Annotated in this window: 53 protein-coding genes, 1 pseudogene and 1 other annotated feature (2 of these 55 running past the window's edge); of the genes and pseudogenes, 28 read left to right on the forward strand and 26 right to left on the reverse strand. The window is 51.9% G+C overall.

Features of this window, described 5'->3' with window-relative positions:
* On the forward strand, positions 1-679 hold the 3' portion of the coding sequence (fabI, locus tag ACXIZX_RS09645; protein ID WP_007892455.1) for an enoyl-ACP reductase FabI. The gene continues 110 nt to the left of window position 1, outside the view; only the last 679 of its 789 coding nucleotides appear in the window; its start codon lies beyond the left edge, outside the window; its stop codon occupies positions 677-679.
* Between the two features lie 198 nt (positions 680-877).
* Positions 878-1,999, forward strand: a complete 1,122-nt coding sequence (locus ACXIZX_RS09650) for a CMD domain-containing protein (RefSeq protein WP_479404060.1) — start codon at positions 878-880, stop codon at positions 1,997-1,999.
* On the opposite strand, the gene ACXIZX_RS09655 is transcribed toward ACXIZX_RS09650, so the two are convergent.
* A complete protein-coding gene (locus ACXIZX_RS09655) occupies positions 1,996-2,892 on the reverse strand; it encodes a LysR family transcriptional regulator (protein ID WP_479404061.1) in 897 nt (298 codons plus the stop codon). The genes ACXIZX_RS09650 and ACXIZX_RS09655 overlap by 4 nt on opposite strands.
* 80 nt (positions 2,893-2,972) lie before the next feature.
* Entirely contained in the window at positions 2,973-4,562 is a 1,590-nt protein-coding gene (locus ACXIZX_RS09660) for a PTS transporter subunit EIIC (protein WP_061718793.1), read from the reverse strand.
* Between the two features lie 243 nt (positions 4,563-4,805).
* On the opposite strand from ACXIZX_RS09660, the gene ACXIZX_RS09665 reads away from it, so the two are divergent.
* The 5 genes from ACXIZX_RS09665 (at position 4,806) to pdeR (ending at position 13,853) form a co-directional block, all read left to right on the forward strand.
* Positions 4,806-7,112, forward strand: a complete 2,307-nt coding sequence (locus ACXIZX_RS09665) for an FdhF/YdeP family oxidoreductase (RefSeq protein ID WP_179450711.1) — start codon at positions 4,806-4,808, stop codon at positions 7,110-7,112.
* Positions 7,113-7,236: 124 nt separating this feature from the next.
* On the forward strand, positions 7,237-9,171 hold the full coding sequence (locus ACXIZX_RS09670) for an exoribonuclease II (protein ID WP_479404062.1): 1,935 nt from the start codon (positions 7,237-7,239) through the stop codon (positions 9,169-9,171).
* 184 nt (positions 9,172-9,355) lie between these two features.
* Positions 9,356-11,422, forward strand: a complete 2,067-nt coding sequence (locus ACXIZX_RS09675) for a carbon starvation CstA family protein (protein ID WP_154156292.1) — start codon at positions 9,356-9,358, stop codon at positions 11,420-11,422.
* Entirely contained in the window at positions 11,415-11,711 is a 297-nt protein-coding gene (locus ACXIZX_RS09680; RefSeq protein WP_154156294.1) for a YbdD/YjiX family protein, read from the forward strand. Before ACXIZX_RS09675 ends, ACXIZX_RS09680 begins: the two co-directional genes overlap by 8 nt.
* Positions 11,712-11,867: 156 nt before the next feature.
* Positions 11,868-13,853, forward strand: a complete 1,986-nt coding sequence (gene pdeR, locus ACXIZX_RS09685) for a cyclic di-GMP phosphodiesterase (protein ID WP_008106502.1) — start codon at positions 11,868-11,870, stop codon at positions 13,851-13,853.
* Positions 13,854-13,868: 15 nt separating this feature from the next.
* On the opposite strand, the gene ACXIZX_RS09690 is transcribed toward pdeR, so the two are convergent.
* The 3 genes from ACXIZX_RS09690 to araD all read right to left on the reverse strand — a co-directional run bounded on the left by ACXIZX_RS09690 (position 13,869) and on the right by araD (position 16,794).
* Positions 13,869-14,735, reverse strand: coding sequence for a crotonase/enoyl-CoA hydratase family protein (locus tag ACXIZX_RS09690; protein WP_007892438.1), 867 nt, complete (start codon positions 14,733-14,735; stop codon positions 13,869-13,871).
* A 145-nt stretch (positions 14,736-14,880) separates the two neighbouring features.
* Positions 14,881-15,864, reverse strand: a complete 984-nt coding sequence (gene kdgT, locus ACXIZX_RS09695; RefSeq protein ID WP_007892437.1) for a 2-keto-3-deoxygluconate transporter — start codon at positions 15,862-15,864, stop codon at positions 14,881-14,883.
* A gap of 231 nt (positions 15,865-16,095) precedes the next feature.
* Entirely contained in the window at positions 16,096-16,794 is a 699-nt protein-coding gene (araD, locus tag ACXIZX_RS09700) for an L-ribulose-5-phosphate 4-epimerase (RefSeq protein ID WP_061718788.1), read from the reverse strand.
* 246 nt (positions 16,795-17,040) lie between these two features.
* Between araD and osmB the strand changes: the two genes are divergently transcribed.
* Complete coding sequence (osmB, locus tag ACXIZX_RS09705) at positions 17,041-17,259, forward strand: osmotically-inducible lipoprotein OsmB (RefSeq protein WP_008106509.1); 219 nt, start codon at positions 17,041-17,043, stop codon at positions 17,257-17,259.
* Positions 17,260-17,328: 69 nt separating this feature from the next.
* Here the strand turns inward: osmB and yciH are convergent, their stop codons facing one another.
* The 5 genes from yciH to pgpB all read right to left on the reverse strand — a co-directional run bounded on the left by yciH (position 17,329) and on the right by pgpB (position 20,937).
* Complete coding sequence (yciH, locus tag ACXIZX_RS09710; RefSeq protein ID WP_179450708.1) at positions 17,329-17,652, reverse strand: stress response translation initiation inhibitor YciH; 324 nt, start codon at positions 17,650-17,652, stop codon at positions 17,329-17,331.
* Complete coding sequence (gene pyrF, locus ACXIZX_RS09715) at positions 17,652-18,359, reverse strand: orotidine-5'-phosphate decarboxylase (protein WP_179450707.1); 708 nt, start codon at positions 18,357-18,359, stop codon at positions 17,652-17,654. The genes yciH and pyrF overlap by 1 nt, the downstream gene beginning before the upstream one ends.
* Before the next feature lie 203 nt (positions 18,360-18,562).
* On the reverse strand, positions 18,563-19,732 hold the full coding sequence (gene lapB / locus ACXIZX_RS09720) for a lipopolysaccharide assembly protein LapB (protein WP_008106516.1): 1,170 nt from the start codon (positions 19,730-19,732) through the stop codon (positions 18,563-18,565).
* Positions 19,733-19,738: 6 nt separating this feature from the next.
* On the reverse strand, positions 19,739-20,044 hold the full coding sequence (locus ACXIZX_RS09725) for a LapA family protein (RefSeq protein ID WP_008106517.1): 306 nt from the start codon (positions 20,042-20,044) through the stop codon (positions 19,739-19,741).
* Positions 20,045-20,172: 128 nt separating this feature from the next.
* Positions 20,173-20,937 (reverse strand): phosphatidylglycerophosphatase B, encoded by a 765-nt coding sequence (gene pgpB / locus ACXIZX_RS09730; RefSeq protein ID WP_179450705.1) that lies wholly within the window; start codon positions 20,935-20,937, stop codon positions 20,173-20,175.
* 228 nt (positions 20,938-21,165) lie between these two features.
* Here pgpB and ribA point away from each other — a divergent pair, with 228 nt between their 5' ends.
* The gene (gene ribA / locus ACXIZX_RS09735) at positions 21,166-21,759 is read left to right on the forward strand and encodes a GTP cyclohydrolase II (RefSeq protein WP_008106521.1); all 594 of its coding nucleotides are present in this window, start codon (positions 21,166-21,168) and stop codon (positions 21,757-21,759) included.
* 49 nt (positions 21,760-21,808) lie between these two features.
* On the opposite strand, the gene acnA is transcribed toward ribA, so the two are convergent.
* The 5 genes from acnA to topA all read right to left on the reverse strand — a co-directional run bounded on the left by acnA (position 21,809) and on the right by topA (position 29,535).
* Entirely contained in the window at positions 21,809-24,490 is a 2,682-nt protein-coding gene (gene acnA / locus ACXIZX_RS09740; protein ID WP_479404063.1) for an aconitate hydratase AcnA, read from the reverse strand.
* A 444-nt stretch (positions 24,491-24,934) separates the two neighbouring features.
* A complete protein-coding gene (locus ACXIZX_RS09745) occupies positions 24,935-25,114 on the reverse strand; it encodes a hypothetical protein (protein ID WP_036648922.1) in 180 nt (59 codons plus the stop codon).
* Positions 25,115-25,117: 3 nt separating this feature from the next.
* On the reverse strand, positions 25,118-25,276 hold the full coding sequence (locus tag ACXIZX_RS09750; RefSeq protein ID WP_071531660.1) for a YmiA family putative membrane protein: 159 nt from the start codon (positions 25,274-25,276) through the stop codon (positions 25,118-25,120).
* A gap of 493 nt (positions 25,277-25,769) precedes the next feature.
* Entirely contained in the window at positions 25,770-26,744 is a 975-nt protein-coding gene (cysB, locus tag ACXIZX_RS09755) for an HTH-type transcriptional regulator CysB (protein WP_007892425.1), read from the reverse strand.
* Positions 26,745-26,937: 193 nt separating this feature from the next.
* On the reverse strand, positions 26,938-29,535 hold the full coding sequence (topA, locus tag ACXIZX_RS09760) for a type I DNA topoisomerase (protein ID WP_008106525.1): 2,598 nt from the start codon (positions 29,533-29,535) through the stop codon (positions 26,938-26,940).
* Positions 29,536-29,905: 370 nt separating this feature from the next.
* Between topA and ACXIZX_RS09765 the strand changes: the two genes are divergently transcribed.
* The gene (locus ACXIZX_RS09765; RefSeq protein ID WP_061718783.1) at positions 29,906-30,154 is read left to right on the forward strand and encodes a DUF2498 family protein; all 249 of its coding nucleotides are present in this window, start codon (positions 29,906-29,908) and stop codon (positions 30,152-30,154) included.
* A gap of 27 nt (positions 30,155-30,181) precedes the next feature.
* Here the strand turns inward: ACXIZX_RS09765 and sohB are convergent, their stop codons facing one another.
* A complete protein-coding gene (gene sohB / locus ACXIZX_RS09770; protein ID WP_479404064.1) occupies positions 30,182-31,228 on the reverse strand; it encodes a protease SohB in 1,047 nt (348 codons plus the stop codon).
* A gap of 173 nt (positions 31,229-31,401) precedes the next feature.
* Here sohB and ACXIZX_RS09775 point away from each other — a divergent pair, with 173 nt between their 5' ends.
* Both ACXIZX_RS09775 and cobO read left to right on the forward strand, forming a co-directional pair.
* The gene (locus ACXIZX_RS09775) at positions 31,402-32,166 is read left to right on the forward strand and encodes a YciK family oxidoreductase (RefSeq protein WP_061718782.1); all 765 of its coding nucleotides are present in this window, start codon (positions 31,402-31,404) and stop codon (positions 32,164-32,166) included.
* A complete protein-coding gene (gene cobO, locus ACXIZX_RS09780) occupies positions 32,163-32,750 on the forward strand; it encodes a cob(I)yrinic acid a,c-diamide adenosyltransferase (RefSeq protein ID WP_479404065.1) in 588 nt (195 codons plus the stop codon). Before ACXIZX_RS09775 ends, cobO begins: the two co-directional genes overlap by 4 nt.
* A 37-nt stretch (positions 32,751-32,787) precedes the next feature.
* Here the strand turns inward: cobO and rluB are convergent, their stop codons facing one another.
* The 3 genes from rluB to ACXIZX_RS09795 all read right to left on the reverse strand — a co-directional run bounded on the left by rluB (position 32,788) and on the right by ACXIZX_RS09795 (position 35,624).
* Positions 32,788-33,663: a 23S rRNA pseudouridine(2605) synthase RluB gene (gene rluB, locus ACXIZX_RS09785; RefSeq protein WP_008106535.1), complete on the reverse strand. Its 876-nt coding sequence runs from the start codon at positions 33,661-33,663 to the stop codon at positions 32,788-32,790.
* Positions 33,664-33,861: 198 nt separating this feature from the next.
* Complete coding sequence (locus tag ACXIZX_RS09790; RefSeq protein WP_479404066.1) at positions 33,862-34,038, reverse strand: DUF3606 domain-containing protein; 177 nt, start codon at positions 34,036-34,038, stop codon at positions 33,862-33,864.
* Between the two features lie 917 nt (positions 34,039-34,955).
* Positions 34,956-35,624, reverse strand: coding sequence for a DNA N-6-adenine-methyltransferase (locus tag ACXIZX_RS09795; protein ID WP_479404867.1), 669 nt, complete (start codon positions 35,622-35,624; stop codon positions 34,956-34,958).
* Positions 35,625-36,067: 443 nt separating this feature from the next.
* On the opposite strand from ACXIZX_RS09795, the gene ACXIZX_RS09800 reads away from it, so the two are divergent.
* From ACXIZX_RS09800 to ACXIZX_RS09825, 6 genes are all read left to right on the forward strand, one after another.
* On the forward strand, positions 36,068-36,454 hold the full coding sequence (locus tag ACXIZX_RS09800) for a hypothetical protein (protein ID WP_479404067.1): 387 nt from the start codon (positions 36,068-36,070) through the stop codon (positions 36,452-36,454).
* Positions 36,454-36,921: a hypothetical protein gene (locus ACXIZX_RS09805; RefSeq protein ID WP_479404068.1), complete on the forward strand. Its 468-nt coding sequence runs from the start codon at positions 36,454-36,456 to the stop codon at positions 36,919-36,921. The genes ACXIZX_RS09800 and ACXIZX_RS09805 overlap by 1 nt, the downstream gene beginning before the upstream one ends.
* A 457-nt stretch (positions 36,922-37,378) precedes the next feature.
* The gene (locus ACXIZX_RS09810) at positions 37,379-38,653 is read left to right on the forward strand and encodes a hypothetical protein (protein ID WP_479404069.1); all 1,275 of its coding nucleotides are present in this window, start codon (positions 37,379-37,381) and stop codon (positions 38,651-38,653) included.
* Between the two features lie 177 nt (positions 38,654-38,830).
* Positions 38,831-39,256: a hypothetical protein gene (locus tag ACXIZX_RS09815; protein ID WP_479404070.1), complete on the forward strand. Its 426-nt coding sequence runs from the start codon at positions 38,831-38,833 to the stop codon at positions 39,254-39,256.
* 436 nt (positions 39,257-39,692) lie between these two features.
* A complete protein-coding gene (locus ACXIZX_RS09820; RefSeq protein WP_479404071.1) occupies positions 39,693-40,376 on the forward strand; it encodes an EAL domain-containing protein in 684 nt (227 codons plus the stop codon).
* A gap of 269 nt (positions 40,377-40,645) precedes the next feature.
* The gene (locus ACXIZX_RS09825; protein ID WP_479404072.1) at positions 40,646-40,885 is read left to right on the forward strand and encodes a hypothetical protein; all 240 of its coding nucleotides are present in this window, start codon (positions 40,646-40,648) and stop codon (positions 40,883-40,885) included.
* Between the two features lie 139 nt (positions 40,886-41,024).
* Here the strand turns inward: ACXIZX_RS09825 and ACXIZX_RS09830 are convergent, their stop codons facing one another.
* The gene (locus tag ACXIZX_RS09830) at positions 41,025-41,588 is read right to left on the reverse strand and encodes a recombinase family protein (RefSeq protein WP_479404868.1); all 564 of its coding nucleotides are present in this window, start codon (positions 41,586-41,588) and stop codon (positions 41,025-41,027) included.
* 690 nt (positions 41,589-42,278) lie between these two features.
* Here ACXIZX_RS09830 and yecR point away from each other — a divergent pair.
* Positions 42,279-42,599, forward strand: a complete 321-nt coding sequence (gene yecR / locus ACXIZX_RS09835) for a YecR family lipoprotein (protein WP_479404073.1) — start codon at positions 42,279-42,281, stop codon at positions 42,597-42,599.
* Positions 42,600-42,624: 25 nt separating this feature from the next.
* Here yecR and ACXIZX_RS09840 read toward each other — a convergent pair whose 3' ends face one another.
* Both ACXIZX_RS09840 and ACXIZX_RS09845 read right to left on the reverse strand, forming a co-directional pair.
* Positions 42,625-42,816: a hypothetical protein gene (locus ACXIZX_RS09840; protein WP_283342800.1), complete on the reverse strand. Its 192-nt coding sequence runs from the start codon at positions 42,814-42,816 to the stop codon at positions 42,625-42,627.
* A 142-nt stretch (positions 42,817-42,958) separates the two neighbouring features.
* Positions 42,959-44,617 (reverse strand): tyrosine-type recombinase/integrase, encoded by a 1,659-nt coding sequence (locus tag ACXIZX_RS09845; protein ID WP_479404074.1) that lies wholly within the window; start codon positions 44,615-44,617, stop codon positions 42,959-42,961.
* Positions 44,618-45,502: 885 nt separating this feature from the next.
* On the opposite strand from ACXIZX_RS09845, the gene ACXIZX_RS09850 reads away from it, so the two are divergent.
* Positions 45,503-46,159 carry a serine protease gene (locus ACXIZX_RS09850; RefSeq protein ID WP_265298043.1) on the forward strand — a complete coding sequence of 219 codons (657 nt, stop codon included), beginning with the start codon at positions 45,503-45,505 and terminating at the stop codon, positions 46,157-46,159.
* On the opposite strand, the gene ACXIZX_RS09855 is transcribed toward ACXIZX_RS09850, so the two are convergent.
* Together ACXIZX_RS09855 and rnm are read right to left on the reverse strand one after the other, a co-directional pair.
* Positions 46,160-46,780, reverse strand: a complete 621-nt coding sequence (locus ACXIZX_RS09855) for an L-threonylcarbamoyladenylate synthase (protein WP_008106539.1) — start codon at positions 46,778-46,780, stop codon at positions 46,160-46,162. It abuts the gene before it with no gap.
* A 12-nt stretch (positions 46,781-46,792) separates the two neighbouring features.
* Positions 46,793-47,677 carry an RNase RNM gene (gene rnm, locus ACXIZX_RS09860; protein ID WP_061718779.1) on the reverse strand — a complete coding sequence of 295 codons (885 nt, stop codon included), beginning with the start codon at positions 47,675-47,677 and terminating at the stop codon, positions 46,793-46,795.
* A gap of 154 nt (positions 47,678-47,831) precedes the next feature.
* Positions 47,832-47,940, forward strand: a sequence feature (Trp leader region).
* Positions 47,941-47,963: 23 nt separating this feature from the next.
* Here rnm and ACXIZX_RS09865 point away from each other — a divergent pair.
* From ACXIZX_RS09865 to trpA, 5 genes and pseudogenes are all read left to right on the forward strand, one after another.
* Positions 47,964-49,526 (forward strand): anthranilate synthase component 1, encoded by a 1,563-nt coding sequence (locus tag ACXIZX_RS09865; RefSeq protein ID WP_479404075.1) that lies wholly within the window; start codon positions 47,964-47,966, stop codon positions 49,524-49,526.
* Positions 49,526-51,119: pseudogene (gene trpD / locus ACXIZX_RS09870) on the forward strand (bifunctional anthranilate synthase glutamate amidotransferase component TrpG/anthranilate phosphoribosyltransferase TrpD). The gene ACXIZX_RS09865 and the pseudogene trpD overlap by 1 nt, the downstream one beginning before the upstream one ends.
* A gap of 1 nt (position 51,120) precedes the next feature.
* Entirely contained in the window at positions 51,121-52,488 is a 1,368-nt protein-coding gene (trpCF, locus tag ACXIZX_RS09875) for a bifunctional indole-3-glycerol-phosphate synthase TrpC/phosphoribosylanthranilate isomerase TrpF (protein ID WP_479404076.1), read from the forward strand.
* 46 nt (positions 52,489-52,534) lie between these two features.
* Positions 52,535-53,728, forward strand: coding sequence for a tryptophan synthase subunit beta (gene trpB, locus ACXIZX_RS09880; RefSeq protein WP_007892408.1), 1,194 nt, complete (start codon positions 52,535-52,537; stop codon positions 53,726-53,728).
* Entirely contained in the window at positions 53,728-54,531 is an 804-nt protein-coding gene (trpA, locus tag ACXIZX_RS09885) for a tryptophan synthase subunit alpha (RefSeq protein WP_479404077.1), read from the forward strand. Before trpB ends, trpA begins: the two co-directional genes overlap by 1 nt.
* 13 nt (positions 54,532-54,544) lie before the next feature.
* On the opposite strand, the gene ACXIZX_RS09890 is transcribed toward trpA, so the two are convergent.
* Positions 54,545-54,793, reverse strand: coding sequence for a hypothetical protein (locus tag ACXIZX_RS09890; RefSeq protein ID WP_479404078.1), 249 nt, complete (start codon positions 54,791-54,793; stop codon positions 54,545-54,547).
* On the opposite strand from ACXIZX_RS09890, the gene ACXIZX_RS09895 reads away from it, so the two are divergent.
* The gene (locus tag ACXIZX_RS09895) at positions 54,780-55,094 is read left to right on the forward strand and encodes a BON domain-containing protein (protein WP_479404079.1); all 315 of its coding nucleotides are present in this window, start codon (positions 54,780-54,782) and stop codon (positions 55,092-55,094) included. The two genes, ACXIZX_RS09890 and ACXIZX_RS09895, sit on opposite strands and share 14 nt — an antisense overlap.
* Positions 55,095-55,140: 46 nt before the next feature.
* On the opposite strand, the gene ompW is transcribed toward ACXIZX_RS09895, so the two are convergent.
* On the reverse strand, positions 55,141-55,773 hold the full coding sequence (gene ompW / locus ACXIZX_RS09900) for an outer membrane protein OmpW (RefSeq protein WP_479404080.1): 633 nt from the start codon (positions 55,771-55,773) through the stop codon (positions 55,141-55,143).
* A gap of 244 nt (positions 55,774-56,017) precedes the next feature.
* On the opposite strand from ompW, the gene ACXIZX_RS09905 reads away from it, so the two are divergent.
* Positions 56,018-56,434, forward strand: coding sequence for a YkgJ family cysteine cluster protein (locus ACXIZX_RS09905; RefSeq protein WP_008106559.1), 417 nt, complete (start codon positions 56,018-56,020; stop codon positions 56,432-56,434).
* 27 nt (positions 56,435-56,461) lie between these two features.
* Positions 56,462-57,076, forward strand: partial view of a YciC family protein gene (locus tag ACXIZX_RS09910; protein WP_479404081.1) — the 5' portion only. 120 nt of this gene lie beyond the right edge of the window; 615 of the gene's 735 nt are visible here — the first part of the coding sequence; the start codon lies at positions 56,462-56,464; its stop codon lies beyond the right edge, outside the window.

The following is a 57,076-nucleotide window of genomic DNA, read 5'->3' on the forward strand; positions in this document are numbered from 1 at the left end:
CACCTACCAGAACGACAAACTGAAAAGTCGTGTGGAAGAGTTTGCTAAAGATCTGGGTTCAGACATTGTTCTGCCATGCGATGTGGCTGAAGACGAGAGCATCACTGCGCTGTTCACCGAACTGGCAAAAACCTGGCCGAAATTTGACGGTTTCGTTCACTCCATCGGTTTCGCACCTGGCGATCAGCTGGATGGCGACTACGTGAATGCCGTTACCCGTGAAGGCTTCAAAATCGCTCACGACATCAGCGCGTACAGCTTTGTGGCGATGGCGAAAGAGTGCCGTGCGATGCTGAACCCGAATTCTGCCCTGCTGACCTTGTCTTACCTGGGTGCAGAGCGCGCCATCCCGAACTACAACGTGATGGGTCTGGCGAAAGCCTCTCTGGAAGCTAACGTGCGCTACATGGCGAACGCAATGGGTCCAGAGGGCACGCGTGTTAACGCCGTTTCTGCCGGTCCAATCCGTACGCTGGCTGCATCAGGCATCAAAGATTTCCGTAAGATGCTGGCACACTGCGAAGCGGTTACCCCGATTCGTCGTACCGTTACCATCGAAGACGTGGGTAACTCAGCGGCATTCCTGTGCTCTGATCTGGCGGGTGGTATCACTGGTGAAGTGGTACACGTTGATGGCGGCTTCAGCATTGCCGCAATGAACGAGCTGGAACTGAAATAAGATTTACGTAGGGTCGCCATTCATGGCGACCTCTCTTTCAAAAAAATCCCCCCTTATACTCGTAAGCTATTAATTATTCCCCATCATTCTTTTGCCGCGGACGGCCGTTCAGCGACGATAAGCTAGCCCTTTGTTGCATGCCTGCTTTTCAGATTCGCACGCTATGCAGCAAGTCCGTTTTTAGCGCAAGGAATGACCATGGAACAACGCCGTTCTCCCGGCCATGACCACTGGTTTTATGAAAGCCAGACTCGCCCGAATAGCACCGCCACTGCGCCGCTGGTGCCCGAAGCCGCCTATATCGACGATCGTTTCTTACTCGGTTTGCAACAGGAAGCGACCGCGCTACAGCCGCTGCTGTCGCGTTTTCAGCCTGCGTTATTGGCCGCGCGCGATCTCAGCCAGATTCTGTTTCCCGATACGCTTGCCACCAGTTTGACCCACACCTTAACGCTGTACGATCGCCTCAGCACCGCGCTGACGGTAGCGCAGGTCGCCGGCGTGCAGCGCCTGTGCAATCACTACTCCGCCCGGCTCAATCCGTTGCCCGGCCCGGACTCGTCTCGCGAAAGTAATAATCGTCTGACGCAAATCACCCAATATGCGCGTCAACTGGCGATGCAGCCGGAACTGATCAACGCCCACAGCATCAGCGCGCTGGACGCGGTGGGCTTAACCGAACCGGATATTGTCACGCTGAATCAACTGGTGGGATATGTCAGCTATCAGTCGCGCGTGGTGGCCGCGCTGCAGGCGATGATGGGCTTGCCGGTGCGCTGGATTCCGGGCGTTTCACCGCCGCCGGATGCCAGCGCAGAGCTGTTCACACGCAACGACGGCTGGCAGCATGCACTGAAACCGGTTGAACTGCGCTACGCCAGCGCCGATCAGCTGGCGGCGGTCACCTTCTGTCAGGGCATTGAGGGATTGGATGATGCCATTTGGCTGCTGGTGCACGATGCGCAAGCGCTGTATGGCTTTGCCACTCTGAAGCAGCGGCTGAGTGAACATTTTGCCGAGGATGAAGCGCTGGCGCAGGCGGTCAGCGCGCGGGTGCTGGGTTGTCGACGTCAGTTTCATCGTGTTTCTGATGAATGGCGAGCCGCGCTGTTGCAGGATGTCGAAGGCGCTGCCGCAGCTTCGCCGGTGATTTTACTCAGCGCCCAGCTCACTCGCCTGCCCGACCGCTTCAGCGCTGCGCATCTGCAGCCACTGTTGAATGCCGGCTGGGGCAGCGAACGCATCTTCACCTTGTTACAAGCGGTGGCTTTCGCCAGCTGGCAGGATCGCGTGCTGATGGCGCTCGGCGAAACCCGTTAATCGGGAAGATGCCGCCGCGCTTCATCAAAGAAATGCTGAGCCAGCGGCGATGCTCTGCCCGGCTCGGCAATCACTAACGCCGCCTGCCTGCCCATCGGCGCAATTTCAATCGGCCGCCGCGCCAGATTCTGCATCAGCTCCGGCAACAGATGCCCGCAGGGCGACACCATCACGCCGAGGCCAACCTGCGCACTTTGCAGCAGTTGCATAATCGACGCGCTCTCAACAATCACGCGCGGTATCAAGCCGGTTTCACGCAGTTGCCCATCAAGATAGCGACGAAAATAGCGTGTCGGTTCCGCCAGACACAGCGGCTGGCTGGCTAGTGTGGTGAGCGAAATGCTCTCTTGCTCCAGCAGCGCCGGGAAATGCGCCGGATTAAACAGCGCTTCGACGCCCGGATCTTTCAATAGCGCAGTCTGGAAATGCAGCTCGCGCAATGACGTCAGTTCAAAGAAGCCGATACCGCCATCAACCGTATGGCTGTTGAGCGCTTCCAGCAGCTGATCGGCGCTCATCGCGGCAACGCGATAGTCGAGCTGCGGATAACGCGCTTCCACCGCTTTCAACAATGCGGGCAGCGCCACGCTGCATTGCGGCATGACGCCAAGCCGCAACGTACCGTTGACACCATGCTTGAGCGACTCCACTTCCAGCTTTAATCCCTGATACACCGAGACAATTTCCCGCGCCCAGGTCAGCACGCGCTCGCCTTCCGGTGTGAAGCCATCGAAATTATTACTGCGATTGATCAGCGACAGCCCTAATTCGCGCTCAAGGTTTTTCAGACGCATCGATAGCGTCGGCTGGCTGACAAAGCTGGCTTCTGCCGCACGGCCAAAGTGGCGCTCGCGTTCCAGATTACAAAGATAGATGAGTTGTTTGATGTCCATGGAAAGCAGAATTGGCTGGAAAACGGCAGTGTATCATGGCGGTTGCCGCTGCGCTGAGCCCACGCGCAGCGACCATTGCGTTACGCCACGCCCAAGGCACTTTTTACGTCGTTGGCGATCTTTTCGACCTGCGGGCCGTAAATCACCTGCACGTCGTGTTCGCTGACGCGATTGATGCCGTTCGCGCCGGTGGTGAGTAACGTTTGATCAACCACTTCATTCATCTGTTTAACCCGCACGCGCAGCCGGGTGAAACAGCAATCGACGTCCTCTATATTGGCTTCACCGCCCAGCCCGCTGATGATCACTTTGGTGCGCTCATCCGCCGCAACCTGTTCGGGCTTGTGCTCCTCATCGGATTCGCGCCCCGGCGTTTCTACTCGCATTCGCGTAATCACAAAGCGGAAACCGTAGTAGTAAATCGGCACATAAATCACGCCGAGGACAATCGTCCACCACCAATGCGTTTTACTGCCGCCGAGAATGCCAAACACCACCAGATCGATCGCGCCGCCCTGCACGTTACCAATCATCAAATGCAGCATCGACATCAACATAAATGACAGGCCGGTTAACAGCGCATGCAGGATATACAGCACCGGCGAAACGAAGATGAAACAGAACTCCAGCGGTTCGGTGATGCCGGTGGTAAAGGAGGTCAGCGCACCGGCCAGCACCAGCGCTTTGACGCGCTGCTTATGTTCGGGGCGCGCGGTGTGGTAAATCGCCAGCGCGGCGGCCGGTAAGCCAAACATCATTACCGGAATTTTGCCCTGCGCGAGGAACTGCGTGGCACCGCGCACCGTATCGTCCGGGATGGCGCCGGGATGCGTCAGCGAGGTGTTGAAGATGTTGAGCGCGCCGACAATGCTTTGCCCATCCACCGTTGCCATGCCGCCAATCGGCGTGAAGCGCACGGTTTCGTTGAGGATGTGATGTAAACCGGTGGGAATCAGCAGACGTTCACTGGTGCCGAGCAGGAAGGCGCCGTATTGCCCGCTTTTACCAATCATCAAACCCACCCACGCGATGCCTTCGCCGATAGTCGGCCAAATCAACGCCAGCAGCACGCCCACCAGCGGCAGCACCACCACGGTAACGATCGGCACAAAGCGGCGTCCGCCAAAGAAGCTGATCGCCGTCGGCAGTTGCTGGGTGTAAAAGCGGTTGTGCAGCACCACCGTAATCAATCCGGCAATCACGCCGCCCAGCACGCTCATGTTGTAGGTAAAGATGCCGAGCATGTCGATGTATTCGGCGGACGTCATCATCGCGGCGGTTTGGTCCATGCCCGCTTTCTGCAGCGCTTCGGGCGTGGTGGTGGCGGCCGTCAATCCTTTCGACGCCAGTGTAGAGCTGATACCGACGTTCATGGCGATATAGCCAATCACGGCGGCAAAGGCGGCGGTGGGTTTCTCCGCTTTCGCCAGCCCGATGGCGCTGGCCACCGCAAAGAACAGCGGCAGATTGGCGAACAGCGCGCCCGCCACTTTACGAATAAATCCGATGATCAATTGCGGCACCTGCAGATTGGCGAAGGCATCACCGGTAATCGCCGGGTTTTGCATGGCGGCGGCCAGACCAAGAAAGATCCCTGCGGCAGCGATCACCGAGATGGGCATCATTAAGGCTTTACCGAAGGCGTGAATTTGGCTTGCCAGATTCTTCATGCGCGTGCCCTTTTCAGAATGGAAAGAGCAATTATTAGCCAGTTATCTCAGCAGCACGTAACCGCCGCCCCTGAACATCCGGGAAAGTTTGACCTAGGTCACGCTTTACGGCTAGTTCACGATAAACGCCGCCTATCGCACCATTAAACCAATCAATTAGACAACTTTTAAGGAGAGTCGCACACTTCCCGCTAACAGAAGACATATTCTGATAACAACTCATAAACAAATAAGCCTGCAACTATGAAATTTAAACGTAAGATTCAACCCTATCGCGCTGCTGCGGGCGGCTGGGGTTCATTGGAAGCCACCACCCGTTTCGTCCTTGATAGTAAAGCTGCCCTGAAAAATATGCGTAACCTGATGCGCATGAACAAAGCACGCGGTTTCGACTGCCCAGGTTGCGCCTGGGGCGATGACAACAAAAGCACCTTTAGCTTTTGTGAAAACGGGGCAAAAGCGGTGACGTGGGAAGCCACGCGTCGTGTGGTTGAGCCAGAATTTTTTGCTCAGCATAGCGTCAGCACCCTTTACCAGCAGAGCGATTACTTCCTTGAGTATCAGGGACGCTTAACCCATCCAATGCGCTACAACAGCGCTACCGACCACTACGAACCGATCAGCTGGGACGATGCGCTAGCCTTGATTGCTCGCCATCTGCAGGCGATGGATCATCCGAACCAAATGGAGCTTTACACCTCCGGCCGCGCCAGTAATGAAGCTTCCTGGCTTTATCAGCTGTTTGGCCGCGTGATGGGCACCAACAACTTCCCCGACTGCTCCAACATGTGTCACGAAGCCAGCGGCACCGGCCTGAAGCGCAGCATCGGCGTGGGTAAAGGCACTATTCGTCTGGACGATTTTGATCACGCCGACGCGATTTTCGTGCTGGGTCAGAATCCGGGCACCAACCATCCGCGCATGCTGCACAGCCTGCGCCACGCCGCCGATCACGGTGCGAAGATTGTCACCTTTAACACGCTGCGCGAACGCGGCCTTGAGCGTTTTGCCGATCCGCAAAAGCCGCTGGAAATTGTCACGTCGATGGCGGGTACCATTAGTTCTGCCTATTACCAGCCTAATCTGGGCGGCGATATGGCGGCGGTGCGCGGTATGGTAAAAGCCCTGCTCGAGCTACAGCGTGCACGTTTGGCAGCCGGTGAGAAAGGCATTTTCGATCAGGCGTTTATTGATGCGAATACGCATGGTGTAGATGACTATCTCGCTGCGGTGGATAACACCCGCTGGGATGATATCGTGCGCCAATCCGGTCTGAGCGAAGTTCAGATCCGTGAAGCGGCGGCGATTTATCAAAGTGCCGAACGCGTGATTGTTACCTGGGCGATGGGTATCACGCAGCATAAACACTCGGTGGATACCGTTCGCGAGATCACCAACCTGCAGCTGCTGTTTGGTCAGTTGGGCAAGAAAGGCGCAGGCCTGTGTCCGGTGCGCGGCCACAGTAACGTGCAGGGCAACCGCACCATGGGCATTGATGAGAAACCGGGCAAGCCGTTCCTCGATGCCCTCGGCGCGCACTTTGATTTCGAACCACCGCGCGAGCATGGCCACAACACCGTTGAAGCGTTGAACGCGATGCTGCGTGACGAAGTGAAAGTGCTGATCGCGCTGGGCGGCAACCTTGCGGCGGCCGCACCGGATTCACCGGTCACCGAAGAAGCGTTGCAGCATTGCGGTTTGACCGTGCACATCAGCACCAAACTCAACCGCAGCCATTTGGTGCCGGGCCATGAAGGATTGATTCTGCCGACGCTGGGCCGTACCGAACGCGATCGCCAGGCAAGCGGCAATCAGTACATCACTGTTGAAGACTCGTTCAGCATGGTGCACGCCTCAGAAGGTGTCGGCATTCCACTGGCGGAAACGCAGCGTTCTGAAACCGCGATTGTGGCCGGCATCGCCCATGCAACCTTAGGCAGCGATAAAATCGACTGGCTGGCGATGGCAGGCAATTACGATCTGATTCGCGATCACATCGCCGCCACCATTCCCGGCTTTGCTGATTTCAATAACAAATGCGACATTCCGGGTGGTTTCTACCTCGGTAGCGCAGCCGCTGAGCTGCGCTTCAATACGCCAACCAAACGTGCCGAGTTCAGCGCTGCCGCCCTACCGACTTCACTGTTCCCGCAGTTAGGTGATGTCGCAGTGCCGTTCACCCTGCAAACCCTGCGTTCACACGATCAGTACAACACCACGATTTACGGCCTCGATGACCGTTATCGCGGCGTGTACGGTCAGCGTGAAGTGGTGTTTATCCATCCGGATGATATGGCGTCGCTGGGCTTCGCTGAAGGCCAGTTGGTGGATATCGAGACGCTGTGGAATGACGGCTTAACCCGTCGCGTCAGCGGTTTCAAACTGGTGCCGTATAACATTCCGCGCGGCAACCTTGCGGCTTATTATCCGGAAACCAACCCGCTGGTGCCGCTCTCCAGTTTTGGCGACGGCAGCGGCACGCCGACCTCAAAATCGGTGCCGGTGAAGCTGGCATTAACCGCCGCCGTAGCGTCACAACGCATCGCCTGACCAAAGCGTTATCAGAAGGTAAAAAGCCGCGTAAAGCGGCTTTTTAGCCTGTTTTGGCCTTGCCGCGCGGACCCGATTCGCGTAAAACTGTCAGCCGCTCTTAGGCCACGAAACTATATAAATTATGTTCCAGGATAATCCGCTGCTCGCGCAGCTTAAAGAGAAGCTTCACGCGCAGACTCCGCGCGTCGAAGGTGTTGTTAAAGGTACGGAAAAAGGCTTTGGCTTCCTCGAAGTTGATGCCCAGAAAAGCTACTTCATTCCGCCACCGCAGATGAAGAAAGTGATGCACGGCGACCGTATTTCTGCCGTGATCCACACCGATAAAGACCGCGAGAGTGCCGAGCCGGAAACCCTGGTTGAGCCGTTCCTGACCCGCTTTGTCGGCCGCGTGCAGAAGAAAGACGATCGTCTGTCAATTGTGCCGGATCATCCGCTGCTGAAAGATGCGATTCAGTGCCGCGCCGAACGTGGCGTGACCCACGATTTCCAGACCGGCGATTGGGCGGTGGCAGAGATGCGTCGTCACCCGCTGAAAGGCGATCGCGGTTTCTATGCCGAACTGACCGAATTCATTGTCACCGCGGACGATCACCTCGCGCCGTGGTGGGTAACGTTGTCGCGCCATAACCTCGAGCGTCAGGCTCCGGACGTCGGTTTTGGTGAGATGCTCGACGAAAATCTGCAGCGTGAAGATCTGACCGCGCTGAACTTCGTTACCATCGACAGCGCCAGCACCCAGGATATGGATGATGCGCTGTACGTGGAAGAAGCTGCCGACGGCAATCTGATCCTGACCATCGCCATCGCCGATCCGACCGCTTACGTGGCGGAAGGCAGCGAGCTGGATAAGCTGGCGTCAAAACGCGCGTTCACCAACTATCTGCCGGGCTTTAACATCCCGATGCTGCCGCGCGAACTCTCTGACGACGTCTGTTCTCTGCGTCCGAACGAACGTCGTCCAGCGCTGGCGTGCCGCGTCACCGTATTGAAAGATGGCAGCCTGGCTGATGACGTGCATTTCTTTGCCGCGTGGATCGAGTCGAAAGCCAAACTGGTTTATGACCAGGTTTCTGATTGGCTGGAAAACAGCGGCAGCTGGCAGCCAGAGAACGACGCCATCGCCCAGCAGATTCGCCTGTTGCACCAGGTTTGCCTGGCGCGCAGCGAGTGGCGTCAAACCCACGCGCTGGTGTTTAAAGATCGTCCGGACTATCGCTTTGTGTTGGGCGAGAAAGGCGAAGTGCTGGATATCATCTCTGAGCCACGCCGCATCGCTAACCGCATCGTGGAAGAGTCGATGATTCTGGCTAACGTCTGTGCCGCGAAAGTGCTGCAGGAGAAGCTGGGCTTCGGTATCTACAACCTGCATACCGGTTTCGATCTAGCCAACGCTGAGCAGGCCGCAGGCGTGCTGGCGGGTCATGGCATCACCGTGGATCCGCAGGCAATTACCACGCTGGAAGGCTTCCGCCAGCTGCGTCGTGAACTTGATGCGCAGCCAACCCAATATCTCGACAGCCGCATTCGTCGCTTCCAGTCGTTTGCCGAAGTCGGCACCGAACCGGGCCCGCACTTTGGTCTTGGCCTCGACGCGTACGCGACCTGGACTTCGCCGATTCGTAAGTTTGGCGACATGATCAACCATCGCTTGTTGAAAGCGATTGTGCGCGGCGAAAGCACCGCTCGTCCGCAGGATGAGCTGACGACCATCATGAGCGAACGTCGTCGCCTGAACCGCATGGCAGAGCGCGATGTCGGAGACTGGTTGTACGCACGCTTCCTCTCGCCGTTTGCCGGCACCGATCGCAAGTTCAGCGCCGAGATCATCGATGTCTCTCGCGGCGGCATGCGCGTGCGTCTGCAGGAGAATGGCGCGGTGGCCTTTATTCCTGCGCCGTTCATCCACGCGGTGCGTGATGAACTGGTGTGCTCGCAGGAAAGCGGCACCGTGCAGGTTAAAGGTGAAGTTGCTTACCGTGTGACGGACATCATCGACGTGACCATCGCCGAAGTGCGTATGGAAACCCGCAGCGTGGTCGCACGTCCGGCCGCCTGAGCATGAAAACTGGCGGGATAACAGCCGTTATCCCGCATTTCTCTCCGCCCGCTTTAGCAAATGTTAAATTTGCATTCCGCTTCACATTTCTAACGCCTCTGCCTGTCGTTAACAATTCATTACATTACTTTTAACTTGTTGTATTCGATCGCCTCTTTTCCCGGTCCCTACAAGGAGTTAACTCATGAACAACGTCAAAACCAGTCTCATCTGGTTAGCGGTGGCGTTAATTGGCGCGGGCGCATTTGCCATGCTGGCCCTCAGCCGTGGCGAACACGTCAACGCGGTCTGGCTGGTGATTGCCTCCGTCGCCTGCTACAGCATTGCCTATCGCTTTTACAGCCTGTTTATCGCTAAGCGCATCTTCGAACTGGACGATCGCCGTCGCACGCCGGCGGAGCGCTTAAGTGACGGCCTTGATTATGTGCCCACCAATAAATGGGTGCTGTTCGGCCACCATTTTGCGGCGATTGCCGGCGCGGGCCCGCTGGTCGGCCCGATCCTCGCGGCGCAAATGGGCTTCCTGCCTGGCACCATCTGGATTCTGGTTGGCGTGATGTTTGCCGGAGCGGTGCAAGATTTCCTGATTCTGTTTATCTCTACGCGCCGTGACGGCCGCTCGCTCGGTGAGATGGCCCGCCAGGAACTCGGTTCATTCGCTGGCGTTGTCACCATGCTCGGCGCGCTGGGCGTGATGATCATCATCCTCTCCGCACTGGCCTTGGTGGTGGTGAAGGCGCTGGCCAACAGTCCGTGGGGCTTGTTCACCATCGCCGCGACCATTCCGATTGCGCTGTTTATGGGCGTGTATATGCGTTTCCTGCGTCCGGGCAAAATCGCGGAAGTGTCGATCATTGGCTTCGTGCTGATGATGGCGGCGATTATTTACGGCGGTAACGTGGCGGCCGATCCCTATTGGGGCCCGCTGTTCACGCTGAAAGGCACGGAGCTGACGTGGGTGCTGGTGATCTACGGCTTTGTCGCCTCTTCGCTGCCGGTGTGGCTGCTGCTGGCGCCGCGCGATTATCTCTCCACCTTCCTGAAAATCGGCGTGATCATTGGTTTGGCCATCGGCATCGTGTTTGCCATGCCCGAGATGAAAATGCCTGCGGTAACCAAATTTATTGATGGCACCGGGCCGGTCTTCTCCGGCGCGCTGTTCCCGTTCCTGTTTATCACTATCGCTTGTGGCGCCATTTCAGGTTTCCATGCGTTGGTTTCGAGCGGTACCACACCAAAACTGGTGGAGCGCGAAAGCCATATCCGCTTTATCGGCTACGGCGCGATGCTGATGGAATCCTTCGTGGCGATCATGGCGCTGATTTGCGCCTCGGTGCTTGATCCGGGCGTCTACTTTGCCATGAACTCACCCGCCGCGCTGATTGGCACCACGGTGGAAAGTGCTTCGCAAGTGATTAACGGCTGGGGCTTCGTGGTGACGCCAGAGATGCTGAGCGGCATTGCGCGTGACGTCGGCGAAAGCACCATTCTTTCCCGTGCCGGTGGCGCACCCACCTTTGCGGTCGGCATGGCGCACATCATCACCGAAGTGTTTAACAGCCGCGCCATGATGGCGTTCTGGTATCACTTTGCCATCCTGTTTGAAGCGCTGTTTATCCTCACCGCTGTGGACGCCGGTACCCGCGCCTGCCGCTTTATGGTGCAGGATTTGGTGGGCACCGTGGTGCCATCGATGGCGAATAACCGTTCATGGTTGGGCAACATGGCGGGAACCACCGTTGCGGTGGCGGGCTGGGGCTTCTTCGTTTATCAGGGCGTAGTCGATCCGCTCGGCGGCATTAACACGCTGTGGCCGCTGTTTGGTATCGGCAACCAGATGCTGGCGTCGATGGCGCTGATTCTCGGCACCGTGGTGCTGTTCAAAATGAAGAAGCAGCGTTATGCGTGGGTGACGATTGTGCCGACCGCCTGGCTGTTTATTACCTCGATGACTGCTGGCTGGCAGAAGATTTTCCACGAGAAGCCATCGATTGGTTTCCTCGCGCAGGCCAACAAGTTCCGCAAAGGTATTGATGACGGCATCGTCATCGCCCCGGCTAAAACCGTCGCTGACATGCAAACTATCGTCTTCAGCAATCAAATTAACGCGGCCCTGTGCGCCTTCTTCATGCTGGTGGCGGTGACCATGCTGGTTTCTGCCTTCTTTGTGATTCGTCGGGCGCTCAACAGCAGCGTGCCGACTACCCATGAATCCGAGATCTCACTGCGTAAAGAGGTGCGAAATGTCTGAGTCCATTTATCACTGGAGAAAACCCACCGGTGCGTGGCAGATTCAGCAGTGCTTACCAATCGCACCCGCTGCGGCTGGGCAAAATCTTACGCGCTGGCAGCGCATCTGGCAGGGATTACAGCAAAGTTTTCGTTTAATGGTCGGCGTTCATGACTATCAAACTTATCTGAAGCATATGCGCGAACATCATCCAACTATCGCCCCCATGGATGAACGCGCTTTTCACCGTCACTGCCTCGATGCCCGCTTTCCCAGCCAGGCCGGAAAACTGGGTAAGTGTCCTTGCTAACCAGGAACAGCCCCGCTTGTCGGGGCTTTTTCGTGCCATTCTTTAATAAAAACAAAAATATATTTGGATTGCATCTTGTGCTGGCGCAGGAGGTTGAATACTGTTGCTAAAATAATGAGATACCGCCCGCTGAGCATTCCCCCGGAGGAAGTTTCCATGACCGATGAACAAGGGCAAACATTGCTATACACCTTGTTTGGCACCACCAGCCCTCATTGGCGTTTAACTTCAGATAGTGATGCTCTGCATTTTGCCGAAGATGAGAACGCGAACACTAATATGGCGGTTCCGCTGACTCCCGCACAAGCCAGTTTATTGCGTGCGATGACGGTCATTACCTCAAGTATTAACCTCACGCTGTCGCTGCACGGCGAACCCGTTCCGATGCATTTTGTCGGCCGTAAAGTCAATCAATCGACCTGGGCAGGCACCTCTTCAGCCTGGGGCGATACCTCGGCTGTCGCGCGTGATTTGACACTGGGTTTATCCTTCGCAGAACAAGTGGTTTCTGAGGCGAACTCAGTGATCGTGATTCTCGATCAGCGCGGCAATATTCAGCGTTTCAATCGTTTGAGTGAAGAGTACACCGGGCTGAAGGAGCAGGAAGTGATTGGCCGCAACGTTTTCCAGCTGTTTATGACCAAGCAGGAAGCGCAGGCATCACGCCGCAATATCGCCGGATTCTTCCGTGAAGGCAGTTCTTACGAAGTTGAACGCTGGATTAAAACCCGTAAAGGTCAGCGACTGTTTCTGTTTCGTAATAAGTTCGTTCACAGCGGTAGCGGAAAAAATGAAATTTTCCTCATCTGTTCCGGAACCGACATAACTGAAGAGCGCCGCGCTCAGGAACGCCTGCGCGTGCTGGCCAATACCGATACCGTGACCGGCTTGCCCAATCGCAACGCGATCCATCAGCAGATTAGTCTGGCACTGGAGCTGGCAAATGGCAGTCAAACCGGTGTGGTTTACCTCGATTTAGACAATTTTAAGAAGGTGAACGACGCTTACGGCCATATGTTTGGCGATCAGCTGCTGCAAGCGGTGTCGTTGGCCATCCTCAGCTGCCTTGGCAAAGACCAGACGCTGGCGCGCCTTGGCGGCGATGAGTTTGTGGTGCTGGCGGAACACACCAGCCAGGCGGCGCTGGAAGCGATGGCATCGCGCATCCTTGAGCGGCTGCGCCAGCCGTTCCGCATTGGATTGATTGAAGTCTACAGCGGCTGCTCGATTGGTATCGCCCTCGCCCCGCTGCATGGCGAAGATCGTGAAAGCCTGATTCGTAACGCCGATACCGCGATGTATCACGCCAAAGAGAACGGTCGCGGCAAGTTCTGTGTGTTCGCTAACGAGATGAATCAGCGCGTGTTTGAGTATCTGTGGCTCGATACCAACCTGCGCAAAGCGCTCGAACTGGATCATCTGGTGGTGCATTACCAGCCGAAACTCAATGCCGAAGGTGATGTGCTGAGCGCCGAAGCGCTGGTGCGCTGGAATTCCCCGGAGCGTGGTTTGGTGCCGCCGGGCGACTTTATTTCGTATGCCGAAGAGTCCGGTTTGATTGTGCCTTTGGGCCGCTGGGTGATGCTGAATGTGTTGCAGCAGATCATCAAGTGGCGCAGCGAAGGCATCTATCTGCGCGTCGCGGTGAACGTCTCGGCTAAACAGCTGATTGACCAGAGTATTTATACCGACCTGAAACATGCGCTGAATGAAGCCGGTTTGACCGACTGTCCGATTGATATCGAACTGACGGAAAGCTGTTTGATTGAGAATGAAGCTGGCGCACTGATGCTGATGAAGCAGTTTCAGGAACTGGGTGCGCAAGTACATCTTGATGATTTTGGTACCGGTTACTCCTCGCTTTCCCAGTTGGCGCGCGTTCCTATTGACGCCATTAAACTGGATCAGAGTTTTGTGCGTAATATCAATAAGCAACCTGTTGCGCAGTCGCTGGTCCGTGCGATTGTCGCCGTTGCCAAAGCCTTGAAGCTGCAGGTGATTGCCGAAGGCATTGAAACTAAAGCCGAAGAAAAGTTTGTTATGGCCAATGGTGTCGATGGGCGTCAGGGTTATTATTATGCAAAACCAATGCCCGCAGAAGAGCTCGGGCATTGGCTGGCTAAGCATCCTGCCCGCGTCTAACGCTGGTTTGCGAGATTAGCCGGCTTTGCGCAAGGATGCGCTATGACGGTTCTGCAGTTGTACCAGTCGTTCCATGTAAGCAATGTCTTTCGGTTCCAGTGTGAAGGCATAATCAACCCAATCCTCGGTGATATCCATCAGCTCGGCGCGTGATAATTGCAATACGCGCTGACGCGCTTTCAGCATCGCACGCACGCCGTTGAGCTTTGGACGTAACGTATCGATAAAGGTCCGTGTGGTGCGATAACCATCGCCCGGCTGGAACACTTTGTCGACCAGCCCACGCGTTTCATACCACTCCGCGCTGTGTGACTCGCCTTCCATAATCAGCTCTTCAGCCAGCTTCATGCCAGAGCGACGCGCCACTAACGAGTAGCCGCCCATGCCAGGGAACAAGTTGAACGCGATCTCCGGGAAGCCCATGCGCGCGCTGTTCTGCGCCAGAATGAAGTGATGCGCCAGCGCCGCTTCAAAGCCGCCACCGAGAGCACTGCCCTCAATCATCGCCAGCGTGACCGCACCGGTATCGAAACCCCGCGCTGCGGAGTGGATGCAGTCAACACAGGCACGTGCATAAGCGCGCAGTGCTTCACGACGGTTGTTGCGAATGCACTCCACGAAGAAACGCAAATCGCCTCCGGCGTTAAACATCTGTGGCACTAACGATCCCGTCACCCAGAAATCAATCGGCAGACCAGAACGCTGAGCGGAATAGCTCAGGTTCATGATCTCCTCAATTAATTCGTGGTTGAAACTCGGACGGGGTTGCGCACGCAGCATCATCCACATGGTACGTCGGCCCTCTTCATAGTAGGCGGCGAGCTGTGTGGTTTGTCCAACTTCGGTGAACAGTCTGCATGTCGGTTGGTTAATTACTGTCATTGTCTCATCCTCTGTTTATGTTTATGTAGTGCGTTAAACGCCACATCAGCGTAATCCAGAGTGAGGCCAGACCAAATGAGAGATTGATTTATAAAGCAAAATCCAGAGATATCCCCGACCAGCGGCCGGGGAAGCATTAGCGGGCTTACTTGATGGCTGCGCGTTGCCCCACGGCAACATGAGAACGCTTAACGCGTCGTGAATAAACAGCCGTAATGATTGGCACAATGACGGAAGTGACAATGACAGAAGTGGCGACTAGCGCTGTGGCAGCCGGTGCGACCGGTTTAAACTGTGGCAGCATCTCGGCAATCAACACTGGCGTAGCCACCGCAGCACCGGCGGTGCTGGATGCTGCAATCCCTGCCGTACCATCACCACCGCCAATCAGGCGATCGGCAATGATCAGCGGAATGCCGGTCACAATGATCACTGCGACGCCAAGCATGATTCCCAGCAGGCCAGTTTGCGCGATGACGGTCAAATCAATGGTGTTGCCCAATGCGAAGGCAAAGAACGGAATTAGCGTGTGTACCGCTTTACCAAAGAACTCGCGCAGTTCGGGATCAAGATTACCGAGCGCAAATCCAACGATAAACGGCAGCACTGCGCCCACGAAGACATGCGGCTCGAATGAGGCGATGCCTGCGGTGCCGAGGATCACCATCGTCATCAGCGGCCCCGACTCCAGCGACATCAAGACGAATGCACCGGCTTCTTCTTTCGAACCGTATTGCTGCATGATAGAAGCGTATAAGCCGCCGTTGGTCATATCCATCGCCGCCACTAACGCCAGCGTGGAGAGTCCGGCAAACATGCCCACTTCCACGCCGTTTTCTGGCATCACACGTGAGGCAATCGCTGCGACAACCCAAGCTACCGCAATTTTGGTGAGTACCAGCGTGCCTGATTTACGCAGCACCGTGCCGGTGGCGCTGAGTTTGATGGATGCGCCCATGCAGAAGAACCACACCGCGAGGATTGGTACGGTGCCGGTCATCAACCCATTGGTGAAGGAACCAAAGTATTTACCTGCGCCGGGAGAGAACGTATGGCATAGCGCGCCCAAAAACAGCGGAATCAGCATCATGCCGCCAGGAATTTTATCAATTGCACGTTTGATATGCATAAGAGTGTCACCTTAACTGAGCCAGAGGGAGGTGTTTTTATGAATTGCCAGATGGCATGGCGAGCAAGATAACGATTGGCTGAAAGGAAAAAAGTGATCACAAATGCATTTATGAAACACTGTTTTATTTTTATTGATTGATCATTTTGTATTTATGATGCGTATCGCCATACCAGATGATTTGATGCAAAAAGAAAGGCGCCCGCAGGCGCCTATGATTCTAAATCAGCCTTAATTCTGCCCATACCACGCATTTTTACCGTGCTTGCGCAGATAGTGCAGATCAAGCAAGGTTTGCGATATCGGCGGTAACTCAGTGCGCAACTGCTCGGTATGCAGCGCCATATAAGCTACTTCTTCTAATACCACCGCACTGTGTACCGCAGCATGCGCGTCTTTGCCCCAGGCAAAGGGGCCGTGGGAATTGACCAACACGGCGGGAATCGCTGTTGGCTCAATTGCGCGCTGCGCAAAAGTTTCAATGATCACCTGCCCGGTGTTCCACTCGTATTCCTGCTCAATTTCTTCACGCTTCATCTGCCGTGTACAAGGAATGGTGCCGTAGAAATCATCGGCGTGCGTGGTGCCCAACGCGATGATTTCGCGTCCAGCCTGCGCCCAAATGGTGGCATGCCGCGAGTGCGTATGCACGATGCCGCCAATCTCTGGCCAGGCGAGATAGAGCGCGCGGTGCGTAGCGGTATCCGATGACGGGCGCATGTTACCTTCGATCACCTCACCGCTGGCGAGATCAACAACCACCATATCGTCGCGCTGCATCTGTTCGTACTTCACGCCCGACGGCTTAATCACCAATAAACCGCGATCGCGGTCCACCGCACTGACATTGCCCCAGGTAAAAGTGACCAAGTTGTAACGGGGTAAATCGAGGTTGGCTTCCAGCACCTGCTGCTTTAACGCTTCCAGCATCTTTTTTCTCCTGCAAACTGTGATAGCTGAATTGTGCGGAGCAGTGAGGAAAAGCGTTATGGAAGGAATGGCTGTAAAAGCTGCGGAAAGTGGCTATGACGAGAAATCTGTGGCTTGAAGGGGTTTCGAACAACAAACAAGACGTGGATTGCAGACTTGTAGTTTAGGACCGTTTTACCCTGCCGAGTGCGCCGTAACATCTATACTTATAAAGTTACCTCGGTGATAACAATCAAGGAGAAGTTAATGACTACAACAATGAAACGTCTTACTGCTGCCGTCCTGGCAACAACTTTAGTTGTCGCGCTGAGCGGCTGTTCAAACTGGTCCAAACGCGACCGTAATACCGCAATCGGTGCGGGTGCCGGTGCCATTGGTGGTTCAGTACTGACCAACGGTAGCGGACTCGGTACTGTTGGCGGCGCAGCTGTAGGCGGCATCATCGGCCACCAGATCAGCAAATAAAATATAATTATCAGGCTACGCAGCGCATCTACTTAACAACGGGCCACCTAATAAGTGGCCCGAACTGTTTCAACCGCCAGCCAGTTTGACTTTCATGCCTTTGGCTTCCAGCAGCGTTTTAATCAGATCGCGTTTGTCGCCCTGAATCTCAATCACGCCCTCTTTAACTGACCCGCCACAACCACACTTTTTCTTCAGCTCAGCGGCCAGTTTTTCGAGTGCGCCATCATCCAGATCGATGCCGGTGACCAGACACACGCCCTTCCCTTTGCGTCCGCTGGTTTGGCGCTGGATACGCACGATACCATCGCCTTTCGGCCGCGGCGCTTTCTCTTCTTCATGGGTGATTCGGCCGCTGTCGGTCGAATACACCAATCGATTGTCCTGAGCCATTAAGCCTCCTGTAAACTTTGCAGGATTTGCTGCAGCGTGGCGGCCGGATCGGCGGATTGGGTGATCGGACGCCCGATGACCATATAATCCACACCCGCGAGTTTAGCCTGCTGCGGCGTCATGATACGGCGCTGATCGCCCGCATCGCAGCCAGCCGGACGAATACCTGGGGTAACCAGCGCGAAATCCTGACCAATTACCTGCTTAAAGTGCACGGCTTCCTGCGCCGAACAAACCACGCCGTGCAGGCCGCAATCGCGGGTCAAACGCGCCAGTCGTTCAGCCTGCTCAGCTGGAGACAAGGTAATGCCCAAACCTTTCAGATCGTCTTCATCCATGCTGGTCAACACGGTGACCGCAATCAGCAGCGGTGCATCTTTACCAAATGGCACCAGCGCTTCACGTGCCGCGTTCATCATGCGAGCGCCACCGCTGGCGTGCACGTTCACCATCCATACGCCAAGATCGGCCGCTGCCGCGACTGCATGTGCGGTGGTGTTTGGGATGTCATGAAACTTGAGATCGAGGAACACTTCAAAACCACGTTCCTGCAGCGTTTTCACCAGCGATGGACCAAACAGCGTGAACATCTCTTTGCCCACTTTCAGGCGACACTGGCTTGGATCGATGCGGTCTACAAACTGCAGCGCGCTGTTGAGATCATGATAGTCGAGTGCCACCAGAATAGGTGAAGTGGTTACAGGCATAACGTTTCCTCAGTAACAGGCACCCGCAGGCGCGATGGACAAACGGCAAGCATTCTACCTGCGCAGGCCGGTGCCGACAATCACGCTGCCGCCAGAACTTGCCTGTTTGACCGCTTGCTGCACGATGCTGAAGGAGTATTAGTATTAAATACTAATAGTATGTTGTAACTAATAAGCTTTAGATAGAATACAAATACGGCCATTTATTGGCCGTCGAGTCCACGAATAGGTTTTACGGAAGACCAGGCGCGGCAAGATGGGCAATGCCAGTAAAGTGCATGTGCAGTGAAGCCGCATTTCTGGCAACGATATCGCGGCTTAGTGCGGATTTGCTCGCCGACCATATCGCGCAGCACCATCAAGCTCTCTTTCGCGCGTCCGTCTTCCGCTTCATGTAAGTGGAAGTCCATTAAACGATGGAACACGCGCATGGTTGGATGACGCTGGAGCTGGCGATTGATATACAGCTGCGCCGCTTCGGGGCCCTGCTGCTGCTCGAGAATATCGGAGAGATAAAGCTCTGCTGCGGCGCCGGTATTTTCATCGACACAGCGTTGTAAGAATTGCGCCCAGTTTTCGGGTTGGTTCAGGCGCTGATAGCAGGTTTCCAGCATCGGTAAGGTTTCACTCACCAGCTCTTTATCCTGCTCGAGTACGCGCTGCAGTCGGCTGGCGGCTTTCGCATACTCGCCCTGCTCCATCAAAATGCGGCCCATCATTATAGAGACGCGCGCGCTTTGATGATCGGCTGACTCGCCCTTTTTCAACAAACTCATCGCCCGATCAAGGTCGTCGCTGCTTAATGCCTGCAACGCCAGCTCACAGTAGAAATGGGCAATTTCGCCTTTCTGTTTGTCTTTGCCGAGCTTAACCAGCTTTTCCGCCACTTCGATGGCTTTTTGCCAGTCGCTGGTTGCCTGATGAATCAACAGCAATTGCTGGAGCGCACCGATGCGGAAATCGGTCTCTTCCACCAGTTGCCCAAACATATCTTCGGCACGATCGTACAATCCCGCCGCCATGTAATCACGGCCGAGTTGCTGGATCGCCAGTAAGCGCTGCTCGTAGCTGAGCGACGCGCTTTCCATCAAAGATTGGTGAATGCGAATGGCGCGATCAACTTCACCGCGCGAACGGAACAGGTTGCCGAGCGTCAGATGTGCTTCAACCGTGCCGCTGTCCTCTTTCAACATGTCGAGAAAGAGATCAACCGCTTTGTCCTGTTGATTGGAGAGCAGGAAGTTTACCCCAGTCACATAATCACGCGACAGACGGTTCGCTTCCTGTTGCTTATCCTGATGTGCACTGCGGCGGCCCATATACCAGCCATACGCCGCAGCAACAGGAAGAAGCAGAAACAGCAATTCAAGCATCGAAAATTAATCCCGACGGCTGGCAGTTGGTGATGTGGTCACTGCGGTTGATTGTTCATTCTGTGCCTGCATACGTTTAAGTTTACGCTGTGCATTGGCCAGTGAAACCCGTAAGCGTAACCAGAACAGGCCACAAATTGCCCATCCCAGCAGGAATCCAGCGCCAAACAAGCTGGCGAGCAGTGTTGAAATGCGGAATTCGCCCTGCGCTAGCAGATAGTTAAAGGTGATGACTTGGTCGTTATGCGCTCCGAGCGTGACGGAGATGATGAAAATGACCAATACCACGAGAAAAATAAGCAAATATTTCACAATGCGTCCTGTCGAGAGGTTATCCAAAAGAAGTATGCCAAAAAACCGCCGTCGATGCTGCTTATCCCCACATCTGATAGCGCTTTTTTCTGCAAGCACAATCAATCATATGGGGACGAATAGCGTAATTACAATCCATCATCACGTTGCGCGATCTCACGATGCTCTTCTGGCGGGATGGTGAGCGGGCCGCAGAAACGCTGCGCAAGTAAAGTGGCAACGGTGACCAGCAACCAGGATATCAGCGTTGCCATCACTAAATCACGCGGCCAGTGCATACCTAACACTAAACGGCTGCCCATCACCGCGGTCGCCCAAACAAATAATACGGCAACCGTGGCGAAATGGCGGCGCGGCCACAATAACCCGATCGCCAATAACGCCCAGCTGGCGGCAAACATGGTGTGCCCGGAAGGAAACGCATAACCGGTTTCAAACGCCCAGTGATTCTTCAGCCATTGCGGCAGCTGGGTATCGTTGGCCAGCAAAGTTGAGACCATTTCGCCACGCTGCTGACGATGCAGCTGATAAAACTCATCACCGTTAATGCCATGACTTTTTTCCAGCCAGATGACATACGGGCGCGGTTCCTGCACCTGCTCTTTGATGGTGGATTTGGTGTACTGACCGGCAAGAATTGCGCCGTTCATAATAAGGATGAGCAGAATCGCGGGTTTAAGCCGAAAGCGTAAACACCACAACACCCAGGCGCTGAGGATGATACTGGTGAGAATGCCCCACGGATTGGTGACGGTTTCTGTCATCCAAAACAGCACGCGAAGTAGATTGCCACTTTCCCCTGGTTGCCATTGCCAGTTGGATATCCATACGCCCAACGGCATGAGCAACAATAAAAACGCCCCTAAAGTGGTGCGCTGAATGATTTTTAACATTCGCTTCCTTTTAGATCCGCATTACTACGCGCGATTAGCATAACTTTAGCTGAAAAAAGAATAACATACCCATTGCGACTTGGATAATTGTGCTTTATCACTACAATCACTCTGACCGATTAACGGCAGCCGTTCGGGTTGTGGCACAATAGTGTAAGTTTCATCGGGCCACATGGCCCGTGCGTTATCATGATGATAGCGCATCCTCTGAAGGTTCTGGAGAGTCACATGCAGCTTAAACGGGTAGCAGAAGCCAAACTGCCCACGCCATGGGGAGATTTCCTGATGGTTGGTTTTGAAGAACTGGCAACCGGCCACGACCATGTCGCGCTGGTTTATGGTGATATTAGCGATCACAATCCGGTGCTGGCGCGCGTCCATTCCGAATGTTTAACTGGCGATGCCCTGTTCAGCTTGCGCTGCGACTGTGGTTTCCAGCTGGAAGCCGCGTTAACGGCGATTGCGGAAGAAGGTCGTGGCATTCTGATGTATCACCGTCAGGAAGGACGTAACATCGGTTTGCTGAATAAAATTCGTGCTTATGCGTTACAGGATAAAGGTTACGACACTGTCGAAGCCAACCATCAGCTCGGTTTCGCCGCTGATGAGCGTGACTTCACGCTGTGTGCGGATATGTTCAAGCTGTTGGGCGTCAATGAAGTGCGCTTGCTGACGAACAATCCGCGCAAAGTTGAGATCCTGACCGAAGCCGGTATCAATATCGTTGAACGCGTGCCGTTGGTTGTCGGGCGTAACCCGAAAAACGCGCACTATCTCGATACGAAAGCCGAGAAAATGGGTCATTTGCTACCGAAGTCTTAAGCAGATTTTAAAGCAGATAAAAAAAGCCGGGAATTCCCGGCTTTTTATTTTAGTTCAGCATATTGCGGATCACGTAATGCAAAATACCGTCGTTCTGGTAGTAGGTTAGTTCGTTACCCGTATCGATACGGCAGCGCGTTTCCAGCGTCTCTTTGCTGCCATCCGCGCGCGTCAGCGTCACGTTTACAGTGCCACCCGGTTTCAGCTGCGACAGGTTCGCCACATCAATAAACTCTTCACCGGTGAGCTGCAGCGTTTTACGCGTCACGCCAGCCGGAAACTCAAGCGGTAGAATCCCCATACCAATCAGGTTAGAGCGGTGAATACGCTCGAAGGATTCGGAAATAACTACGCGCACGCCTTGTAAACGCGGCCCTTTTGCTGCCCAGTCACGACTGGAGCCGGAACCGTACTCTTTACCGGCAATCACGGCTAACGGTACGCCTTCCTGCTGATACTTTATCGCCGCATCGTAAATCGCCAACTGCTCGTTAGTGGGGAAGTGTTTGGTATAACCGCCCTCCACACCCGGCACCATTTCGTTACGAATACGGATGTTAGCGAAAGTGCCGCGCATCATCACTTCGTGGTTACCACGACGCGAACCGTAAGAGTTGAAATCGGTGCGCTCGACGCCATGCGACAGCAAATAGCGTCCGGCTGGACTTTCCGCTTTGATGCTACCCGCCGGAGAAATGTGGTCGGTGGTGACGGAATCACCCAGCATCGCCAGAATGCGCGCGCCTTTGATGTCCTGCACCGGCTTCGGCGTTTTCTCCATGTCATCAAAGAATGGCGACAGGCGAATGTAAGTAGAATCGCCATCCCAATCATAGGTTGCCGCTTCACTAACTTTAATCTGCTGCCACTCCGGCGTGCCGTCAAATACCTCGGCATACTCTTTGTGGAACATATCGCTGGTCACTTTCTGCACCGCTTCCGCAATCTCTTCCGGCGACGGCCAGATATCCTTGAGGAAGACATCATTGCCCTGTCGATCCTGGCCGATCGGATCAGATTGCAGATTGATCTTCATATTACCCGCTAAGGCATAAGCCACCACCAACGGCGGCGAAGCCAGCCAGTTGGTTTTAATCAGCGGATGAATGCGGCCCTCAAAGTTACGGTTACCCGAAAGCACGGCAGCAACCGTGAGATCGCCCTCTTTAATCGCGCTTTCTATCGCATCGGGTAACGGACCGGAGTTGCCGATACAAGTGGTACAACCGTAACCGACCAAATTGAACCCTAATTCGTCCAGATAAGGCGTAAGTTGGGCTACAGCAAGATAATCAGAAACCACTTTAGAACCTGGCGCCAGCGAGGCTTTAACCCACGCCTTGCGCATCAGACCGCGCTCAACGGCTTTCTTCGCCAGCAAACCGGCGGCCATTAGCACGCTAGGATTCGAGGTGTTAGTACAAGAGGTAATCGCCGAGATCACTACTGCACCGTCATCCAACTGATAACTTTCTCCGGTTTCGCTATCGCGATAGCTGACAGTTTTATGCGGTTTTTGCGCCTGATTGACTTCCAGTTCATTGCTGGCATCAAAGGCTGAAGGAACATCGCCCAGCGATACGCGATCCTGTGGGCGTTTTGGTCCGGCAAGGCTGGATTCAACATCACCCATGTCCAGCGCTAAAGAGCTGGTGAACACCGGTTCATCGCCCGCATTGCGCCACATACCTTGTTGCTTGGCATAAGCCTCAACCAGTTCAACTTGCTCCGCATCGCGGCCGGTGAGCGTCATGTAGCTTAAGGTAACGTCATCAACCGGGAAGAAGCCGCAGGTTGCACCATATTCCGGTGCCATGTTGGCGATGGTTGCGCGATCGGCCAGCGGCAAGTCCGCTAATCCATCACCATAAAACTCAACGAATTTACCTACCACTCCGTGTTTACGCAGCATCTGCGTGACGGTTAGCACTAAATCCGTTGCGGTAATACCGGGACGCAGTTTACCGGTGAGTTTGAAACCAACTACGTCAGGAATTAGCATCGAAACCGGCTGGCCAAGCATCGCCGCTTCAGCCTCAATTCCGCCTACGCCCCAACCCAATACGCCGAGCGCATTGATCATAGTGGTGTGCGAATCGGTGCCCACCAGCGTATCCGGATAAGCAATCTCTTGCCCATTCAGCGTCTCATGCCAGACAGATTTACCGAGATATTCCAGATTGACCTGATGACAAATCCCGGTGCCCGGCGGCACGACGCGGAATCGATTGAAGGCTTTTTGCCCCCAGCGCAGGAAGACGTAGCGCTCATGGTTGCGCTCCATTTCCAAATGCACATTTTCACCAAAGGCTTTGTCATCACCGAAATGATCCACGGTGACAGAGTGGTCGATGACCAGATCAACCGGGGATAAGGGATTGACTTTGGCGACATCGCCGCCGAGGCGTTTCACCGCTTCGCGCATGGCGGCTAAGTCCACCACTGCCGGCACGCCGGTAAAATCTTGCATTAATACACGCGCTGGACGATAGGCAATCTCACGATCGGCGTGAGCATCTTTTTGCCAGGCGACCAACGCTTCAATATCTTCGAGCGTGACAGAATCACCATCCTGCCAGCGCAATAGGTTTTCCAGCAGGACTTTCATTGACTTGGGCAAGCGATCAATATTGCCCAATTGCTGAGCTGCTTTGGGCAAGCTGTAGTAATGATATTTTTTTGCCCGAACATCCAGCGTGTCCTGACTCTGCTCGCGTAACGTTAACGACATAGCGCCTCCATGTAAGTGAATCTCTTTTTAAACCTCAGTGACTGCAAGGTTTAACTTAAAGATAGACCACATTACCGTTAACGTTTTGATAACAACACGAATTGACACATTAAAGCACAATGAAAAATGCCCCGACGTTTGTCAGGGCATTTATATAATTCAGTTTAATTTGAGTTAGAGCTTAAATCATCGCCCAAAAGGCGGCAGCCCAAAAAGCCAGGGAAAAGGTATATACACTCACCCAGGATAATGTCGTTGTATTGATGCTCATAATTCACTCCCTCCCGGATTCCGGGCAAAAAAAGTCCACCGTCTTCAGCGTTGTACTGATGACACCGTTTTTTTAATGCTGAGTGTTAAAGGACGGGCTTTTAACTTGCCCACCGGATAATCCGGCAAAAAGAGGGACTAAATGTCTAAATATGGAACAGAACGCATACCGCGTTATTTGGACTTCATATCCATGAAGGATTCAATAAAATTGCGCTGATTCTCACTGAGTTCCCACGAAACAGGAATGGTCACTTGTGGTTCAGTGGATACAACGTCTTTCACTTTGCACGCAGGCGTTTGCGGCTGACGCGCAGAAACCGGATGCTTACGACTGAGTGTATTTGCCCACATGGCTTAACCCCACATACGCCAAATCATTAACGCCACCACTACCCAGAACAGTGCTGAAGCAGCGAAGACAGTCATCCAAGCTTTGCGACGGGTATTGCCAGTACGCTCAACTTTGGTGCTTTTAGTCCGGAAGCCCGGCTGTACAGTTATTCTCGTATTCATAGTTTTTGATAATCACTCTCAATAAAACGATTGATGACAACGATTAAGATTTAGGACGAATCCTAAACTTGTTAAGACCGAAAATCCAGTTATTTTTATTGAGCACAACGATTAACGCTATTTATCAAAACACAAAAGATTGATGAGATAAATTTAATTGCCAACATAACTATTAATTAAATCGTTACATTGTAAATTTGGGTTAACAGCAAATTAGATCCAATCTAAATTTGAGTTTAATTTACCAACCCAGTAAAAAAGCCCTTCTCCATCAACTCTTAACTAGAGTATGGGAATATTCCTGGCGAGCTGCAAAGTAGCATCGTAAAAATTGTGTACTGATTCGCATTTAATAGATAACAATGAAAAAACATGTGACCCATGTTTCATTTACATAAAAATAATGATTTTTTTTGAAGTACTCGTGGCGCTAAGCGCTAAGGGATTCCGAAGGTGCCCACTGGACACCTTGGCAAAAGAATGAGTTAGGAATTTACTTGAAGGGTAATTTGATGTCGCGGAACATCGCTTCAATGTCTTCATTGGAGCGCAGTGCGACCGCCGCATCCACCACATCACGCGTGAGGTGCGGTGCGAAACGTTGAATAAAATCATACATATAGCTGCGCAGAAAGGTGCTACGTCTAAAGCCAATCTTGGTCGTACTATTCGTAAAGATTTCTGATGCTTCAATGCGCACCAAATCGGGGTCTGCAATTGGGTCCACCGCCATGCTGGCAATCACCCCAACGCCCAAGCCTAAACGCACATAGGTCTTAATTACGTCAGCATCTGTCGCAGTAAAGACGATGCGTGGTGTTAATCCTGCGCGATTGAACGCGGTATCCAGCTCTGAACGGCCGGTAAAGCCGAAGGTGTAGGTCACTAACGGGAAATCAGCCAGCTCTTCGATTGTCACATTCGATTTACCTGCCAGCGGATGGTCGGGCGTCACGACGATGGCGCGATTCCAGTGATAGCACGGCAGCATGATCAAATCGTCATACAGATGCAGCGCTTCGGTGGCAATGGCAAAGTCCGCATTCCCCTTTGAAACCGCTTCAGCTATTTGTGTGGGCGATCCCTGATGCATATGTAATGAGACGCGTGGATAACGTTCGATAAAGCCTTTAATCACGCCAGGAAGCGCATAACGCGCTTGCGTGTGCGTGGTCGCTACATATAACGAACCTTTATCCGGCCAGGTATGTTCACCGGCAACCGATTTAATCGCGTCAACTTTGGAGAGCACTTCGCGCGCAATCCGAATAATCTCTTCGCCTGCAGGCGTTACTTGCGTCAGATGCTTACCACTGCGCGCAAATATCTGCACGCCCAGCTCATCTTCTAACATACGGACTTGCTTACTGATGCCTGGCTGCGAGGTATATAAGCCTTCGGCGGTCGATGAGACATTAAGATTGTGATTAACCACTTCGACGATGTAACGCAACTGCTGCAATTTCATAGTTATATCTTCCTGGTAGCGACAGAGGTGCATTCCCGGCAGGCGTGTTTCCGCCTTGATTGCGGTGAGGGAGGGAAAGCGAGTCAGCGAAACGAAAAGAGTTCTATAACTACTATATCAGTTAAAGGAAGAATGTAGAACGATTAGCTATAAGGATAAGAGAAAGGCCAGCGGATGCTGGCCTTGTGGGGAATTACTTCTTCGCTTCCTGCCATTTGCCGTCAATATAGAACATTGACCAGCCAGTGGCTTTGCCATCCTTTTCGGAGGAGACATATTGTTGTTTAGTCTTGCGACTGAAACGCACCATCGTCTTATTCCCTTCCGGATCGGCGGCTGGCGCTTCTGACAGATATTTCAGCTTCTCTGGCAGACGGTCGGCAAAGCGTTGCAGCTCTTCCACCAGCGGCGCGCGCGTTTCACGTGATTTCGGGAAGGTATTAGCGGCAAGGAACACGCCCGCTGCACCATCACGCAGCACAAAGTAAGCATCCGATTTTTCACACTGCAGTTCTGGCAGCGGTACCGGATCTTCTTTCGGCGGCGCGACATCACCATTACGCAGAATCTTACGGGTGTTTTTGCACTCGTCGTTGGTACAGGCCATGTACTTACCGAAACGACCCATTTTCAGGTGCATCTCAGAACCACATTTCTCGCACTCTACAATCGGACCATCGTAGCCCTTGATACGGAATTCGCCCTGCTCGATCTCGTAGCCGTCGCACTCTGGGTTATTACCGCAGACGTGCAGCTTGCGCTGGTTATCGATCAAATAGCTGTCCATCGCGGTGCCACACTTCTGGCAACGACGACGGGCGCGCAGCGCGTTGGTTTCGGCATCATCGCCTTCCAGCACGTTGAGCACTTCATTTTCTGGGATCAGGTTGATGGTCTGCTTGCAGCGCTCTTTCGGCGGCAACGCATAACCCGAGCAACCGAGGAACACGCCGGTACTGGCGGTTCGAATTCCCATCGGACGGCTACAGGTTGGACAGTCAATCGACGTCAAAACCATCTGGTTCGGCTGCATGCCGCCCTCTTCCGGATCTTTCTCAGCATCATCTAACTGCTGGCTGAAATCACTGAAGAAGGAGTCGAGCACCGCTTTCCATTCGGCTTCATTATTTGCCACCTGATCGAGGCTATTTTCCATGCGCGCGGTGAAGTCATAGTTCATCAGCTCGCGGAAGTTAGACTCCAAACGATCGGTAACAATTTCACCCATTTTTTCAGCGTAGAAACGGCGATTCTCAACACGCACGTAACCACGATCCTGAATGGTGGAGATAATCGAGGCGTAAGTAGATGGACGACCAATGCCGCGTTTTTCCAGCTCACGGACCAGTGACGCTTCGCTGAAGCGCGCTGGCGGTTTAGTGAAGTGCTGGCTTGGCATCAGCTCTTTAAGATCCAGCATGTCGCCAACATCAACTGGCGGCAGCGTCAGATCTTCATCATTTTTACGCAGCGCAGGCATCACGCGCGTCCAGCCATCGAAACGCAGCGTACGACCTTTGGCTTTCAATTTGAATTCAGCCGCGCCCACGGTCAGCGTGGTGGAGTCGTACTGAGCCGGTACCATCTGGCAGGCAACGAACTGGCGCCAAATCAGCTGATACAGTTTCTGCGCGTCAGCTTCCATATCTTTCAGCTGCTCAGCGACGATATTCACATCAGAAGGACGAATCGCTTCGTGCGCTTCCTGTGAATTCTCTTTGCTGGCATAGGTATTCGGCGCTTCTGGCAGATACTTTTTACCGAAGCTACTCTCAACATAGCCACGCGCCATCGCCACAGCATCCTGGCTCAGGTTGGTGGAGTCGGTACGCATATAAGTGATGTGGCCCGCTTCATACAAGCGCTGCGCCATCATCATGGTCTTCTTCACGCCGAAGCCCAAACGCGTACTCGCCGCCTGTTGCAGCGTTGAGGTAATAAAAGGTGCAGAAGGCTTGCTGCTGGTCGGTTTATCTTCACGATCCAGCACTTCGTAACGCGCTTTCTGCAAAATCGCCACCGCCGCGTGAGTTTGCTCACGATTAACCGGGCGGAACGCTTTGTCATTCTGATGCGTAACCTGCATAGCCAGATCGGCGCCTTTCGGCGTGGCGAAATCAGCATCGATTTCCCAATACTCTTCTGGCACAAAGGCTTTGATTTCGTGCTCGCGCTCAACCACCAAACGCACAGCAACCGACTGAACGCGACCGGCTGACAGGCCGCGAGCAATTTTCTTCCACAGCAGTGGGGAAACCATGTAACCCACCACGCGATCCATAAAGCGGCGCGCTTGCTGTGCGTTAACACGTTCAATATTGAGCTCGCCCGGCTTGTCAAACGCCTGACGAATCGCATTCTTGGTAATTTCGTTAAACACCACGCGGCTAAAGCGCTTATCGTCCCCACCGATCACTTCCCGCAGGTGCCAGGCAATGGCTTCCCCTTCGCGGTCAAGGTCGGTTGCGAGATAGATGTGGTCTGCATCGGCAGCCAGGTTTTTCAACTCAGCGACAACTTTCTCTTTGCCCGGCAGAATTTGATAATCCGCTTCCCAACCATGCCATGGATCAACGCCCATGCGGTTTACGAGTGCGGCTTTCTCATCCTTTTTTACCTTTTTTCCAGGTTTCGCTTTTTCCCCGTCGGCACTTTTACGGGCAGTTGAACCGCTGGTCGGCAAATCACGGATATGACCGACACTGGATTTCACCACGTAGTCATTACCGAGGTATTTATTGATTGTTTTGGCCTTTGCCGGGGACTCAACGATTACGAGTGATTTACCCATATGTACCTTTACCTAAATGAAACGTCCTGATAAACGGGAGAGAATTGGAGGTCCCAAAACCCAATGGGTTCAATATTGCTGCCAGCATTTCGCATTTCAAGGCAGCAGGGATAATCTCAGGTCAGATTGCGTCGACTTCTGCAACTTTATGATTAGGAGCGAGTTTTCCATCTGACAGAACCACACATCCGGGTGTGATCTCCCTGAAAGCTGAATCGCCCACACTCTACCTGATAAAATCCGTTACGCAACTTAATTAGCATTCTGCCTAATTTTGCGCCAGTTTTATGACGCAATGCTGATTTGCTGAACGCGATAGCTCGCAAGTAATATAGAAGGAGAAAAATGGCTGTCAAAAAAGAGGTGAAAAATGTCAGTGCCAACGGAATCTATTTCACGCCACGCGTTACTGGAAATAGCCAATCAGATAATCACGCAGCACGACACTTATTTTGTCGGATTAGAAGCTAATGACGTGATTCAGCAAGGTGAGGTTTTGGTGTTTCGCGGTCCCTATTTTCTTGATGATCAAGGCTTGCCTACGGCCAAAACCACCACGGTATTTAATGTGTTTAAACACCTCGCGGTCGAACTCTCCTCTCAATATCATCTGGCATAAAAAAAGCCCGGCAATTGCCGGGCTCGGTTATAACAGCGGCTTCTCGCCGCGCTGCCAAATTTTCAGAATCAACCGCTCTGCCGCCAGACTGGCGCTGTTGGTGAAGCGATCCATCATTTTACGCTTACGTGCATAGTGCACGCCCAGCACGGTGAAGCGGTCCATATGCTTGATAATCAAAGCATCGCTGGTGCCGATTTCATCGACCAGACCTAAATCCAGCGCCTGACGGCCATACCAATGCTCGCCGGTCGCCACTTTATTCAGATCAAGCGACGGACGCATCTGCTGTACGAAATCCTTAAACAGTTGATGCGTTTCATTGAGATCTTCCTGGAATTTCTCGCGCCCTTCGTCGGTGTTTTCACCAAACAGCGTTAAGGTACGTTTGTATTGACCGGCGGTATGCAGCTCAACGTCAATATCGTTACGCTTTAACAGTCGGTTGAAGTTAGGGATCTGCGCGACCACGCCAATCGAACCAATAATAGAAAACGGTGCCGCCACAATACGATCCGCCACGCAAGCCATCATGTAACCGCCGCTGGCAGCGACTTTATCCACCACGGCTGTCAATTGCAGGCCGGCATCACGCAGACGTTGCAGCTGCGAAGCCGCCAAACCGTAGCCGTGTACCACGCCGCCTGGGCTTTCCAGACGCAGTAGCACTTCATCGCCCGGCAGCGCAACCGCCAGCACCGCGGAGATCTCTTCACGTAATGAAGTGACTTCACTCGCGTCCATGCTGCCTTTGAACTCCAGCACATACAGCGTGGGTTTCAGCGTCTCGCTCACGCCCGCTTTGGCATTGCGTTTATCGGCTTTCGCCTTTTGCTTCTCTTCTTTCTTATGCAGCTTGAGCCACACTTTTTGCGCCTGTGGCTTCATTTTGGCGAGCTGCAGATCTTCCTTCATCTCACGATAATCATCATCAAGATGCGTCAAACGCAGCTGGCCGCTGCTGTGACGTTTACGCAGCGCGGCATTAAGCACAATCAGAACAATAGCTGCGATCGCCACCACCACGGTGACGGCCTTAGCCAGAAATAATCCGTAACTGGAGAAAAAATCCATTCTGCCGCCTTATTAAACAGTAAATTACAACAGCTTCAAGTTTACCCGCTTTACGCGCTGTCGTCGCCTGAAATGCCCGCAGGCGGCACAGAATGCGAGGCTAAGCGATTGCACCGCGCGGCAAATTCAGGCATAAAGCCAAAAACCTCCTGACCCGAGCAAAGGACATCGCTGTGCATTATCAACCGAAAAGCGATCTGCTGGAAAATCGCATCATTCTCGTCACCGGCGCTTCCGACGGCATTGGCCGTGAAGCAGCGCTGACCTATGCGCGCTACGGCGCGCGCGTCATCCTGCTGGGACGCAACGCCGACACGCTGCAGAAAACTGAACAAGCCATCAACCAGTTAAACAAGCAGCCTGCGTCTTCTTTATTACTGGATCTGGCTGAAGCCACGCCAGAAAGCTGCCAGCAGCTGGCCGATCAGGTCGCTGCTCTGGTGCCGCGTCTGGATGGCGTGCTGCACAACGCCGGCATTCTGGGCGAGATTGTGCCGCTGGAAGAACTCGATCCGCAGATCTGGCGTGACGTGATGCAGATTAATCTTGATGCCACCTTCTATTTAACCCAGGCATTACTGCCGCTGCTGCTGCAATCGGATGCCGGATCGCTGGTATTTACCACCTCAAGCGTGGGCCGCACCGGACGTGCCGGCTGGGGCGCGTACGCGGTTTCGAAGTTTGCTACTGAAGGCATGATGCAGGTACTGGCAGACGAGTATAAAAACCGTCATCTGCGAGTGAACTGCATCAATCCTGGCGGCACGCGCACCAAAATGCGCGCCAGCGCCTTCCCGGAAGAGGATGCCAATTTACTCAAAACCCCGGCTGATTTGATGCCGCTCTACCTCTATTTAATGGGCGATGACAGTCGTCGTAAAACCGGTACCAGCTTCGATGCGCAGCCGGGACGTAAAGCGGGGCCAGCAACCGCATGAGCGATCGCCATCAGCAACGCCAGCAACGCCTTAAAGAGCAAGTCGATGCCCGTATCGCCGCCGCCACCGAGACGCGCGGCATTTTGATGGTGTTCACCGGTAACGGCAAAGGCAAAACCACCGCCGCTTTCGGCACCGCGTTGCGCGCCTGTGGGCACGGTAAAAAAGTGGCGGCGGTTCAGTTTATTAAAGGCGAATGGCCAAACGGTGAACGCAACTTGCTGGAGCAGCACGGCGTCGAATTTCAGGTGATGTCTACCGGTTTTACCTGGGATACGCAGAACCGCGAGACCGATACCGCCGCCTGTCAGTTGGTGTGGCAGCAGGCGCGTCGCATGTTGGCCGATGACAGCGTCGATCTGGTGATCCTGGATGAAATCACTTACATGGTGAGCATGGATTATCTGGATTTAAATGAGTTGGTCGATGTACTGCAACAGCGCCCTGCACAGCAAAGCGTGATCATTACCGGTCGCGGCTGTCATCGTACGTTACTGGATTTGGCGGATACCGTGACGGAAATGCGTCCGGTGAAGCATGCGTTCGATGCGGGAATTCAGGCACAGCAAGGAATAGACTGGTAAAACGCTGACGCCGCGAAGTACGGCGTCAGGTTTCGCATCAGGAACCGCGTTTGGTGTTATTACGACGCGGATTGTTGCTCACCACACCGTGACGTTTTACCGCACGACGGATTTGGTTAGCCTTGGTGCGACGACGATCCTTTTCGACGGCAACTTTAGTCACCGTCTCTTCCGGCATACTGACTAACGTACGCAGATAGTTAACCGCCGGTAATTCCATCTCGATCCAGCCGCCGCGTGGCAAGCCTTTTGGCAACTGGATATCACCGTAACGCACACGCATCAGGCGACTAACCTGCACGCCGACCGCTTCCCACAGACGACGCACTTCGCGGTTACGTCCTTCGGTCAGCGTCACGTTGTACCATTGGTTAATGCCTTCGCCACCGGCAAACTTAATGGTTTTGAACGATGCCGGGCCATCTTCCAGCTGCACGCCTTTGCTCAGCTGACGGATTTTATCGTCATCCACTTCGCCAAACACGCGAACCGCGTATTCACGCTCAACTTCACGGCTTGGGTGCATCAGACGGTTAGCCAGTTCACCATCGGTGGTGAACAGCATCAAACCGCAGGTATTCACATCCAGACGACCAACGGCAATCCAGCGTGAACCACGCAGACGCGGCAGACGATCAAACACGGTTGGACGCCCTTCCGGATCGTTACGCGTGCAGAGCTCACCTTCCGGTTTGTAATACGCCAGTACGCGGCACACTTCGGTCGCCGACTCAGCGATGGACACCAGATGGCCATCAATACGAATTTTCAGGGATTTATCACTTTCAACACGATCGCCAAGCGTCGCCAGTTTGCCGTCAACGCTGACGCGTCCGGCTGAAATCATGGTTTCGATTTCGCGACGCGAACCGTGACCGGCGCGCGCTAATACTTTCTGTAATTTTTCGCTCATGGAGCCTCGTTGTCGCCTTCCCAGGCGTCGGATTGTTAAAGCAATACTTAATAAAATCAATACGTTAGTTTCACCTGTAGGTGCCATTATACAGGATGTGCAACACGAAGTAACGCTTATTGTTGTCCACCTTGTTGCACAAGTTACAGGCAATAAAAAACCCGCTCTTACAGCGGGTCATCATTAAAAATGGATTATTCAATGCAGTAGGTATCGTTTAACTTCTTCAACGTCAGCGCCCACTGCTTTGAGGGCTTCGACGAGCTTATCTTGTGTTGTGTGTAGAGATAACATCCAATATGTGATCTGCCATTGTTCCCTGATAACCACTGTGTTTTTGTCTTCAGGTTCACGACGATGGAAAACATAGGCCATACAATTTCTTCCCAAGGTAATGATTAATAAGTATACCGCAGGTGTAGGATGGCACTACTAATCGTAAGGTTAAATCGATTGTTTCTATTGTAGAGATGAAGGTTTTTGATTGAAAAACGAATGCGCCTAAATTTCTTAAGCAGGCATAACTTATAAACAAGGATAGAAACATCAGTCTCGGGTTGATTATTAAGTTAGGTTAATGATTGGCGTTTCTATAAAATTTCCCAGCCTACTTCAACTTATTGTTCCACCTCGATAAAATGTGTTTAAGTTGAGGCTTAACCAAACTCGTCACTTTAAATCATCAGTAATCTGGGGATTGTGCAGCAACTTTTATTGGCTGGGCTGAACCAATGAAAAGAGAGTTAATGTATCAATTACATCAACCCAACAAAAACTTTACATTTAAATCGGATTTTTCTCAATCCTTAGTACAACCAGCCTATACTTCAATTTTACGACTTTATCAATACAATTAAATTTGACATGGAATAGAAAATGTGATACCCTAACAACTGAAAAGCCGAGCGTAGCGAGGTGTTATTATCTCTTTGTTTAAATATTCTCTCTAGCTATGTTTCATGTAGTAGATGACTATCGTAGATAGGAGTCTACGGAATGGAACATAGCTAATTAATGTATCCCTTCCTGTTAAGGGTATAGGGATAAGATCATAGAGTGGTTAGATGCATCAACTTACTTTAGTGGTAACTAACGTTAGTTCTGATCTAACAGATGAAACACAACAAAGTTAACAATTAACTAAGTGCAGTTAGAACTTAATATTAAGGTTATCCAGCTGAGGTAACTCACAACATCTTACACTTCCTGTAATCCCCTCTTTCGCACGCTGTTCGCCAACCTTAACCCAACAACCAATTCTATTAAGCGTGTTTCTGAAAACGTCACAGAAGCTATCTGACCCATCTATAAATAGTTGCTCTGCTTACTTTGTGCCACTCCACTAATTCCCCCACCTTCATGCCTCTTCTAAAGTCCTGAATGACCTTATCCTTGATTGAGAATGTATGAGTTGAAGGTTTGCCTGGCTTACGTCCTGCAACCGTGCATAACTCTTTCCCTGAATCGGCACAAGCTACAGTTACGCGCTTATCCCCTGCACAATATTCTTTTCTGAACACAACAACACAGATTGGTAATGGTGATCTCACGCTCTCAAGCCGTGCAGGATGGATGAACTTAACGCCACGGTGCAGAAACCTGATTTCGTGACAGTGAGGGTTAGCGAACACGCCAGAGAGAAAATATGTCGCCTGTGGTCTGGCTGCAATAACGAATATCGATAAGTCAGCCTCACCTGCTTTCGTAAGGAAAACCGCCGTCATTGAGAAAGGAGGATTGCAAAATACCCTCTCACCTTCCCAGCTCTGTTTCAGTGCATCAGTATCAGCATCCCAATACCGGTCACACACTGCATTGTCAGCATCTGCTGCCGCATCAACAGTGAAATCAAATTCATTGTCTAATTCCCTTAACAAGTGAAACGGCGTGCGCCAGTCATCCTTACCGCCATTGTTAACACCGTGCCGGATGTAACGAAAGCATTCGTCCCTGATAGTGATAGTCTGCTCCTAAATCCCATAACTCACTCTAATAGTGAGATATTATGTTTACAAAACAGCCGTCATTCAAGCTAACTTTCTTCCTATTGGATACCATTCAAGAGGCGCTTAGCCCTATCACAAGCAACAGAAGAAAGTCAATAAATAATTATTGACATTTTGTGCTAAATCTATTATAATCAATTGTAGGGTAAGCAAAGCGTAAGAAAGTATCTCACAGAGTTTACTTCTTCTTATCGAGCTTTCAGCATCACAGGCCCAGCCGTAATCGCGTCACACGCACCATTTCATAGCAAACCTTCACACGCCAGTGAAACCCAAAATCTCCCGCGCGATTGCCGCGCTCATTATCAAAACTGTCATCCAAGCAGTGTCTCCTTGATGAGCCGGGCTTTTCTTTCGCGTGGGATTTTTTCACCTAAACAAAAGGAAATCGCATACTGATGAATGACACAGATAGTAGCAACTCGCTACACCTTATTGAGGCGTGGATGCCTCGTTTCGAATATCACGTTTACCGTGACCGCCTTCGAAGTCATAACCTTCCGACAACTCCAACCCGCGTTGCCTTCCTGTATTGGGCAGAGCAGATGATGAAACACTGCTTCACCTTTGAAGACTTCCTTCAGGAATGGGACAACGGCAACCCGCACCGCGTGATCAATCAGTGGCTGGAATCGGGCCTTATTCAAAAGGACTTCTACAACGGCATCTGGTATTACGTCACCGAATACGCCGCAGACAGCAAATCACCCTTTACGTGTAAAAGCTGTAACCGAATCAACATCAAACGACTACTTGAAATCAAACAAAATAAGGAACAACTATAATGACAACATTCAAATTACCAGCAGAAGCAAAAAAAGAAATCCGTGCTATCTACCACTCAGAACGTGATTCCTATGTTCATCAATACACTCAGCGCCACCTACGTGAGCGTGAAGAACTGATCGAGGTGCATCCGGTTTCCCTTGTACGACTTCAGGATTTTATCCTCGCAGGCTATCGAATCTCTGACTTACGTGATCAGGAGATTTTTATCCCTGGTAGTCCAATGATGCGCGTTGTTCTCGACCGTCCGCAGTCAGTTGTAGATGCCGACCGCGAAGAACTGGAAGCCCAAGCTGAGGCCGATTTGGTAGATCAAATCACTGAAGAAATCACTCAGGTGTATACAGAACGTCACAGGACAGAACTAGAAGCCAAAAACGCAGCAGAGGCCGCAGCGCTGGAAGCAAAAGCACCAACTATGCGCGACCGTATTCGAGCCGCACTAGTATACAGCGAAATTGAGTAAAATGAATACAGTCACCGTAACACGTCAGCAACTGGAGAAATTTCTCTCCGTTCTTATCAGTGCGGGTTTTATACCCAAAGATGGAATCTGATTTACTCGAACTAGTGCGGTTGGGCCTTATTGAGTTTCGTTGCACCGAGGAGGGAACTCCTGTTATCTATCACATCAGCACCGACAAATTTTATTCCCTTCTCGATCTTCACCACCTAACTTCTTAGATGAAAGTCTCGAAAGAGGGGGTGAAAATCGAAGTAAAAAAGGGCCACTTTTCGGAGGTTGGTTATTTTTTGAACAGCAATTAATGGCCTCTAAACCCGCGTCATTGCTGGGTTTTACCCCAAAAAGAATGATGATCTAGCAGGGGTAAGAATATGTCACGCTAAGACCTGTTTCACAGATAGTCTTTGGAGTGGCTTCAGCCACGACATTACCCCTTAATCTATTTCACAAGGAGTGTATGAACATTCATTGCAAACAGTGTGGAGTTGAGTTTCAGCCTCAACGTTCCACAGCGGCCTATTGCAGCGTCAATTGCCGGAAAGCAGCATCAAGAAAACAACAAACAAAAGGAAAAAGAACAACAAGCAAACAATCAGAGACACCACTTGAAGATCTGGAGTCTGCCTTTTTTCGTTCAGGTGTATCTGACTGGCTGGTGAAGCAATGCAAGCGAAGTAAAACAGTCGAAATCCTTCCAGCCACCAAAGCAGAAATGCTTGCCCTGTTTCATCTGGTAAGATGGAAGCAATCGCGTTTGCCGTATGCGGAGAATGGTTTCAACTATGACATTTGCCACATCTACCCCGGCAAGAAAGTAAAAGGCAGGATAGGCACACTTCACCCAAACAATCTCTTTGTTGCACCAGCCAGCAATAACCGTGCAGCACAGGCAGCAATGCCTGTTCAGGGTTACGGCGTCAGCATTGCAGCCGGATACCTGAAGATGCCATACCGTATTGACGCCAACACAAGCGACAGCAGCATCAGAGCCAAAATCCGCACATACCTTACTGAACAAGGTATCTGGGAGGAGTTTCTTCGTGCATCAGGCGTTGAGCGCGGTAAAAAAGAAATCACCTACAAGTCTTTAAAGGCAAAAATCCCCAATCTGGAGAATCTCCCGTTCTTTCGTTTACTGGAGATTGCTTCCCAATTACATAACAAAGAAGTCATGGTGCAGATACGCGAGCACTTTGGCGAGCCATACACAGAGAATGAGGAATACGATATGAACCACTTAGAAGAAGAAATCACACGTTACAACAAAGCAACAGGTAAACGCCTAGAATCGTCCGATCACTGGGAAGCGCTCCCGGTTTACCCGGAGAAGAAAGTAGCAGAAGTTTATCTGCGCGAACTGATTCGATTCGCACAGCTTTACCCGTCAGGCAGTCAACAACAGCGGTATGCTCAATCGCTGGTTACGGAAGGTTATGCGCTGTGCCGTGGAGGATACAACTACTTCCTGGCCTATCCACCCTATCACACCCAACTGTCAACAATGGATGCAGATCAGGAAAACCTCCTGTCTAGTCTGGCAGACGCAGCCAACCCTCACAAACAAAACAGCATCGTGCCAAAAGCCTTTCTTCATGCGAATAAGAAGCTACCAGCAGGCACCGCAGAGAGCATCTGGCACGATCTTTTCTCCAGAGTAATGCAATGGCAGTTAGACTGCTTTACTTTCCTCCAGTTTGGAAGTGTGCCGGAAACGCCAGCCGGGACGGTATAACTGCCACTTTGCTTAACAACGCATTAAACAAAAGTTTTATTCAAATCAGCTTTTTCATACCGCAGTTTGACACGCTGATCACACCACTATCACTTCAACTTTTAATAATCAATAGATGTTACTAAATCGCGGCATACAGCCGGAGGATGTGATCACCGCAGACTTACAGGAGGCCATTTGGCAGCTAACAAACGATACAAAAAGAACTTGGATACATTCCTTGCAGACCCTGCAAGAAATGAACGCATCAGTGCCATCAGGAGCGATTTAAAACTCTTCGCTAATGGCCACAAGCATCAAGAGGAAGCGCCAGAGAGGGCCATAAAGAAGCTAATACTGTGCCCACGTAGGATCGATGGAACGCCATTCATTGAATATTCACCGGGCTACCTGATTCACCAGGATGATTTTGAAGATTACGTGAGTGGAGCGCGGCAACTCCCCATGGGTGAGCGTCAGCAAGTGGATGCAAAGCAGAAGAGGATTGATTGGGAGTTATTGATAGCAGGTCTGGATGGATTGCCTTGGACGCTTGAGGATTGGCATTTTAGGGCAGTGATTGGAACAACACACGATGATCTACGACTGATGCACCATCCGTAAGCTGTATGAAAAAACACTGATAACGAAACGGTAGCCTATTGCATTAACTTCATCCTTAAGTAAAATCCTAAATATTGATTGATTTTACTGGTCTATAAAATCGTTTTTATTTATTAAATAGATAAAGGAATATCTCCGATGTCTCGTAGAGCAACTTGGATTGCAGTCTTTCTGTTTTGTGTTGCAGCATGGGGGTGAGTGATATGGGCGCTGATGTAGAAGACACCATCCCTTCAGAAGAGCAGCCAGACAGAGAGCAGTCTCAATGTGCCTCGCTTGAAGGTTGGGAGCTAACGGAAGAACAGCGTAGATTTATCGAATCGCTCAGGGATGCCCTACCGTTCATCTTTGGCTTAAGTCTGATAATGCCAGATGGACATTTTTTCGATTTATTCATATAATTCATTGAGCTGCACTAATAGGTGTGAGATACGGTATGGACATTGGATTTATTGCCGAACCTATAGTTGATCTAAAGGGAAGAACACTTGGTGTTGAACTCCTGACCCGATTCATTTCAAACCAAAACAAACAGTTGCATCCTGGCTATGTGATCGCAGGTTGGGATTTAGAGCGTAAGCGAGGATTCTTATTCGAACAGTGCTCAGTCATAGCCAATAAACAAGATTGGTTTCTGACTAATCATTTTTTCTGCACAGTTAACATTGACCATTCTATGGCTAAATTGCTGAAAGATGACTCCTCCCTTCGTGGCACGTTTGAATCGATGCCATTTATCAAGCTGGAGATTTCTGAACAATTTCCCGGCTTGCAAAATGGGCAGGAAAGTTCATTGCTCAGTTTTTTGAAGAAAGGGAAAAACGCACTCTGGCTTGATGACCTTGGAGCTGGGGGCGCTAATGTGAGAAGTTTAATTAATGGCTATTTTGACGTGGTTAAAATAGATCGCGTCTTCTTCAATGCTCAGGTTAAGAAGGCAAGCTTCCCCCTTTTAATCAAAAAGATAAGGAGCTATTGCGACAGGATTGTCGTTGAAGGTATTGAAAGCGAAGAACACTTGGAGATTATCAAAAGTGTTGATATTTGGGGGCTGCAAGGCTACCTGTTTGAGTCTGTACCATTCCAGAACATAGAGATCTTATCGCATCGCGTTAGATGATTTGAAACAATCATGATGACAAAGGTGTCCCAAGCTTAAACCTTGAGAATTGTATTTTATCCTACGTCCGCACCAGGCGCCCGGCTTCGTGTTACTCCTTATACGTTGCCGGTTTCTTTTCCTAACTCGCTCACCACCTATAACCTCCAAGTTTAATCAAACAATCTTCCACAAAAATGATCTAGGACCACTCCTAAAATTACATCCAGTCATGATTTTATGAGACAATTCTCATCTTATGAGTTTTTGTAAAGGTAAGGTGTAATGTCATGGAGAATGACGTGGTTACATCTTTTAGTTTTTTGTTCATTGGTGTGGGGGCTTGCAATATGCATACTGCTTTGGGCAATAAACTAAAAGAAGTGGGATTTCGCAAGCTGGATGGCTGGGACTTCAATGAAAAGCAGTTGGCCTTTATTGAAGCGGTATTAAATGACGATTTGACACATAAAACCAATCACTTACAAAACTTTATCAAAAAATCACCTGAAACCTCTTCTAAAGAATGAGTTAGTGACTTAAGCGCAGCAGGAAGCTGTGTTGGAGGGGAATTTCATTCGTGGTGTATTCCCTTCTTGCTGTGTGCAAATTGCCTATACTGGGGGCATCCCGGTTTTCACTTCGTCCGAGGCGTCTGCCGGGTATTTTTTATTTCCAATGGCGCTTAACTGTCGCTAGTGACACACCAATTTCTTCAGCAACTTTCGCCTGAGATAACCCTCTGGCTTTGGCAACCTGGACACTTCTATAAGTTTTCATTGCTGGTGGTCTGCCAAGTTTAACACCCGCTGCCTTAGCTCGGGCTAATCCCTCCTGAGTTCGCTCTATCAAACGATCCTTTTCGAACTGTGCGAACGCACTAAATACACCCAGCATCAAACGCCCTTCAGCACTTGTAAGATCTGATGTTGGTAGATCAAGACTCACCACTTTAATTCCTTTTGCAGTGAGCATTTCAAGAGTGCTCAGGACATCAATAGCCCCTCTTCCCAGTCTGTCCAACTTCAGCACTACCAGTTGATCACCTGCTTCAAGTTTATGCTCCACCAGCATCTTGAAGCCATTTCTCAACATAGCCGCCTGACTACCACTCACCTGTTCAGATACAACACGATTATCTGGAACGTCAAAGCCAGCTTTACGAATTGCTAATACCTGGTTTTCTGTCGTCTGCTCAGTAGTGCTAACACGGCAATATGCAAAAATTCTCATCCATCTCACCCCACTAGTATCATCTAATGTGCTCATTAAAGCACATGGCATCATAAATCATCAAATTCTATTTTTATGACACCAAATGCGTATCATTTTACTAGTATCTTAAAACGGTCGATTTGTGATACCACCAACAACCCACTTACGTTAGCTGAGAATAACCAAGATATTTGACGGGAGGTCTGACCAGAGATTGGCGGGGGTTAAAATTTGATGTTCGGCACTGATTAAGTGAGTTTGAATGAACGACTATTAGAGGGGGGGCGTCAAAATATTCCGGGTATGTGGCGGTAAACGCAAAATCCCGCCACAAGTGGAATCAATCTAAGCGAGACTTATTACGATTGACGTATGGATGAAATTCACCGTGTGTCAATCTTGTTTTGCCAAGTTGGTGTTTAAGCTCTGTCCCCATCGTTCGCAGAATTGTGCGATTTGATTCAGTTTCTCGCTTATTTACTTTACGTGCGTGATAGTTCATTTCGTGATCTTCCGAAAAGTTCACATACTCATGATCGCTCATTGGCATATAAATTCCCTCTATCCTATTGATAAGTAACATTTAAAACCAAATACAAAACAACAATGAGATATTTCTTAAATATTGTGTATTTTTCGTTTAGGATTAGCAATCCTTTAGGGTGCGAATGTGTATTTTCATTACAATAAGTTTCAAGGATTGTGATCATGAACAAGAAAAGAGCTATTATTGCTTTGGCAGTTACTCTTCTGGCAGGATGCGCGGCTCAAAAACAGATGGTGCCAACTGGAGGAAGTAAATCGGATGGCACAGTGCGGATGAGTTATAGCTATGGAATGTTCGAGAAGCCAGTTATAGATCCTCAACAAGGGATGGCAGCAGCTAAACAACGCTGTGCAGCTTGGGGTTATAATGGTGCCGAACCATTTGGGGGCTTCACTTCTCAGTGTTCGCAGCCTTCTTCTTCAGGCTGTATGGAAACCACTGTTACTGTTGAATATCAATGCACAGGCGATATCAAGAAATAAACTGAGGGGCTTAAGCCCCTTTTGCTTATGTGACTGGTTCAACCGAGATGATCGAATATGATGCCATACCTGACTTATGGAAACGCGCAGTGTCTCGCCTGACCACTTCATGCACCTCTTCAGGAGTTGGCTCAGTCTCACTATCAAATAAAATCTCTTCTTGCTTGGATAGATTACCATCGCGCCGTTCATAGGTGATTTTGTATGTGGTGCCCATCCCAACCTCCAGCTTTAAGTTCATTCATTTCAAAGTAAAAGGCAAAGACATCATACGTTTCAACCTTGATGTAAACATTGCACTGATAATCAGAGTTAAGCCATTTGAACAGAACCAGTTCGAAATAGAATTGATCAGAGGGTCAGCACCAGTTAACTCCATCAACGACAGGAAGCAATTCTTCTAGTGTTGGTTCATGGGTGTATCTGGCAGTGATGCCAAGAGAATCAGTCAGACTATGGCCTACTACAAGTTGAACTAAAACATGAGAACAGTGTTTTACCGCCTTCGTAATAAAGGAATGGCGTATTGAATGCACCCGGCGCTTTTGACCCTTCTCGTTGAGATCTGGCGCATTGCATTTGTGCATAATCTCCACCCAAGCATCTGTAACCTGAGTGTAATATGGGAATTTGGGGAAAAGTCTTGCTGTGGCTGCTTTACCTTCTGCCAGCTTCGTTAGAATCCCTTCAATGTTCTTATGAACGGGTATCTGACGTTGAGCGTGATCCGTCTTACCACCATCAATGAAGAGATATTTACGTCCTGTCTGTTCATCGGTTCGCAGTTGCCCTACTTTCAGATCAGCAATCTCGCCACGCCGCGCCCCTGTGTAACACAGAGTGAGGAAGTAAGCCTTACGCCAGTCATCATCAGATAACTTCTCCAGGTGCGATACAAGGCGTTTCATCTCCGGGTAAGAGAAGCTACCGCCCCTGTTTTCCTTCACTTCTAGTTTGATTCCTTCAGTTGGTGCCAAAGTCAGAATATCTTTCTCATCCTTCAAGAACACTTTGAAGAATGAACTGTAGATCTTGAGATGCTTCTTGACCGTAGCACTACTGATCAAATCCTCTTCAGGCACATCATAATCAATGCACTCTTGCAGAGTCATAGTCTTGTAAGGATGTCCAAAGCGTTTAGGTAATAAGCTGACAACTTCCAGCGTCTTCCGAATGTCCTGCTTAGTGATCGAGGTTACAGGCACATCCCCAACGACATGCAACAACACTTCATAGATTCGCCTGTTCTCATGATCAATAGCCTTCACCCACTGGCTACCCTTCTCTTTAACGAATATGGCCCAGGCTTCAGAAAGTGGCATTGATTCTTCAACTTGTGTGACTTCTGAATTCTCAGTTGTGGCAGTGGTGAGAGGCAGGATTTGTCCCTGTAATGCATCCACTAATTGTTGATAGCGGAGCAAGTCATTTCTATAAAATGCCTCATAAGCCTGATAGACAAGCGATCTGCTCATTTCAATTTTAGATGCCGCTGAGTGCCCTTCATCGTCGTCATCAGATAAGCCGATCCCTTGGTGTTTGAAGAAGTACTGCATCATTTTGAACATTTGATCGTTGCCAGTTGCAAGGCGTTGATGCGCTATTGATGCATAGGCTGCTGCATCTTCTGCACTCCGCTCAATGGACAACGGTGCATCAGGGAACAATTTCTTACTCCATCTACCCAGTTCAGGCAGTCTCTGAGCTTCAGCTAACCCATCTTGCAGCCATTCGAGCACATAAGAATCTAGATCACGTTTTGTTGCCTGACGGAAACCTTCAATGTGCTTCTGAAATTCTTCAACAGGCATACGCCCGGATTGCACTAGGGGGATCAGTGGAGTTAGTCGCCCCATTGAGATTTGGGCTTCTTTGAGGGAGTCAGTGCCAAGAGATTGACGGAAGAACTTACCGGACGGTAGCCGAAAGTTTACATAGAAGGTGTTGCCACGCTTTGTTGTGAATTTGGGTTTGTTGTCCACTTTCTTCGGTTTGTTGTTCGTCTGAATGTTGCCCATTATGTTCACCTTAATGTTGTAAAATCAACAACTTAGAAATTAAGGTGAGGCTAACCCTATGATTTTCAGCGCTTTTTCGTATGCCTTCCCAGGCGTCGTGGTAAGAAGAGGTACGATACAGGGATTACCAATTCCCATATCAGAATCTGTTACCGCTCTGCATCGCTGCTGCAATCTCAGACGGCCCGCGATTTTACACTAACGCAAGTTTTGTTAACACCTTTTCCTTTGCTGCCGATAACAGAGGGTCCGTTAAAAACGGCTTAATTAGCACCACGACAATAAACATTCAGCTGACTGATAGATCGATCTCATTTTTGTCATCAGCATTCACGCCAAGTCACTGAAATATTGTTACTTGCCCCTTACCGTTCCCGCCTGAATCTGCGCCCGACTTAAGCCACCTGATACATTAGCGCTTCGCAAGACTGCCAGGACAGTATTGCGCGCCATGCTTAAGGATAATCACAAACTTTAAATCTAGTTCAAAATCACAAAACAGCATAAAACACTATTTAATGGCGTTAAATAAGCCCTTTTCCGGTAATAAATATAAATTGATAGTTTATTGGCACTACAGGTTGGATTAAGTCTGTATTTTTGTATTTTTTGATTAATATTAAATTTGATGAATTGTTCTGAAGAAAAAACTGTGTAAAATTTAAGCCTGAAATCCAGTGAGTCGTCATAATAACATAGCTTTTATTTACTATTTATATTCGTTCAACTAACAAACCATTAACGAACACTGTGTAATTTCACTGATATTATAAACCGGCGCGCGCGGGATTTGACGCGTTTATTCATTTACGGAATGAATTTAATTTGCATGTCGAAAGTCTTCACCAGGGATTTTACGGGCATGCTTTAATGAAGATCACTGCCATGAAAACCTCTCTGCTTTGGCCTGCGCTTGCTGCGCTGGCACTGAGCGGTTGTTCCGTGGGCCACACTGAGTACAGTCGTACTGCGATGCAACACGTTGATATGAGCGTGACTGGCATCCCGACTGTGCTGGGTTTAGGCATCCTCGGCACAACCATTCCTTTGACGCCAGAATACAGCCTGACGGCGGCGCACGTGGCAAAAACCGCCGTGCAGCGCGTGAAGGCTTATCATCCCTATTGCGACGTCGCGATTATTTATCATAAGAATAGCCCAGAAACGCTGGCTAAATTCCGCAGCGGTGCGATTGGTGAACCGATTAAAATGTACGGTTACAGCTTTATTTCCGCTATGCCGGTGGAATCGAGCGGCGTTAATTTAGCGCGCACCGCAATTACCAATAAATGGAATAAAAAGCCCTGCATGGCGATGGCATCTAATGCTGGTGTTGTGCAAGGAATGTCAGGTGGCGCGGTATATAATGCTGACCAAACTATTGGCGGCGTGATTGTCGGTTATAGCCACGAAATATCTAACGTGCGCAGCAAGAAAGTCATTTTAAAAGATGTCTCGCTGTATATTCCGTACGGGGATTTTAAAAAATGGCTGGAATCCAATATTGGTCAGACGCAGAACGCCACGCCTGACCATGCATGATTACTCGAACGGGCGCGTGTCACCGACGCCTTCGCGCACCACCACTGGCGCATCGCTGGTGAGATCAATCACCGTGGTCGGCTGCTGTCCCAGCGTGCCGCCATCGATGATCAGATCCACCAGCTTGCCAATGCTGTACTGAATTTCTTCCGGATCGGATTCGGTAAAATCGTTGCCCGGCAACATCAGCGAAGTCGACATCATCGGTTCGTTGAGGCGCTCCAATATTGCCAGCGCTACCGGATTGGACGGCACGCGCAGACCGATGGTTTTACGTTTGTCATTCATCAAACGACGCGGCACTTCTTTCGTCGCCTTCAAAATGAAGGTGTAATTGCCCGGCGTATTATTTTTCAGGATGCGAAACGCGGAGTTATCCACCTGCGCGTAAGTCGATAGCTCCGACAAATCGCGACACATCAGCGTGAAGTTGTGATTGCCATCCAATTGGCGAATGCGACAAATGCGCTCCATGGCATTTTTCTCTTCCAGACGACAACCCAGCGCATAGCCAGAATCGGTTGGATAAACAATCACGCTGCCTTTGTTCAGATAATCAACGGCCTGATTCACTAAGCGCGGCTGCGGATTGTCGGGATGAATGTGAAAATATTGACTCATAAAAACCTCATATCACCTGTCTGCAACAGCAATGCTGGGCGCCAACTCGGGGAAGCGTTCCCAAACCGGCTCCACGCCGCCCGGTAACCATAACTTGCGTCCCAGTTCTATCCACGGACAAGGTTGGTGGAAATCTGATCCCTGCGACCCGGCTAACTGATGGTCACGCGCATAGGTTGCCAGCTGCGTGCGCTCGTTTGGCGCTTGCTGACACTGCGCGACTTCCATGGCATCGCCGCCCACGTCGGCAAAATGCGCAATCAGCCGCTTTAACCATTTAGCCGACAAACCATAACGACCGGGATGCGCCAAAACGGCATAGCCGCCAGAATGATGAATAGCATCAATGGCTTGTTTGATTGTACACCATTGCGGAGGCACGTAGCCGGTTTTCCCGCGCGCCAGATAATTCTTGAACACCTGCGCCATATTATCGGCTTTGCCAATCTCCACCAGATAACGCGCAAAATGGCCACGCGTAATCAGGCCGCCTTGTGCCAGACGTTGGGCCCCGGCCAGCGCATCAGGAATACGCGCGCGCTCAAGGCGTTCGGCAATTTGCTGCGCACGATCCACACGCGTCTGATGCTGCTGCGCGAGGAATTCAGTCAACGCGGGATGCTGGCAATCGACATTCAGCCCCACAATGTGGATTTCGTGGTTTTCCCATAAGGTTGACGCTTCTAAACCGGCTAGCACGCGAATCGGCAGATCCTGTTGCACCACTGCCGCCTGCGCTTCTGCCACGCCCGCCACCGTGTCGTGATCGGTGATCGCCAGCACGCCGACTTTCATCTCAACCGCACGCTGCACCAGCGCGGTTGGCGTTAATAAGCCGTCAGAAGCCAGCGTATGGCTGTGTAAATCATAAAGGGGAAAACGTGCGATGTCCGACAAGATAACTCCAGCAACTGCATAAACCGGCAGGCATGATAACGATTTTGTCCCTGGCTGAAAAAGGGTATTGACATTTTTCGCCCGAACCAGTTAACTAGTACACAAGTTCACACGTAACGGGTATTTAATCATGACTATTTTCGGTACGCTTTTAAATGGTTGGTGGCGCGAAGATCCCTTTATCGGGCGACATCGTCGTGCACAACTCGCGTAACCGCAGTGCAGATTGATACCTAAGCCCGCCACCGAGCGGGCTTTTTTTTGAGCGAAATTCAGAGAATCCATTATGGCTATTGCGAAACCTACATTGAAGTTGATAACCGGTACCGCGCCCTACCGCGAAGATCCGGCCGCAGTGTTTCATCAGTTATGCGGCGCACGTCCAGCAACTCTGCTGCTTGAATCCGCTGATATCGACAGCAAACAAAACCTGAAAAGCCTGTTAATCGTCGATAGCGCGCTGCGCGTCAGCGCGCTGGGCAACATCGTCACCATCAAAGCGCTGTCGGAAAATGGTCGCGCCATCTTGCCGCTGCTGGACGAAGCGCTGCCATCTGAAGTGCGCATCGACGTGCGCCCCGATGGCCGCGAGCTCCATTTCACTCAGCCGCAAGGTATGCAGGACGAAGATTCCCGCCTGAAAGCCCTTTCGGTTTTTGATGCGCTGCGCCTGATTCCGCAACTGGTGAACAGCCCGGAAGAGGAACGCGAAGCGATGCTGCTCGGTGGCTTGTTCGCCTACGACCTGGTAGCGGGTTTCGAAGATCTGCCGGAGCTGCGTAACGAACAGCGTTGCCCGGATTACTGCTTCTATCTGGCCGAAACTTTGCTGGTGATCGACCATCAGCAACGCACGGCGCGCCTGCAGGCCAGCTTGTTCAGCCCATCGACCAGCGAGTTCCAGCGTCTGCAAGGCCGCATCGAACAACTGCGCGGCCAGATGACGCAAGCTGCGCCAGCATTGCCGGTCCAGCGCGTCGAGCAAATGACGCTGAGCACCAGTCAAAGCGACGAAGAGTATTGCAACGTGGTACGTGAGATGCAGGAAGCGATTCGCATCGGCGAAATCTTCCAGGTTGTCCCTTCGCGTCGCTTCTCGCTGCCGTGTCCTTCTCCACTGGCCGCTTACGACACGCTGAAAAACAGCAACCCAAGCCCTTATATGTTCTTTATGCAGGATCAGGACTTCGCATTGTTTGGCGCCTCGCCAGAAAGCTCACTGAAATATGACGCGACCTCGCGCCAGATTGAGATTTACCCGATTGCCGGCACACGCCCACGCGGCCGCCATGCTGATGGCTCGCTGGATCGCGATCTCGACAGCCGCATTGAACTGGAAATGCGCACCGATCATAAAGAGATGGCCGAACACCTGATGCTGGTGGATTTAGCGCGTAACGATTTGGCGCGCATCTGCGTGCCGGGCAGCCGCTACGTGGCTGACCTGACCAAAGTGGACCGCTACTCGTTCGTGATGCATCTGGTGTCACGCGTGGTCGGCACGCTGCGCGCAGATCTCGACGTGCTGCACGCGTACCGCGCCTGCATGAACATGGGCACGCTGAGTGGTGCACCAAAAGTACGTGCGATGCAGCTGATTGCCGGGAAAGAAGGCACACGTCGCGGCAGCTACGGCGGCGCAGTGGGCTATTTCACCGCTAACGGCGATCTGGATACCTGCATCGTTATCCGCTCTGCGTGGGTCGAAGACGGTGTCGCCACCGTGCAAGCCGGTGCCGGTGTGGTACTGGATTCACAGCCACAGGCAGAAGCGGACGAGAGCCGCAACAAAGCGCGCGCGGTATTGCGTGCCATCGCAACAGCCCATCACTGCAAGGAGATTTTCTGATGGCCGATATCCTGCTGCTCGATAACATCGACTCCTTTACTTACAACCTCGTTGATCAGCTGCGTACCTTCGGCCACAACGTGGTGATTTATCGCAACAACGTGCCCGCTGAAGTGCTGATTGAACGCCTGCAGCAGATGGAAAATCCGATTCTGATGCTGTCGCCGGGTCCGGGCGCGCCGAAAGATGCCGGTTGCATGCCAGATTTACTGCAAGCGCTGCGCGGTCGCCTGCCGATTATCGGGATTTGCCTCGGTCATCAGGCGATTGTTGAAGCATACGGCGGACATGTCGGCCAGGCTGGCGAGATCCTGCACGGCAAAGCGTCTTCTATTACCCACGATGGCGAAGGCATGTTCGCGGGCCTGAGCAATCCGCTGCCGGTGGCACGTTATCACTCGCTGGTGGGCAGCAATACGCCAGCCGAATTGACCGTTAACGCCAGCTACAACGGCATGGTGATGGCCGTGCGCCACGATGCCGACCGAGTGTGTGGCTTCCAGTTCCACCCCGAATCCATTCTCACCACCCAGGGCGCGCGCTTGTTAGAACAGACGTTGGCCTGGGCGCTGGCGAAGTAATAGGGAGATTATGATGCAAACTATTCTGGAAAAACTTTATCAGTCCGAGACGCTGAGTCAGGGCGAAAGCCACCAGCTATTTAGCGCCATTATCACCGGTCAGCTGGAGCCGACGCAGTTAGCCGCCGCGCTGATCGCCATGAAAGTCCGTGGCGAACGTCCGGAAGAGATCGCTGGTGCCGCTTCCGCGTTGCTGGCCGATGCGAAACCGTTCCCGCGTCCGGATTACACCTTTGCCGATATCGTGGGTACCGGCGGTGACGGCAGCAACAGCATCAATATTTCTACCGCCAGCGCCTTTGTCGCGGCAACTTGTGGCCTGAAAGTGGCGAAGCACGGCAATCGCAGCGTCTCCAGCAAATCTGGATCGTCCGATCTGCTGGCAGCATTTGGCATCAATCTGGATATGCCTGCTGAGCAGGCACGCCAGGCGCTGGACGATCTCAACGTCTGCTTCCTGTTTGCCCCGCAGTATCACAGCGGTTTTCGTCACGCGATGCCGGTACGCCAGCAGTTGAAAACCCGTACGATCTTTAACGTGCTGGGGCCGCTGATCAATCCCGCGCGTCCACCTCTGGCGGTGATTGGCGTTTATAGCCCAGAACTAGTGCTGCCGATCGCCCAAACGCTGAAAGTGCTCGGCTATCAACGTGCCGCGGTTGTACATGGCGGCGGCATGGATGAAGTGGCGTTGCATAGCCCAACGCAGGTCGCTGAGCTGCGTGATGGCGAAATCACCGGCTATCAGCTGACGCCAGAAGACTTCGGTTTTGGCTTCCATGATAAAGACGCGTTGGCAGGCGGCACGCCGGAAGAAAACCGTGACATTCTGACCCGTTTACTCCAGGGTAAAGGCCAGCCCGCCCATGAGCAGGCGGTTGCGGTGAACGTCGCAATGTTACTGAAAGTGTTCGGAAATGAAGATTTGCGCGACAACGCACAACGCGCCATCGCTGCCATTCGCAGCGGACAGGCCTACGAGCGCGTTGTCGCTCTGGCAGCGAGAGGATGAGATGAGTATTAAGGGCACTGTTTTAGAGAAAATCGTACAAGATAAAGCCGTCTGGGTTGAAGCGCGCAAAGCACAGCAGCCGCTGGCCACCTTCCAGAACGATTTACAGCCTGCGGAACGTCATTTTTACGATGCACTGCGTGGCTCACGCACCGTATTCATCCTGGAATGCAAAAAAGCCTCGCCTTCCAAAGGGCTAATTCGCGAGGATTTTGATCCCGCAACTATTGCTGGCGTTTACCGTCACCACGCTTCTGCGGTATCGGTGTTAACCGATGAAAAATACTTCCAGGGCGATTTTGCGTTCCTGCCGATTGTCAGCGCCGCCATCACGCAACCGGTGTTGTGCAAAGACTTCATCATCGATCCGTACCAGATCTATCTGGCGCGCCATTATCAAGCTGATGCCATCCTGCTGATGTTGTCGGTGCTGGATGATGAGCAATATCGTCAGCTCGCCGCTGTGGCGCACAGCCTGAAAATGGGCGTGCTTACCGAAGTGAGTAATGAAGAAGAGATGGAACGTGCCATCGCGCTGGAGGCCAAAGTTGTCGGCATTAATAACCGTGACCTGCGCGACCTGTCGATCGACCTGAACCGCACACGTCAATTAGCGCCGCGTCTCGGACATGGCGTCACCGTCATCAGCGAATCCGGCATCCACAATTACGCGCAGGTGCGTGAATTGAGCCACTTCGCTAACGGCTTCCTGATTGGCTCCGCGCTGATGGAAGAAACGGATCTCACCGCTGGCGTTCGTCGCGTGTTGCTTGGCGATAACAAAGTCTGTGGCCTAACCCGCGCTGAAGATGCGCGTGCAGCGCAGGAAGCTGGCGCCATTTACGGTGGCTTGATCTTCGCTGAAGGCTCGCCGCGTAAAATCAGCATTGAACAGGCGCAGTTGGTTCAGGCTGCTGCCCCGCTGAAGTATGTTGGCGTGTTCCGCAACAACGCTTTAAGTGACATTGTCACGCTTGCGGAGACGTTAAAACTGGCCGCAGTACAATTGCACGGCGATGAAGATCAGGCGTTTGTCGCACAACTGCGTCAGGCGCTGCCAGCAGACACTAAAATCTGGAAAGCGCTGAGCATCAAAGATCACTTACCTGCGCGCGACTGGCCGCACGTCGATCGCTACGTGTTCGATAACGGCCAGGGCGGCACCGGCCAGCGTTTCGATTGGTCACTGCTGCAAGGCCAGGATCTCAGCAACGTATTGCTGGCCGGTGGCTTAAGCGCTGACAACTGCGTTGAAGCCGCGCAGTTGGGCTGTGCCGGCCTCGATTTCAACTCCGGCGTAGAATCTGCGCCAGGCATTAAAGATGCCAGCAAAGTCGCGGCGGTATTCCGCACGCTGCGCGCCTATTAATTTCGCTTGCCCGCCATCGCGCGGGCCGAATAAGGAAGATGAAAAAATGACCACGTTATTGAATCCCTATTTTGGCGAGTTTGGCGGCCAATATGTGCCGCAAATCCTGATGCCAGCTTTGCGCCAGCTGGAAAATGCGTTTGTTGAAGCGCAGCGCGATCCCGAGTTTCAGGCCGAGTTTACTGACCTGCTGAAAAACTACGCTGGACGCCCAACGGCTTTGACGCTGTGCAGCAACCTGACCAAAGGCACCAAAACCCGCCTCTATCTGAAGCGTGAGGATTTGCTGCACGGTGGCGCGCACAAAACCAACCAGGTGCTAGGTCAGGCGCTGTTGGCCAAGCGTATGGGTAAAAACGAGATCATCGCGGAAACCGGCGCCGGTCAGCACGGCGTGGCGTCAGCGTTAGCCTGTGCCCTGCTGGGTATGAAGTGCCGCATCTATATGGGCGCGAAAGATGTTGAACGTCAGTCACCAAACGTATTCCGTATGCGTTTGATGGGCGCGGAAGTGATTCCAGTGCATAGCGGCTCAGCCACGCTGAAAGATGCTTGTAACGAGGCGCTGCGCGACTGGTCTGGCAGCTACGAGACCGCGCACTACATGCTCGGCACCGCCGCCGGCCCGCACCCGTTCCCGACTATCGTACGTGAATTCCAGCGCATGATTGGCGAAGAGACCAAAGCCCAGATTCTGGAGCGCGAAGGTCGTTTGCCCGATGCAGTGTTAGCCTGCGTGGGCGGTGGTTCGAACGCTATCGGCATGTTCGCTGACTTCATCGAAGAAGAAAGCGTTGGCCTGATCGGCGTTGAGCCGGCGGGTCACGGAATCGAAACCGGTGAACACGGTGCGCCGCTCAAACACGGTCGCGTCGGGATCTACTTCGGCATGAAAGCGCCGATGATGCAGACCGAAGAGGGTCAGATTGAAGAATCCTACTCCATCTCTGCGGGTCTGGACTTCCCATCGGTGGGACCTCAGCATGCGCATCTGAACAGTATCGGCCGCGCGGAATATGTTTCGATCACCGATGATGAAGCGCTCAGCGCCTTCAAAGAGCTGTGCCGTGCTGAAGGGATTATTCCTGCACTCGAATCCTCACACGCGCTGGCACATGCGCTGAAAATGATCCGCGAGAATCCGGAAAAAGAGCAGCTGCTGGTAGTTAACCTTTCCGGACGCGGCGATAAAGACATCTTCACCGTTCACGATATTTTGAAAGCCAAGGGAGAGATCTGATGGAACGTTATAATCAGCTGTTTCAACGTCTGTCGGCGCAGAAAGAAGGCGCGTTCGTCCCCTTCATTACCCTCGGCGATCCTTCACCTGAACTGTCGCTGAAAATTATCGATACTTTGGTGGAAGGCGGTGCGGACGCGTTAGAGCTCGGTATTCCGTTCTCTGATCCGCTGGCCGATGGCCCAACTATTCAGGGCGCGACGCTGCGTGCCTTTGCTTCCGGCACCACCGTGGCGCAGTGTTTTGAAATTCTGGCGACCGTGCGTCAGAAATATCCCGACCTGCCGATTGGCTTGCTGATGTACGCCAATCTGGTGTTCAGCAAAGGTATCGATAACTTTTATGCACAGTGTGAAGCGGTGGGCGTCGATTCCGTGCTGGTTGCTGATGTGCCGCTGGAAGAGTCTGCGCCGTTCCGTCAGGCTGCCATGCGCCACAATGTGGCACCGATCTTTATCTGTCCGCCAAATGCCGACGATGAACTACTGCGCGAGATTGCTGCGCACGGTCGCGGATATACCTATCTGCTGTCACGCGCAGGCGTCACCGGTTCAGAAAATCGTGCCAGCCTGCCGCTGCATCACCTGATCGAAAAACTGCGTGAGTTTAACGCTGCGCCACCGCTGCAGGGCTTTGGTATCTCTGAGCCTGGCCAGGTGAAAGAAGCGATCGCTGCGGGTGCGGCGGGCGCCATTTCCGGCTCGGCGATTGTGAAAATCATTGAGCGTAATCAGAATGATCCGGCAACGCTGCTCAGCGAGCTGAAAGCCTTTGTGAGCAGCCTGAAAGCAGCCACTCGCTAAATCCTTCAAGGCCTTATTCCCGCGCGGATAAGGCCTTTTTACCGTCATAAACCTCCCCCCTGCTCATTTTCTCGGCCACTCTCAGCTTTTCATATCCAGCTAAAACTGGGATTGGATCAATAAGTGGCAAAAAATCCCTATTTCTCACTTTTTCGCACGTGCCGATTTGCCGATTTGGTTTCTCCAGACCACAATTAACTGCGCCGCCCCATTGCGGCGAAACATCATCTAAGACAGGGAGATAACCAATGAATTTTTTCAAAGTCGTTGCAGGATTTATGATGGCTGCGGTAATGGCGCTGACTCTTAGTGCGTGTGCACCCACAGCAACCAAAGAAGGCACTGGCGGTTACATCGACGATACCGTGGTAACCACCAAAGTTAAGGCTCAGCTATTGAATGACGAGTCGCTGAAATCGACCGAAATCAATGTTGAAACCTTCAAGGGTAAAGTTCAGCTGAGCGGTTTTGTCAGCTCACCGCAGATGGCAAATCGCGCTGTTGCCGTAACGCGTAGCGTGGCAGGCGTGAAATCTGTGGTTAACAATATGCAGATCAAATAACACCACGGGCGACCTTCTGGTCGCCCGCTTCATTTCTGCTTGCCGATTAGAAACGATATCCCGCACCAAAGAAGAACACCCACGGATCGATACGCGTGTTGATGTTTTGCTGCTCACCACCGGCTTTGAATTTCACTTCGGTATCAATATCCATGTACCACAGCGATGCGTTCAGCAGCCAGTCGCGGTTGATTTGATAATCCAGACCAACCTGGCCCGCCATGCCCCACGAGTCTTTTACGCTCAGGTCGCTTAAGCCGGCATCCTGTCCAGTCTGATTGAATTTGGCATCATAGAAGGTGGTGTAGTTAATACCGACGCCAACATACGGGCGGACTTTGCTTTTGCTATCAAAGAAATAGTACTGCGCCATTAAGGTTGGCGGCAGCTGGCGCACGGTGGCCAGATTTCCGGTGGCGCCCAGTCCAACCTTATGACGAAACGGTGTGGCGGCCAGCAGCTCAACGCCGATGTTATCCGTCGCCATATAGGTAAAAGTTAAACCCAGTTGCGTATCGTTGCTGACGTTAAAGCCGCCCATACCCAGCACATTGTCAGAGCCTTCGGTCGGACGGACGGTGGCGCTACCTGCGCGCATAAAGAAATCACCGGCTTCATGAGCCAGAGCCAGTTGCGGAATTGCCAGCGCCATCAGCAGTGCGCATTTTGCCAGTTTCATAATCACTCCTTTGCCAAAAAAATGGGTCTCGATGTTGAATGCGGCACAACATTTACCCCTTTTTTGGTAAAAGATCATCTGCATCAATCTAAATTAATCACTTAAAAAACAATGGATTGATTCAGATCAATTTTGGCCTTACACCGCGTAATAAAAGTCCGCTTGCGAAAATTTTTCGCCGTGATTATTTTACCTTTCCCCTGTGTGATTTTGGTTCGATGCCTTAGAGGTGGCGGGCGATCAGATGAGCGATTTACTAAACCCTTGTGTAACCTGTGGCGCATGCTGCGCGCATTTCCGTGTTTCTTTTTACTGGGCCGAAGCCGATGATGGCGCCGGTGCCGTTCCCGTTGAATTAACCGAGCCGTTAGGCCTGTTTATGCGCAATATGCGCGGCACCAACCAACACCAACCGCGCTGTGTTGCGCTAGAGGGAGAGGTCGGCGGCTGCGTCTCCTGCGGCATTTATCAGCAGCGTCCGTCACCTTGCCGGGAGTTTTCAATGTCCGGCGAGAACGGTGAACTGAACGAAGCCTGCGATCGCGCCCGTGCTCGCTATGGTCTTCCTGCGCTTTTTCACCCTTCTTTACCTGTTATGACAGAAAGTTATCCCAATGCGGGTGCCAGCACGCCAGTAGAACATGTACAATCGCCGGGTTAATTAATCCGGTTCTTTCAAGGAGTTTACATGTCTATCACGGCAAGCTCGTTATACCGTGACACAGGAAATTTTTTGCGCCATCAGTTGGTTACTATTTTACTGCTGGCGCTGCTGACCTCGTTCATTACTGTGATCGTCGGCCACGCGTTAACGCCAGGCGAAGACCAGCTCTCATTGTTGAGCCAGTCAGATGACAGCGCATCATCGCTGTTTGAGCTGGTACAAAATATGTCTCCGGATCAGCAGCGTATTTTGCTGCGCGCTTCCGCTGCAGGCACGTTTGCTGCATTGATTGGTAATACGCTGCTGCTGGGTGGCATGCTATTCCTGATCCCAATGGTGTCGGGCGGACAACGCGTGAGCGCACTGCGCGCTATTGGTGCTTCTGCGCCGATCCTGCCAAAGCTGCTGCTGCAGACCTTCCTGATCACCTTGCTGGTACAGCTAGGCTTTATGGTGCTGATGGTGCCGGGCGTGATTCTGGCCATCCTGTTTTCACTGGCGCCAGTGATTCTCGCCAATGAGAAGCTCGGCGTGATCGGCGCGATGCGCGCCAGCATGCGTCTCGCCTGGAAGAATATTAAGATTATCGCACCGGCCATTGTGCTGTGGCTGCTGGCCAAAATTGTGCTGATGTTCTTC

It is taken from the genome of Candidatus Pantoea symbiotica, from assembly GCF_056491525.1.

What these genes read in the sequence shown, in the direction of transcription:
- ACXIZX_RS09650 (WP_479404060.1), top strand. Translation starts at nt 878, where the DNA reads ATGGAACAACGCCGTTCTCCCGGCCATGACCACTGGTTTTATGAAAGC.
- ACXIZX_RS09655 (WP_479404061.1), bottom strand. Translation starts at nt 2,892, where the DNA reads ATGGACATCAAACAACTCATCTATCTTTGTAATCTGGAACGCGAGCGC.
- ACXIZX_RS09660 (WP_061718793.1), bottom strand. Translation starts at nt 4,562, where the DNA reads ATGAAGAATCTGGCAAGCCAAATTCACGCCTTCGGTAAAGCCTTAATG.
- ACXIZX_RS09665 (WP_179450711.1), top strand. Translation starts at nt 4,806, where the DNA reads ATGAAATTTAAACGTAAGATTCAACCCTATCGCGCTGCTGCGGGCGGC.
- ACXIZX_RS09670 (WP_479404062.1), top strand. Translation starts at nt 7,237, where the DNA reads ATGTTCCAGGATAATCCGCTGCTCGCGCAGCTTAAAGAGAAGCTTCAC.
- ACXIZX_RS09675 (WP_154156292.1), top strand. Translation starts at nt 9,356, where the DNA reads ATGAACAACGTCAAAACCAGTCTCATCTGGTTAGCGGTGGCGTTAATT.
- ACXIZX_RS09680 (WP_154156294.1), top strand. Translation starts at nt 11,415, where the DNA reads ATGTCTGAGTCCATTTATCACTGGAGAAAACCCACCGGTGCGTGGCAG.
- pdeR (WP_008106502.1), top strand. Translation starts at nt 11,868, where the DNA reads ATGACCGATGAACAAGGGCAAACATTGCTATACACCTTGTTTGGCACC.
- ACXIZX_RS09690 (WP_007892438.1), bottom strand. Translation starts at nt 14,735, where the DNA reads ATGACAGTAATTAACCAACCGACATGCAGACTGTTCACCGAAGTTGGA.
- kdgT (WP_007892437.1), bottom strand. Translation starts at nt 15,864, where the DNA reads ATGCATATCAAACGTGCAATTGATAAAATTCCTGGCGGCATGATGCTG.
- araD (WP_061718788.1), bottom strand. Translation starts at nt 16,794, where the DNA reads ATGCTGGAAGCGTTAAAGCAGCAGGTGCTGGAAGCCAACCTCGATTTA.
- osmB (WP_008106509.1), top strand. Translation starts at nt 17,041, where the DNA reads ATGACTACAACAATGAAACGTCTTACTGCTGCCGTCCTGGCAACAACT.
- yciH (WP_179450708.1), bottom strand. Translation starts at nt 17,652, where the DNA reads ATGGCTCAGGACAATCGATTGGTGTATTCGACCGACAGCGGCCGAATC.
- pyrF (WP_179450707.1), bottom strand. Translation starts at nt 18,359, where the DNA reads ATGCCTGTAACCACTTCACCTATTCTGGTGGCACTCGACTATCATGAT.
- lapB (WP_008106516.1), bottom strand. Translation starts at nt 19,732, where the DNA reads ATGCTTGAATTGCTGTTTCTGCTTCTTCCTGTTGCTGCGGCGTATGGC.
- pgpB (WP_179450705.1), bottom strand. Translation starts at nt 20,937, where the DNA reads ATGTTAAAAATCATTCAGCGCACCACTTTAGGGGCGTTTTTATTGTTG.
- ribA (WP_008106521.1), top strand. Translation starts at nt 21,166, where the DNA reads ATGCAGCTTAAACGGGTAGCAGAAGCCAAACTGCCCACGCCATGGGGA.
- acnA (WP_479404063.1), bottom strand. Translation starts at nt 24,490, where the DNA reads ATGTCGTTAACGTTACGCGAGCAGAGTCAGGACACGCTGGATGTTCGG.
- ACXIZX_RS09745 (WP_036648922.1), bottom strand. Translation starts at nt 25,114, where the DNA reads ATGTGGGCAAATACACTCAGTCGTAAGCATCCGGTTTCTGCGCGTCAG.
- ACXIZX_RS09750 (WP_071531660.1), bottom strand. Translation starts at nt 25,276, where the DNA reads ATGAATACGAGAATAACTGTACAGCCGGGCTTCCGGACTAAAAGCACC.
- cysB (WP_007892425.1), bottom strand. Translation starts at nt 26,744, where the DNA reads ATGAAATTGCAGCAGTTGCGTTACATCGTCGAAGTGGTTAATCACAAT.
- topA (WP_008106525.1), bottom strand. Translation starts at nt 29,535, where the DNA reads ATGGGTAAATCACTCGTAATCGTTGAGTCCCCGGCAAAGGCCAAAACA.
- ACXIZX_RS09765 (WP_061718783.1), top strand. Translation starts at nt 29,906, where the DNA reads ATGTCAGTGCCAACGGAATCTATTTCACGCCACGCGTTACTGGAAATA.
- sohB (WP_479404064.1), bottom strand. Translation starts at nt 31,228, where the DNA reads ATGGATTTTTTCTCCAGTTACGGATTATTTCTGGCTAAGGCCGTCACC.
- cobO (WP_479404065.1), top strand. Translation starts at nt 32,163, where the DNA reads ATGAGCGATCGCCATCAGCAACGCCAGCAACGCCTTAAAGAGCAAGTC.
- rluB (WP_008106535.1), bottom strand. Translation starts at nt 33,663, where the DNA reads ATGAGCGAAAAATTACAGAAAGTATTAGCGCGCGCCGGTCACGGTTCG.
- ACXIZX_RS09790 (WP_479404066.1), bottom strand. Translation starts at nt 34,038, where the DNA reads ATGGCCTATGTTTTCCATCGTCGTGAACCTGAAGACAAAAACACAGTG.
- ACXIZX_RS09800 (WP_479404067.1), top strand. Translation starts at nt 36,068, where the DNA reads ATGAATGACACAGATAGTAGCAACTCGCTACACCTTATTGAGGCGTGG.
- ACXIZX_RS09805 (WP_479404068.1), top strand. Translation starts at nt 36,454, where the DNA reads ATGACAACATTCAAATTACCAGCAGAAGCAAAAAAAGAAATCCGTGCT.
- ACXIZX_RS09810 (WP_479404069.1), top strand. Translation starts at nt 37,379, where the DNA reads ATGAACATTCATTGCAAACAGTGTGGAGTTGAGTTTCAGCCTCAACGT.
- ACXIZX_RS09820 (WP_479404071.1), top strand. Translation starts at nt 39,693, where the DNA reads ATGGACATTGGATTTATTGCCGAACCTATAGTTGATCTAAAGGGAAGA.
- ACXIZX_RS09825 (WP_479404072.1), top strand. Translation starts at nt 40,646, where the DNA reads ATGGAGAATGACGTGGTTACATCTTTTAGTTTTTTGTTCATTGGTGTG.
- ACXIZX_RS09830 (WP_479404868.1), bottom strand. Translation starts at nt 41,588, where the DNA reads ATGAGAATTTTTGCATATTGCCGTGTTAGCACTACTGAGCAGACGACA.
- yecR (WP_479404073.1), top strand. Translation starts at nt 42,279, where the DNA reads ATGAACAAGAAAAGAGCTATTATTGCTTTGGCAGTTACTCTTCTGGCA.
- ACXIZX_RS09840 (WP_283342800.1), bottom strand. Translation starts at nt 42,816, where the DNA reads ATGGGCACCACATACAAAATCACCTATGAACGGCGCGATGGTAATCTA.
- ACXIZX_RS09845 (WP_479404074.1), bottom strand. Translation starts at nt 44,617, where the DNA reads ATGGGCAACATTCAGACGAACAACAAACCGAAGAAAGTGGACAACAAA.
- ACXIZX_RS09850 (WP_265298043.1), top strand. Translation starts at nt 45,503, where the DNA reads ATGAAAACCTCTCTGCTTTGGCCTGCGCTTGCTGCGCTGGCACTGAGC.
- ACXIZX_RS09855 (WP_008106539.1), bottom strand. Translation starts at nt 46,780, where the DNA reads ATGAGTCAATATTTTCACATTCATCCCGACAATCCGCAGCCGCGCTTA.
- ACXIZX_RS09865 (WP_479404075.1), top strand. Translation starts at nt 47,964, where the DNA reads ATGGCTATTGCGAAACCTACATTGAAGTTGATAACCGGTACCGCGCCC.
- trpCF (WP_479404076.1), top strand. Translation starts at nt 51,121, where the DNA reads ATGAGTATTAAGGGCACTGTTTTAGAGAAAATCGTACAAGATAAAGCC.
- trpB (WP_007892408.1), top strand. Translation starts at nt 52,535, where the DNA reads ATGACCACGTTATTGAATCCCTATTTTGGCGAGTTTGGCGGCCAATAT.
- trpA (WP_479404077.1), top strand. Translation starts at nt 53,728, where the DNA reads ATGGAACGTTATAATCAGCTGTTTCAACGTCTGTCGGCGCAGAAAGAA.
- ACXIZX_RS09895 (WP_479404079.1), top strand. Translation starts at nt 54,780, where the DNA reads ATGAATTTTTTCAAAGTCGTTGCAGGATTTATGATGGCTGCGGTAATG.
- ompW (WP_479404080.1), bottom strand. Translation starts at nt 55,773, where the DNA reads ATGAAACTGGCAAAATGCGCACTGCTGATGGCGCTGGCAATTCCGCAA.
- ACXIZX_RS09905 (WP_008106559.1), top strand. Translation starts at nt 56,018, where the DNA reads ATGAGCGATTTACTAAACCCTTGTGTAACCTGTGGCGCATGCTGCGCG.